Consider the following 44,440-nt stretch of genomic DNA (forward strand, 5'->3'; position numbering starts at 1 on the left):
TTTTGTATATATTTGTCTAAGATAGTCTATGTTTTTGACCTTTAGCAAGCAATAGAGCATTGTACTATGTTAAATACAATAGTAGTATATAACTACACCAGCCCTCATTGCTATATTTATAGCTAATTTCATCTCACTTAGGTATAATGCTAGCGGGCGAGATGCCCGCAATACATAAGTTTGAATCTTAATATTTTCACCTCACATACTTGAAATTTTATGGAACTTCTAACTTCTGAATTCAGCTATATCTCAGCTTTTTTAAGTCAAAGATTCTAAATAATCCCGTACTTGATTACGACGCTTTGGTTGACGCAACTTCTGTAGAGCTTTTGCTTCAATTTGACGGACTCGTTCCCGAGACAGTTTCAAAGCACGACCAATTTCTGACAAGGAGTAGGGATGACCATCTTCTAAACCATAACGCATAGAAATTACAGATCTTTCTCGTTGAGTTAAATCTAATAGTAGTCCTTTTAATGCTTGTACTAGAGACTCCCGCATCAGCATTTGTTCTGGAGAAGCATCTTCAGTTTCCAGAAGTTCACCTAATTCAGTATCTTTATCACTACCTACTTTAGTTTCTAGGGAAACTGAACGTGGAACTTTTACTAACACTTCCCGAACTTGAGCAGGCGTCATATTTAGTTCTTGGGCAATGTCCTCAATTTTTGCTGTACGTCCTTTTTCCTGAGAAATTTTCCGTTGTGCTTTTTTAATTTTGTTCAACTTTTCGGTAATGTGGACAGGTAAGCGAATTGTCCGACTTTGAGTAGCGATCGCTCTTGTAATTCCCTGACGAATCCACCAGTAAGCATAAGTACTGAATCGATAGCCCCGTCGTGGGTCAAATTTTTCAACTGCTCTTTCTAAACCCAAAGTACCTTCTTGGATTAAATCTAAAAGTTCTAGACCACGATTTTGATACTTTTTCGCTACTGAAACGACTAGACGCAAGTTAGCATTAATCATCTGATTCTTGGCTTGAACACCTTCGCTTTGGACTTGCTCAAGTTCTTTTACACTTAAACCTGCTAATTCTGCCCAGCGAAGTTTTCCTGCGGCAATAATCTGTTTAAGTTCTACCACAGATACATTTCCTACCTTTGCCCACCGTTCAAATGATGGTCTATGTCCTAAGTGAGCTGCCAGACGATCGCGAACTTCCATCAACTGAACATAAGACTGAATTCCTCCTTCTTCTTCTTGAGCTGCTGTGTTGCGTAACTCCAATAACTGTATATAGCGTTGGACTTTTTGAGCTTCAGAGACTTCTTGATCTCTTTCTAGCAAATCAACTCGCCCAATTTCTTGGAGGTATAAACGGACTAAATCTGTAGTGCTACGGTTTCGACTTACTTGAGCATTATCTGCTTCTTCATCCTCCGTTGCTAATTCATTGGTGACTTGCTCTAAATCTTCGGGAAACTCAGCCTGCAAGTTATCAGAGTGCAGTTTTTCTTCGGATTGTTCAGTGTAAGGATAAGTTGCTGACATAGTGATCATCTCAGTTGCTCCAGGTGACAAGAGGCTGCACTTAGTGACAGTCTGTGGATAAAATGCCTAATTCCTGAGAAGTTGGCATTTGCTCTAGTTATGTTTCCTGATTAGTTCTAACAACTTAGACTAAATGAACTTATGTGATCGTTGATACTGATTGTGTTAACGATGGACTTTAGGAGTACATTTATCTATTCGTTATTTGCTTCAGTTAACTTCTCTAGACTTAATTTTTAGTATATTGATACTTCTGATACAAAAAAGTGATTTTCGTCAGAAGCTATATTAATGTTCATCACTATTAGTGGTTGTTCCTGATCACTTCGTAAATTTTCTGATTGTGGAGGTTAAATTTTCTCTTATTACTTTTTGTTTTTTTTCTAGTTACACTTTTTTAGTTTTATTCCCTTATAATTAAGGCATTCTTATTTTTTTATATGTAGCAAGTTTAATATATTTACTCATCAATTTTCAGCTATTAAGTGAGCGAAGATACAATAATAAGCGATCTAGGTCACATTTTACTAGCGATCGTTTTTGCAATCGGGGGTGATGGGTGATATACCTAATTGGCCTATTTTCTTTTTCCTAAGTACCTCCAAGGACAAACCCATCAGCAATTTCCTTTTAACTTTCGGCCTTTGGATAATTGACCATCAATTCTTTAACTTGTTCTGCATGATATGAGCTACGAGTCAAGGGGGAAGCAACAATTTGTAAAAATCCCATTGAATCACCTATTTCTTTCCAGTGATCGAATTGTTCGGGTTTGACGAAAGTAGCTACTGGTAAATGTTTCGGACTTGGTTGCAGATATTGTCCAATGGTTAAAATATCGCAGTCAACAGCTCGTAAGTCCTTCATTACTTCTTGGACTTCTGCATCGGTTTCTCCGAGACCTACCATAATTCCAGATTTTGTATAGATTTCTGGAGCTAATTCTCGCGATCGCTTCAAGAGTTCTAATGTACGTTGATAGTCACCTTGGGGTCTAACTCGGCGATATAATCGTGGAATAGTCTCAGTATTATGGTTAATAACTTCTGGTTTAGCATTAAGAATTATTTCTAAGGCTTGCCAATTACCACATAAATCTGGTATTAGGACTTCTATAGTTGTCTGAGGAGAAATTGCCCGGACTTGGGAAATACATTTAGCAAATTGATTAGCACCTCCATCGGCTAAATCATCTCTATTTACGGAAGTAATAACCACATGATTAAGTTTTAAGCGTTTGACTGCTTCTGCTAGTCGGTCTGGTTCGGTAATATCTAAAGGCTGAGGTTTTTTCTCAAAATCAATATCACAGTAGGGACAAGCACGAGTACAAGCAGGCCCCATAATTAAGAAAGTTGCTGTCCCAGCGTTGAAACATTCGCCGATATTTGGACAGGAAGCTTCTTCGCAGACCGTATTGAGATTTAGGTCTCGCAAAATCTCTTTAACAGTACCAACTCTTTGCCATTGGGGGGCTTTTACTCTTAACCAACTTGGCTTGACTACCACCTTTTGCCTCTACTGTAGTTTGATATACAAATTAAGCTTAACAAATTCAGTAGAGCACTAACAAGAGGTTTTCAGTAAATTTATTGATATAGGAAATTTGTAGTATTAGGCTGTTCTTGATAATTGACTAACTTCTGGAAGAGTAATATTATGTCCGGTAGAATCGGTATTGTAAGGAAGAAGGAAGAAGGAAGAAGCTTTAAGAGAAGGAAAAACCTTAAAGATGGTAGATATTTTCCCAGCTTTTACACAAACGATACCAACGGACATGATTTAATATCATAAATACATGGACAGAATTAATTAATGAATTGTGCATTTTTTAGCAAATTGCAAATTTATATATTAAGTAATTTTGTCTACCTACTTAAATACCAATTTTTGTAATATCAATACTATAACTAGATTATACTCCTGACTTATAGCCACTTATCTAATATTTTAGACAAATCCTCTGGTTTGATTGGCTTGGTTATGTAGTCATCCATGCCAGCTTCAATACATTTATCTCGGTCTCCTTTCATTGCATTAGCTGTCACAGCAATGATGGGAACTTTTCGGTAGTTATCGCCTGCCTTACCCTGGCGAATCAAGAGACTGGCTTCGTAACCGTCCATTATTGGCATCTGACAATCCATAAAAATCAAGGTATAGGCTTCATTATCGGTAGCTTCTTTTAATGCAGATAGGGCATCTAACCCACAATTTGCTAATTTAGCTGTTAAACCAAGTTTTCTTAGGTAACCCTTGAACACCAATTGATTGACCTGATTATCCTCTACCAGCAATATTCTTGTCCCATCTGGCCAAGATTTTACAGATGCACAATCATGCTCCACTATTTTTGCAGATTGGCGACTTAAAGATTCCTTGATTGGTTCCACGCCTAGAAACAATTCATTTTCTAGCAATGCCTTGCTACCATCATTCACCACGACTAAAGCATTGAACAGGTCAGTAGGATTCACTGGCTTGTGGATACATAACCGAACCTCCCGATCTATCCAAGCGGGAATTTCATGCTGATTGCTGATCGGGGTCATCATTACTAGCGGTAGTGATGCGAAGCGGGTATCGGCTTTGAGGTGCTGAACCAGTTTTAAACCATCCATCCCAGGTATTTGCAGATCTATAAAAGCAATATCAAATGGAGGTTTATCAAGGTCATTACTTTGTTGAACTCGGTCTTGGCAATATGCAATAGCACTAGGACTGTCTATAGCTGTCACAACTTCAGCACCCCAGGAAGCTAACTGACTCTTCAAAACTTCACGACTGGTAGCATTGTCATCGACGACAAGTATCGCCATATTGTTCAGATGAATTAAGGGAAGTTCTGGTTGTGTTTTCCTACTTGGTTGCAGAATAACTGTGAATTCAAAGTTGCTGCCTTTCCCCAATTCGCTCTCTACCCGAATACTCCCTCCCATTAATTCGCAGAGCTTCTTCACAATGGATAGTCCTAACCCTGTACCGCCATATTTGCGGGTCATACTTTCATCTGCCTGGGTAAAAGGAGCAAACAAACTGAACACATTGCCTGGAGGAATACCAATGCCGGTATCTCTGACTAAACCTGTAAAAACTAAAGTATCATCCTTGTTTTCTAGACTGCCACGAATCACAACTTCGCCCCGCTCAGTAAATTTAATAGCATTGCCTACCAAGTTGGTCAAAATCTGACGTAAACGCCCCGGATCGCCCTTAACATTCGGGCAGGTAATTTCGTGTAAATCCAGTACGAGTTCTAATCCTTTTTGTTCAGCTTTCAGAGCAACAGTTTGGGTAAAGTCCTTGAATAATTGGAACAGGTCAAAATCCACAATCTTCAATTCCAGCTTGCCCGCGTCAACCTTAGAAAAATCTAGAATATCGTCGATTAGCGAGAGAAGAGATTCAGCACTGGACTGGGCAATTTTTGCCTGTGATTGCTGTTCTGCATTTAACTCTGTCTGTTGTAAGAGGTTAAGCATTCCAAGCACTCCATTCATAGGCGTGCGAATTTCATGGCTCATGGTAGCCAAAAAGAGACTTTTGGCCTGAGCTGCCACTTCAGCCTTATCTTTAGCTTTCAACAATTCCTGTTCGTTAGATTTACGTTCGGATATATCTTGAAGCGATCCAAATAATCTGACGCACACCTCATCCTTAAATTCTGCTTGCCCTGTAACTTTTACCCAAGTTTCCTTACCTTTCAATGTTACCAGTATTAGCTCCAAATTCCAAGGATTACCTTGCTCAATTCCTATCTGTATTGCTTTAGAAATTGCCTGGCGACATTCTCCTTCTTGATAGAAATTAATGAATGATTGGAGATTAGGCTTAAAATCTAGTGGTACTTCATGAATTAGCTTGGTCATATTAGACCAATAAAACTTCTGGCCAGTCAAATCTACTTCCCAAGCACCAATTAATCCCTGCTGGCTCATTGCTTCTAACATCGCTTGTTGCCTAGCAAGTTTCAGGGTGACTTTTTGTGCTTCGGCAATTTCTGCTTCAAGATGACGATTTGCTTCGGTTAGTTCAGTAGTTCGTTCTTCTACCTGATGTTCTAAATTAGTAATGTTAAGACTAACCCGGATAAAAAGATAAGCAGCAAGGAGAGTTAAGAAAAAAGTAATAGTAACTAGAAAAATTGTATGACGCTTTGTTTGCTCAATTAAGGCAAAAGCTTCAGATACATCTTGCTGAATCACAAGTGTCCATCCAAGATTAACCGGTTGCTTTATAGCAATTACCTTACGGTCTCGATCCTGGTAAAAATAAACAGTTTGGTCTCTAACTTTGTCTACTTGAAAAGCAGGATGCTCGCTAAAATCTTGTAGAACTTTGCTTAATATTTCCTTATTTTCGCTAGAATCTGGCAGAACTTTGCTTAACATCTCCTCTGACTTACCATGAGCAATCAGCTTTTGATTACTGTCAACCAGAAAGGCAAATCCAGTTTTGCCAATCCTAATTTCATCAATAGAGTTAGAGATATCATTTAGTGAGGAACATCCTACTAATACTCCAACCAACTGTTTCAGGTTTTTGATCGGTACAGAAAGACACAATGCTGGCTGACCTGAAGTTCGACCAAAGAGAACTTGCTGGCCTAACTTTTTTCCCTCTAGAATGTCACGAAAATAACCACGGTCACGATAATTCTTCAGTTTTTTTCCATCGCTCCGAGCAATCACATTGCCCTCTAGATCGATAGTGAAAAAGCGGAATGAGGAGAGCAATAATTCTGGGAGTTGTGCGGAAGCTTCTAGTAAAGGGACTTGAGCTTCTCCATCCATAGAAATGATACTACCTGTTACAGCATTTTGATGAAGAGAAAGAAATGTATTTTCTATCCAACTATTCACTTGTAAAGCAGTTATGCGAGCTTGTTTCTTAAAATCTGCTTCTAAGCTTTCTATTTGAATCTTTTCCTGATAACGAATAGAGAAAAGTAATCCAACTGAGGGTATTAAGGCAACAAGGAAGACTGTCAAAAGAGTCTGGGAGAATATTCCAAACTTTGTTGGTTTCTTGACAGAGTTTTCAGTAGAGTTGTACTTACTGCTCATTAGAGTTGTTGGGTAATTTTATATAGGAAATAGGGAATAAGAGAATATTTGGCAATAGGAAGAGTAGTGATTTATCAATTTTAAGGAGAACGTCTCTGCGGGGTTGCATAGTTGCACTACCTGAAATTGTTGCCCTATTAGTACCCAGAGCTATAGAGGGTCTATATTAAAGTATGACCTTACCCTTGACAACTAATTTATTCCATTATGCATGATGTCTTCTCTACTCTTCCATTTTAGCCAACCCATCTACAGCACTTGGGGCTTTCAACTGAAAATTCCCCATTTGACTAAAAGCTATTAGATATCTCTCTAAAAGAGATAGTAGGTATTAGAGAGGAAATAATTGATAATTTCTGTACGATAATTGATTTTATTTTTGATTTTTGGAGAGGTATATTAAATTTAATTAAGGTGTCTTACTACAAATTTTCTAGTCAGGAATTACGCAGAGGTACTATATATAGAGTTAACAAACTATAACGTTATGGTTTTGAACGTTGGTGGTGGTGCATAGTAATGCTAGAGAGAGTGTGGGAAGTGTGAGAAGTGTGAGAAGTGTGAGAGGTGTGGGAAGAAATTAAAAAAATATATATCTTCAACCATTACTATGCAAGACTACCTGAACGCTATATACATTATCTTTGCGTAAGTCCTGATTATTAAACTTAAGTATCTTTCACTGATAAGACTAGGTTTCGCTACGCGTTTCGACTGTCGCCGACATGAAAGGCGCAGCCTAGCAGCAGCTATATCGCATTCTCCCTAACCAATTCTCTTTTTCATTTTAATAAGCACCTGCGCAGAGCGAGCTACTTACTTCAAAAATACACGAAAATTTCTTTACAAGCAACCACCCTATATCTCTTACATATCAATACTTATAGCAAATAGCCGATGAGAAGGCGATCGCACCTAAATTTCCTCATTTTTTCCCCTAAATAGTTCATTTCAACTTTTTTTGCTAAATTCAGTTTAAATTCCAAATATATTTAGCAAAAAATCATAAGTTTAATTTATTTAATTCATTCTTTAAACCCTAAAAAGCTTACAGGTAAAGACTTTTACTCAAACTAGCAGCGGCAAAAATTAAATATAAACCTTCTTCCTTCTTCCTTCCTACTTCTTCCTTATAAAATAGTGCTATCTAAAATATTTATTCTAAAATCTAAAAAAAATGTCATTTGTTGGCCTACATATTCATAGCGACTATAGCCTATTAGACGGAGCATCCCAATTACCACAATTAATAGATAAAGCGGTAGAACTAGGAATGCCAGCCATTGCTCTGACAGATCATGGAGTAATGTATGGGGCAATTCAATTAATTAAACTGTGTAGAAATAAAGGAATTAAACCCATCATTGGGAATGAAATGTATGTGATACATGGAGATATTGAGAAACAGCAAAGAGGCAAAAAGTTTCACCAAGTCGTATTAGCAAAAAATACTCAAGGCTATAAAAATTTAGTCAAACTAACAACCCTTTCTCACCTGCATGGTTTTCAAGGAAAAGGTATATTTGCTCGACCTTGTATTAATAAAGAATTGTTGGAAAAATATCACGAAGGTCTGATAGTAACTAGCGGGTGTTTGGCAGGAGAAGTACCTCAAAATATTATGCAGGGAAAATACGAGGAAGCCAAGAAAGTAGCTAAGTGGTATAAAGATTTATTTGAGGAAGATTACTATTTAGAAATTCAAGACCACGGCTTCCAAGAAGATAGGGTAGTAAATACTGGAATTGTCAAAATTGCCGAGAAATTAAAGATAAAAATAGTAGCGACAAACGACTCTCATTTTATTTCTTGTCGAGATGTAGAAGCACACGACGCTTTGTTGTGTATTAACACCCAAAAATTAATATCTGAACAAAAGCGGATGCGGTATAGCGGTACCGAATATTTAAAGTCTGCTGAAGAGATGAAGCAACTGTTCAGAGACCACTTGAAAAATGAGGTGATAGAAGAGGCAATTTCCAATACATTAGAAGTAGAAAAGAAAGTTGAAAAATATGAAGGAATTTTAGGAGAGCCAAGAATTCCTGATTATCCTATTCCGCCAGATCATAATGCCGATACTTATCTAGAAAAACTCTCCTGGGATGGATTATTAGAAAGACTAAAACTTAAACAAAGAAGTGAAATTTCCCCAGTTTATAAAGAGCGGATGGAGACTGAATTAAAAGTTCTTCAGGATAAAGGTTTTTCTACATATTTCTTGGTAGTTTGGGATTATATAAAACATGCCAGAGATAATAATATTCCTGTCGGACCTGGTAGGGGAAGTGCTGCTGGTTCATTAGTTGCTTATTCTTTGCGAATTACTAATATAGATCCGGTGCATCATGGCTTGTTATTTGAAAGATTTTTAAATCCAGAACGGAAATCAATGCCAGATATTGATACAGACTTCTGTATTGAAAACCGAGATGTAATGATTGATTATGTGACTGAAAGGTATGGGGAAGAGAGAGTCGCTCAAATTATTACTTTTAACCGGATGACATCTAAGGCAGTATTAAAAGATGTGGGGAGAGTATTGGGTGTTTCGTTTGGGGAAGCGAATAAAATGGCAAAGTTAATTCCTGTTGCCAGGGGTAAACCAGCAAAGTTAAAGGTAATGATTTCTGATGATACTCCTTCCCCAGAATTCAAGGAAGCTTTTGAAAATAAAGATATACAAATAGAAGATAATGAAGGGGGAAAAGTTAGTACAATTTCTGTCCGACAATGGATAGAAATGGCAATTAGAATTGAGGGTACGAATAAAACTTTTGGAGTACACGCGGCAGGAGTGGTAATTTCTAAAGAACCTCTGGATGAAATTGTGCCTTTGCAAAGAAATAATGATGGCTCAGTTATTACTCAGTATCACATGGAAGATATAGAGTCTTTAGGTTTGTTGAAGATGGATTTTTTGGGATTGAAAAATTTAACTATTATCCAGAATACTGCCAATTTAATTAAGAAAAATCATAATATTCCTCTAGTGCCAGACGAGTTACCCGCTAATGAAAGAAAGGCAATGGAAATTTTGGCAAGAGGCAAGATCAAGAAAATACCAGGTGATGTGAAAGAGACATACGACTTGATTAAATCTGGGGATTTGGAAGGAGTATTTCAGTTGGAATCTTCTGGCATGGTAGATGTTGTGAAAAAATTGAAGCCTACTTCTATTGAAGATATTTCTTCTATCTTGGCTTTGTATCGTCCAGGACCTTTGGATGCTGGTTTAATTCCTAAGTTTATTGACAGAAAACATGGGCGGGAGAAAATTGAATATCAAGATCCAAAGTTAGAACCAATTTTGCAAGAAACTTATGGAGTTTTGTGTTTGCCAAAGGGAACTTTAATTGATCAACCAGATGGTTCGAGAAAGGCGATTGAAAATGTTAAAAGTGGAGAGGTAATTTTAACTTCCGATGGTAGGAAAGTTTGGGAGGCAAAAGTTGCTAAACAGTGGCGAAGTGGTGTTAGGGAAATATTGAAGATTACTTTGTCTAGCGGTACAGTAATTTATGCAGGAAAAAATCATCGCTTTTTAACGCCGGAGGGAGATAAGTTTGCCTGGGAGTTAGAACCGGGAGTTAAGAATGGTAATATTTATGGTTCTGCGGTTTATGAAAAATGGCAAGTTTCTAGTAATAAGGAAAAAACGGATAGTTCAAGTCAGAAAAATCAGGAGTCTTTCCTAGAAAAAGCTCCTTTACTTAAACCGATAAATTTCTCAGAGAAAACAAAGAAGGAAAATTGGGAAAAAATCAGAGAAAACCATCTACAGATTTTCCCTTTCACTTTGGCAACTCCTTCAGAAGATTCTATTTCTCAGACAGATACTTCGAGCCGGAAAAATCTAGAGTCTTCCCTGGAAAAAGCCCCTTTATTGAAACCAATAAATTTCTCAGAGAAAACAAAGAAGGAAAATTGGGAAAAAATCAGAGAAAACCATCTACAGATTTTCCCTTTCACTTTGGCAACTCCTTCAGAAGATTCTATTTCTCAGACAGATACTTCGAGCCGGAAAAATCTAGAGTCTTCCCTGGAAAAAGCCCCTTTATTGAAACCAATAAATTTCTCAGAGAAAACAAAGAAGGAAAATTGGGAAAAATTCAGAGAAAAACATCTACAAATTTTCCCTTTGACTAGGACAACTCTTGTAGAAAATTCCATTCCTCAGACAGATACTTCGAGTCGGAAAAATCTGGAGTTTTCCCTAGAAAAAGCTACCTTATCTAGACCGACTAATTTCTCAGCTCAACCTCAGCAGGAAAATTGGGAAAAATTCAGAGAAAACCATCTACAGATTTTCCCTTTGACTAGGACAACTCTTGTAGAAAATTCCATTCCTCAGACAAATACTTCGAGTCGGAAAAATCTGGAGTTTTCCCTAGAAAAAGCTACCTTATCTAGACCAACTAATTTCTTTGATCAACCCCAGCAGGAAAATTGGAAAGAGTCAGAAGAAATCTACGAAAAAAATTATTTACAGGATGTCAGACTTGTTTATGTTATCTCTGTGGAAGAAGCCGGAAAAGCAGAATGTTTCGATTTAGAAATGGAAGACCAAGCTTCGCCTTATTTTCTAGCAGAAGGAGTAGTTGTTCATAATTGTTACCAAGAACAAATTATGAAAATGGCTCAAGATTTAGCAGGATATTCTTTGGGAGAAGCAGATTTATTACGTCGTTGTTTGAGTGGTTCAACAAAAGTAATAGATGCAGCAACAGGCAACTTGGTTAGTCTCAAACAAATAGCTGCCAAACCTGAGTATTGGTTGAGTCGAAAAGTATTTTCTTTAGATATCAAAACTCAACAGATTGTGCAAAAACCAATAACAGAAATTCATCCTAATGGTGTCCGAGATGTTTGGGAAATTACCACTCGTACAAATAGGAAAATTAGAGCTACAAATGACCACCTTTTTTACACAATTTTAGGATGGAAACCTTTAAAAGATTTTGACCTAGGCGATCGCTTAGGTTTACCAAAGAAAATTCCGATTAATCATAGTAGTCAAATATCTGATGCTCAAATTAAACTTACTGCTTATTTAATAGGTGATGGACATCTATCTACTAAGAGTTCTTCTTGTAGTTATTTCTGTAATAGTGATATGGAATTAATTACTGATTTTAATCGCTGTGCAGAAGAATTATTTGGTTCTTCAGCACCTATCGACCAACAACTACATATAGGAAAAAAATCAGTTAGTTATGTTCGTATAGGTTTTCTGTCAGCTTTTAATAATTGGGTAGATAATCATCTCAAACGTGCTCATTCACGGGATAAAGAAATTCCTAATTGGGTATTTTCTTTGTCGAAGAGTCAATTACAACTTTTCTTAGGAATTTTATGGTCAACCGATGGTAGTTTTGACAAAAAAATTGGGCATACAGATTACAACTCTACCTCAGAAGTTTTAGTCAGACAAATCCAACATTTACTTCTACGCTTAGGTATACTTTCTCTATTCAATATTAAGAAGATAAAATATAAAGGTAAACCTTATCTTTCTTATCGAGTTCAAATTACAGGACGCGAGGATATGCTCAAGTTTTGTGAATTAATACAGCCATATTTGAGTAGTTACAAACAAGAGCTTTGTCAAAGTTGTTATTTAGTTATCAAAGATAAGCAAAAGAATCAATCTAAACATTGCCTACCTCCAGAAATTCTTACCCTAATTGCACAAGCTAAAAAAGCTAGTGGCATGACTTGGGCAGAAATAGATAAAGTTGTCGGTGTATGTCGTGGCACAATGTCATCCGGTTTGAATTTTCAAAACACCCCAAGCAGGAGTTTATCTCGTCATAAAGTTAATAATTTTGCCACAGCTTTTGCAGATGAAGAATTAAAAGCAATAGCTAATTCTGAAGTGTTTTGGGATGAAATTACTTCCATAGAATATATTGGCAAAGAAGAAGTTTTTGATTTGACAATTTCTGAAACTCATAACTTCATTGCCAATGATTTTATAGTTCACAACTGCATGGGTAAAAAGAAGGTCTCGGAAATGGAAAAGCACCGAGAAATATTTATTGATGGTGCGACTCAAAGAGGTGTTCATTCTTCAGTGGCACAAGATTTGTTTGAACAGATGATTAAATTCGCTGAATATTGTTTGGCTTATGAGACAGAAATTATGACTGTAGAATATGGTGCTATTCCTATTGGTAAAATTGTAGAAGATAAGATTGAATGTACTGTTTATACGGTCGATAAAAATGGATATATTTATACACAGCCAATTGCTCAATGGCATAATCGGGGTATGCAGAAAGTTTATGAATATAGTCTAGAAGATGGAACAGTTATTCGGGCAACAGCAGAACATAAGTTGATGACTGAAGATGGTCAAATGCTACCTATTGATGAAATTTTTGAGCGTAATTTAGATTTGAAGTGTTTAGGGAATGTAGCAGAATGGGAATTTCCTATCGTCAGTTAACACCTCAATTGAAGCAACAGATTGTTCAAGCATTTGAGGGGGGAATGGAATGCCGAGAAATTCCAGATTTTCTCAATGTAAGTAAACGCTCAGTTCCACGAGTATTGTCAGAAGTAGGAATTAATACTAAACGAAAAAATCGTTATAGTTTTGATGAGGCATACTTCGATACTATTGACTCGCAAAAGAAAGCATATCTACTTGGGTTAATGGCTGCAGATGGCTGTGTAACTTCAACGAATTATGTTGTTTATGAGTCCACCGAACTTTCTCTAGTTAAGTTGTTTAAAGCTGAGTTGAGATACACCGGAGATATCCGTACTATTACCTTTCCACAAGGATATGCTCCTCATTATCGGATTAACTTTTCTTCCAAACAACTAGCAACAGCACTAAAGCAATATGCTGTGGTTGTTGGACGCACTGAGTCAGGTGCTTATTATTTTCCAGAAGCTCAATACTTTAGTAGTTATTTACTAGGATATTTTGATGGTGATGGATGTGCCTATGTTAATCAAGGCAGAAGTGGTGGGTTAGTCTGCATAGTTGGTTCATACCCTTGGGCAGAGGCATTGTCCAATTACCTTGATATGGGCAAGGTTGTTCAGCACCAATCACAATCCGTTTACTATTGGCGAATTTATAGTCAGGAGCATATTCAGCAATTTTACAATTGGGTCTATCAAATACCCGATCTAGGGTTAGATTACAAAAAAGCAAAAATAGAACAGATTTTAAGGAGTTATCGTCGTGGTTAAAATTGTTTCTCGCAAGCTGGCAAAAACAGAAAATGTTTATGATATTGGAGTAGCTAAAGACCATAATTTTGTCTTAGCAAATGGGTTAGTTGCTTCTAACTGTTTCAACAAATCTCATTCCACAGCTTATGCTTATGTAGCTTATCAAACTGCTTATTTAAAAGCTAATTATCCAGTTGAATATATGGCAGCTTTACTAACTGCTAATAGTGGAGACCAAGATAAAGTACAAAAATATATTGCTAATTGTCAAAATCCAAAGTTTCATATTGAAGTCGAACCGCCTAATATTAATAAATCAGAAGTAGATTTTACTCCTTTGCCAAAAGTAGCTACAGGGGAAACAAAAGATAAAATTTTATTTGGATTATCCGCAGTAAAAAATGTAGGTGGAGGAGCAATAGAAGCAATTTTAGAAGCAAGAAAAGAAGGGGGAAATTTTAAGTCTTTAGCCGATCTATGTGACCGAGTTAATCTTAATGCTCTGAATAGTCGTACTTTAGAATCTTTAATTAAATGTGGAGCCTTCGATAAAATTGAACCAAACCGTCACCAATTAATTAAAGATTTAGAAGGTGTAATGAAATGGGCACAAGATAGAAATAAAGACCGGGATATGGGGCAACTAAGTTTATTTGATGTGGCAGAAAAAACAATGCCTGCTTTTGATTCTGCTCCTAAACATTCGCCTGTTTCAGATTTTCCAGCTAAAGAAAAATTGCAGTATGAAAAAGAAATTTTAGGATTTTATGTATCTGACCATCCTCTCAAATATGCACATGAACAAAATCAAATTAAGGATGTTATTACTATCGCTCAAATGTCGGAAAAAAAATCTAAGTCAGTTATAAAATTAGTGGTAATGTTGGCTGGACTTAAAAATCATATTACTAAAAAAGGCGACCCCATGGCATTTCTGCAAGTAGAAGATATGACTGGGCAAGTAGATGCTGTAGTTTTTCCCAAAATATATGAAGAAATTAAAAATTTACTGACAGAAAATGCTCTTTTAGTATTGACTGGGAAAGTTGACAAGAAGGATGATGAAAGTCAGTTATTAGTAGATAGTGCAGAAACAGTAGAAAAGGTAATGGCAGATGGAGTTGAACAAGAAGAAAAACCATTGACAGAATTAGATAATTATCAAAATGAATCAATAAATGAGGAGATAAAAATTCATCAATCTATTGCAGAAGTAGAAAAACCAATAGAGCAATTAGAGAGTCAAAAAAATACTCCGAAAAAAGATGCTGAATTATTCATAACTGAAAATCGTTCTGCTAAACAAAGACAAATAATTATCTTGCAACTGCCAGTACATAAAATTCCTGAAGATAATTCTTTATTTGAACATATTAAAGCTATTTTGAAAGAACAATCTTCTGGGGATGAAGAAAAAGCAAAGGTAGCAATAGGGGCATTAATATCTGATGAGAAACAACAAAAGTTTGTACAATTTGGTCGGCAATTTTGGGTAGAAGATGGGGAGGCAACTATTAATCGTCTTAAAGATGCCAAGTTTGAGGCTAAAATTTTAAATTGCTAAACGATTAATTCTAGGTAATTAATATCATGTGCTCCCTCCGGAGGAGCTACAATTGCAGTTAATTAGTTATAAAAAGCCTTGGTTTGTAGTTACGCCTTAGCGCTCCTAGATATCTAGATATATTTATGGAGTGCTAAAGCTCACAGCAAGTTCAATAATTAATAATTGTTGAACAGCCACCTAATACCAAATTGATAAATCTTCGCTACAAATATTTAGGTTACTGCTTAGGAGTCAGGAGTCAGGAGTCAGAATGAATAAATTTGAGAGTATTTTTTTATGTTGCAATTGTCTTTTTTGTCAAATCAACATTTACCCTAAAACCTTTTAATAGTTGTTATTATTCGTAACATTATTTTTTCAAAATGGTATAACACCTAATTTAATTCTGATGTTGAGTATTAATTTTAAAATTCCCATTACTCGTTTTGGAAACAGGCCCATTAACGTACATAACTTGTTGCGGAACTCCTACCTCAATACCCTGCTCATCAAATGCCTTTTTCAGACGACGGCGAAACTCACGGGCAACCAACCACTGCTGCATAGGCTGAGTCTTAATAATCAATCTAATTTCAATTCCAGTATGAGCAATCTTATCAATACCCAAAACTCTAGGAGCTTCTAAAATCTGCTCTTGCCATTGAGGGTCACAATACAATTGTTTAGCGATCGCCTCCATTACCCCCATGACTCGATCCACATCAGCATCATAAGCTACCTCAATGGCATAATTTACTTGTGACCACTCACTAGATAAATTTCGCACCACCCCAATAGATCCATTAGGAATAGTAATTAACTCCCCATCAAGATTCCGTAATTTAGTAACTCGTAAAGTAATACTCTCAACTAAGCCATCTTTTCCATCTATAACAATCCAATCTCCCACAGCATATTGGTCTTCAGATAAAATCATCAGGCCAGCAATTAAATCTTTCAGTAAGTTTTGAGAAGCTAGGGACAGTGCAAAACTAATAAAACCAACAAAGACTGTGACTACTTGGGTAAAAGTACCTAATTGATGCAAATGATGAAGAAGCGTCACTCCTAATAAAAGATAAACTATAGCTCTCAGCCAAGCTTTGGAAACTCTAGCCAAAGTAGAAACACGCAAAGTTTGACGTTTTTGGATTGATTTTTGTTCGCTCCACCGCCGAGCCAAAAAGTTGGTGAGAACATCCCCACCTTTGATGGTTAAACGAGCCACTAATAAAAGCAGTAATATGAAAAGTGGAGTTCCCAGACTAGCCTCTCGTCCAAAACTTAAAATCCAATCCAATGGAGCCCAACCAACTATTACTTCTTCAGCTCGACTACCCCGAATCGTCACCCCCACCATCCAATTACTCCAGGAGCGGCTCCAGTAAAACAAGCTACTTATATAGCCAATTCCCAGTAACCAAACTAGCCATTGAGTCCAAAATAATGTGGAGTTGTAGAAAGCATGGAGACTGTAGCGTTGTTCTATAGATAGCCTATCAAATTGTGGAGCAATCGCTCGGAATTTTTCAGTAATCTTTGATGAACTGAAAGTCTGATTATCTTCAAGTTGAATAGTCTCTGAGTTTGATAAGCTATCTTTAAGTTTTCTTTGTCTAATAGTAAGTTGTTTTTGTATCCACCCCAGAGTTAGGCTAGTACAAGTCAGGGCAACTAAGAGAAGCATAGCTAGTTGAGCCTGAGCAAGTAGATAAGGAGTCTGACGTTCTTTCCAAGCTTGAATTAGAATATTTTCAGTAATTTCTTTTGCGTGTTTTGCAATTTTTAAAGGTTGGGAGCCACCAAATCTAGGTCTTTCAATGTCTGCTTGAGTAACTGAGTAAATAATTTCTGGCACATCGTTTTTAGGAAATGTGACTGACACAAATGTCGTTCCTTTGCTCTCAGAGGAAGTAGTAACTATCTGTTTTCTCAGTTCTTTTTCTTGAGCTTCTATGGTAGATATTCCCTGCTTAGGTAAAACCTCTTGAGTGTAATTGCTCATATTGTGCAGAATTTTTTGCAACTTGCTGTGAATCAACTGGGAGCGAACAACAGCACTGTAGATACTAGCTTGATTTTTGTTTGTGTTTGAGTCTAACTTGATAAATGAGGCAATAGTTCCAATAATTTTTCCATCTAGAAACACTGGAGCTATTTCCAGGTTTCCCCTATTAAAGACGGGGACATAAGGCTTTACCGAAATCTCTTCATCGGAAGACATACCTAAACCGGGAATAGTTTGGGCAACGGTGGGAAACTCCCAGGTTAGAGCTAGTGTTAAGACTAGCAAAGTAATAGAGAGCAGAAAAGTTAAAATCCGAATAAATTTCCGAACCATAAGAATTATTAAATATACCCATAAATAGGGTGCAGGTGACACACCTTTATAAGGATTTATGTTAATACACAAATTATGGAACTTGGGTAATCATACCTTTTCACGGAAGTCAAAAGTCAAAAGTTCAAAGTAAGATTTTATAGGCTCAAAAATATAAGTATACAGTAATTTCAGGAGATTCTTTCACATTTAAAGTTTGAAACTATTTGTGAGATTTTTAAAGTAAATTGGTATTAAGTAGGTAAATCTAATTAAACGTTAAAAAATTGTAGGGGTAGGTTTAGCCGAAAGCTTTGATATTTCCGATGTAGTCGATTAAAGCCTAAACTTGTTGCGTTTATTTATGCTCACCTATCTTAATCCATTCAAATCAATACTCTGTTAAAAGGAGATATAGCTGCCGTTAGGCTCCGCCAACGCTATTGTTTTCAAGTAAAAACTCGTATATCCACTGATGTAGATCCTATCAAAAAACTCTTATGATTAAATCAAAGCCAATTTTTTTCTTATATAGAATTCTAGATATCGATGAAAAATAACCTACCCGAAAGTTTCTTTTTTATATCCACAGGTGCAGCAACTGGCGCAACTTTCTCTGCTACAGTCGGCAATATGGGATTAATAGGTAGTTTTGGAGGTATCAGTATCGGTGCAACTCCTATTATCGGTGCTGGTGCAGTTGTCGGTGCAGCAACATACGGTGCAGTCGAAGCTATGACAAAATCAGATCCTACTGCTTTTGCTTTTATTGGTATGGGTAGTTATGGAGGAGTCGCCCTTTCTTCTACTCTTAGTGGTATGGGGTTGGGTGTTGGGGGAACTGCTTTTGGTATTGGGATGGGAACAATGGCAGCTTTTGGCGGAGTAGTCGGTCTTGGTATTTATGGATTTTTTCAAGCTATTAACTCATCTCCACAAAACCAAATAGTTGATTCTTTTGCAACTTTTGAGCAGATGGAGAGGAAAATTTCAGATCGAGTTTCTTGGCAAGAAGCTTATAACCAAGCCATCATGGAATTAGACCCGGTCTTTGCTGAAATTGAGACAAAGCAAAAATTTAGCGCTCTGGAAATAGAAGTAGAGTTAGCGCAACTACGGAAAAATATAGGTTGCCAAAATAAATCAAATTATTCTCTCCCACCCACAGAAAATTCTAACTTACAACCACAGGAAAAATTAACTTGGAAATGTACAAAAGTTATCAAAGCACATACCGCCTCAATTAATGCTGTAGCTATTAGTGCGGATGGTCAAACTTTTGCTACAGCAAGTAATGATTATTCTGTTAGTCTCTGGAATATCAAAACTGGTAAACGCCTCTACACTTTTTTCGGATATTCACAGGAAGTACAAACTGTCGCCCTCAACCCTAAGACTTCCATACTTGTTAGTGGAGACTTTGAGGGAAAAATAACCACATATGATATAGATACAAAAAAACATTGTCAGACTTTTTTTAGTTCCAACTCTCCTACCAGTCATGGAGACTCAGTGTTTGCAGTAGCTATCAGTAAAGATGGTAAAAATGTTGTTAGTGGAAGTGCTGACAAAACTATTAGACTGTGGGAACTAGAAACAGGAAAACTTAAGCGTACTTTTGATGGTCATACAGATAAAGTTTGGGCAGTTGCTTGGAGTCACGATGGTAAAACTTTTGCTAGTGGGAGTGCGGACAAAAGTATTCGCTTGTGGAAAATTAACAGTTATCAAGCTCCCCGTATTCTAAAACAACATTCTGGTTGGATAACATCTCTCGCTTTTCACCCCAGTGAAAATATCCTTTTTAGTGGCAGTACAGACTTTACAATCAAAATTTGGAATCTGGAAACAGAGTCGTTAATTTCTACTTTGGTTGGTCATACAGCACCAGTATTTTCTATTGCCACTAATAGTAATGGAAAAATACTTGCTAGTGGTAGTCAAGATGGTACGGTGAAAATTTGGCGTTTGTCTAGTGGGGAACTTTTGCAAACTTTGGCAGGTAGTTATCCAGTAGCTTTTTGTAGTGATGGGTGTTTGGTGACTGGGGGTGATGGGAAAAATATTAAAATTTGGCATCAGGTGATGTGGGATGGTGTGACGTCTTTATCTGGAGAATGGTGGGAAATATTGGATGTGATGCCAAATGCAAATGCGGAAACAGTGAAATTAGCTTATCGTCGTTTAGCTAGACAATATCATCCCGATGTAAATGGGGAAAGAGAGGCTATTTTGAAAATGCAAATTATTAATCAAGCTTATAGTCACTTTCTCCATAAATTAAAGCCATGACTTACCCACGCGAACTTTTAATAATAGACATCTACGAAAAAAAATTTGCTCGTTGTTGCGCTTTAGCGCTCCTAGACATATTTACAGCGGTTTTCATTTGGGTAGATCACAGTAGGGGCAAATGGCCATTTGCCCCTACAAGATTTTTGCTTGTGAAGATGTGGTTCATCAATTTGAAAACCGCTGTATGAAGCGCTGAAGCGCAACTACAAATGATGCTACCGGACATGATATAATTCCTAATTTCCCAATTCAGGATGATTTGCCAAATAATATTTCAACCACTCATAACCACGCGCTAATAATTCATCAAGAGTTTCTATCCGCCACAGTCGCACAACACCAGCATCAGAAGCAGCAGCTAAAAACTTCCCATTTGGACTAAAACTCACACTGGTAATTTTCTCCTGCTTTGCCTCAAATAGCGCTAACAAATTCCCGTTTAAATCCCAAAGTCTTGTCGTACCATCTCCGGCACCCGTAGCAATATACTCATCATTGTTGCTAAAACTCACAGTTAACACCCAACCTTCGTGACCTAAAAATTGAGTGATCGCTTTCCCGGATAAATCCCATAATTTGGCTGTGTAATCTCCAGAGCCTGTAACAATATATTCACCATTGTTGCTAAAACTCACACTTTTCACCTCATTCTGATGCCCCCGAAAATCAGTTATCAATTTTCCAGATAAATCCCACAGTTTGGCAGTATAGTCATCTGAAGCAGTAACTAAATAATTACCGTTAGGACTAAATTTCAGTCCTCTTATCCAACGGTAGTGGGCTAGAAATTCAGCATTTTTTTTACCTGATAAATCCCAAATTCTTACTATTCCATCCGCCGAAGCAGTAGCGATAGAGTTGCCATTAGGGCTAAAACTTATGCTTGCCACCGTGCGTTGATGCTCTGCAAATTCAACAATTAAATTCCCAGATAAATCCCATAATTTCGCAGTCCTATCGTTGGATGAGGTGGCAATATACTCACCATTAGGGCTAAAACAAACACTCCTCACCCATTCTTGATGTGCTTTCAGAATAGATATTTGCTCCCCGGATACATTCCACAAAGCCATATTGCCATCAATTGCACCTGTTGCCAGATACTCCCCACTAGGACTAAAACTAACACAATTAATTCGGCATTCATGCCCCCTCAATTCAATAGTCTGCTGCGGTGATAAATCCCACAACCTCGTAGTTTTGTCGCTCAGAGCTGTAGCCAAATATTTGCCATCAGGGCTAAAACTAATACTATTTACTGGTTTTTGATGCCCCTCAACTTTGTCTATTTGGTTTCCATCTAAATCCCATAATATTGTGATGCCGTCAGCAGAGGCGGTAGCTATGTGTTTGCCATCAGGGCTAAAAATGACACTGTTCACCCGTTTGTAATGCCCTGTTAATTCTGCTAACTGATATCCGAATAAATTCCAAATTTTCGCCGTGCCATCATTGGCAGCAGTGGCGATAATTTCTCCATCAGGGCTAAAACTGATACAGTTAATTCGATCTTGATGTCCTGTCAATTCTCCTAGGGGATAGTTACCAACAAAATCCCAAATTTTGGCAATACCAGTGCTAGAGGCAATTACTAAGTGTTTACCGTCCGGACTAAATTTGAGACAAGTTAATCCTCCAGGCAAACCTTTAAATTCTCTGAGTTGCTTGCCTTGTCTATCCCAAAGTCTGGCTTTGTTATAGGATGAAACTGTGACAATGAATTGCCCACAAGGGCTAAAACAGATATCTGATATACTTTGTTTTTCTGTAAGAGTGAGGATTTTGTTTCCAGATAAATCCCAAATAATAGCATTGCCGTCAGTGGATGCAGTGGCGATGTATTTGCCGTCGGGGCTGAAAGTTACTGAGTTGACTGTTTGTTTATGTCCTCTAAATTTTGTGATTTGTTTGCCAGAAAAATCCCACAAAATAGCACAACAGTCAGTGGAAGCAGTCGCAAGATATTTACCATTGGGGCTGAAAGTAACACTATTAACACTGCGTCGATGCCCTAAAAGTTTATTTCTTTCTCTGATTTTCTGGAGAATTTGTTGTAGGGCAAATATGGGTTTTGTTGCTGGATAATTTTTTAATTGGCGACCGTCCTTTACCCATTTTTTGAGAGTTTTTCCTGCCTTTAATGCTATGAGTAATGCTTCGATTTCTCTCCCACCTGCTGCAAATTTTTTTAAGGCTTCTATGCCAGAATTTTCGATTTGAATTCCTGCTTTAGCTTCTGCCAACATTTGTTCTGCTTTTTGTTGTGCTTCTCTGGCTTGTTGCAGTAATTTTTCTGCTGTTTGTTTGGCTGTTTCTAAAATTTGTTTAGCTTGTCTTTCTGCTGTTAATTCTTTTTGCATTTCTGCTAGGGCTAATTCTTGACTGGCTGCCAAAAAATCATTATCTTCTGCACTGAGGTTTTTACCAATTTTCCACTCTAATGCTTCTTGTAATGCTTGCCCTCGTAAAAGTCTCGATTTATCTTGTCGATTCGATGTTAACCAGGCAGCGATCGCTTGGCTGTATGGTCGTAATTTTGCTAATTCTATTTCTACCCATTCCTGGTTAAATATTGTTTGATAGATTTGATTTTTGACTTTCCATCCACCTTGTTGTTTGACTACTAATCCTGTCAGATTTAGTTCTATTTGTTCCAGACTATCTCCAGAATTAATATTAATCGAAGTCTGGGAATTATTTTGTAAAACTTGTTGGTAAAGTCCTAACAAACGACTAGCTTTCTGTTGATTTTTCAGCAGGCGATCGCGAATAGTTTTTAAATGTTCTGGTTCGTCTTTAGCTTCCCAATTTTCTATTATTTCGACTCGAACTAAATTTGCTACTAATTTTTCTTCTCCACCAGCAGCAATAGGAAAAGGATACATCATTACCAATTGACAGATTTTTTGTGTAAGAAATGGTTGCCCATCTGTCCAAGCTAAAATTGCTTTTAAAACTTCTAATGGGTTGTCAGCTTTTGCTGCTAATCCTGGAGCTAATGTTGTTGTTTCATGGAGTTTAAAACCTGTTAATTGAATTGCTCTACCAATATTAAAAGGTGTACGATTTCTATCACTAATTAAATCTGAAGGTGTAGCTACTCCTAATAATGCAAAAGTCAGTTTTTGATAATTTGGATTATCAGCTCGTTTATTATAACAAGCTCTAATTAAAGCAAAAAAATCATCTATCGAAAAAGGCAAACTCAGAGTGCTATCTATTTCATCTACAAAAATAACTAGACTTTGATTAATTCCTGGCAAAATAACTGTTTCTATAAATTGACTTAATTTTTGAATAGGTGTCAAAAATGATAAATTACTCCACCAATTACTAATATCAAATATATCTAAAATCTCCAAATTACTAGCCAAAGTATAAATAATTCCCGCATACCATTGTTCCACAGAAATATCCTGACTGCCAATAGCTGTTAAATCAATTGCCACACAAGCAATTCCATCAGCTTGTAAACGTTTCATAGTTTGCACTCGCAGACTAGATTTTCCCATTTGTCGCGAGTTCAAAACATAACAAAATTCTCTAGCTTTTAACCCTAGATAAAAATCATCATCTGCCTGTCGTTTAATGTAGGTAGGTGCATCAATTGGGAGACTGCCTCCTACTTGGTATGGGTAATTATTCATGTTTTATTTTATCAGAAGTAAGAAGGAGTTAGGAGTCAAGAGTCAAGATTCTGGGGACAGTTGAAAAAACATTCCCTATTCTAAGATTCATCATCAGTCTATATCCTAAGCAATTCCTTTTTGGCTATATAAAAATTTAATAGCTTTTATTCTGTGAAGAGGTTATTCTGAAACCAGATGCAATTCATTGAGGAAATGAAAATATGCGGAGAAAAAATTACTTATCCCTACCATTTTTCGCTATTTTGACAACTCTGACTTTCTGGGTGCCCAAAGAAGCGCTTGCTATTTCTATAAAAGCTACTGCTACTGGATCTCCTAACCCAACTCCTATTGTTGGGGAGATCTACAAAATGGAGATTTTCTGATTCGACATAATCCAGTTATCCCAAGTTTGCCTACAGGTGATAGACTTGATGAAAGAACAGAGTGGTTATTTGATTTCTCAAGTGACAGTAATCTAGCGCTTTTTCCAACTTATAGCCCTCTAGACTCGGCTATCCTAACTTTGACTCTCTCTCCTGTTAATAGTCTTACAACAGATACTACTGGAGTTCCTGGTCTAAAATCTATTCTTATACGTGACCTTCCTGATATCCCTGCGGTTGGAACCACAGGTAAAGTTTCTATAAATTTGCTAGACTTTGGGTTTACCTCTACAGATATTATCAATTCATTAGATCCTGTTACTAATACAATTTCCTGGTCTTATCAGGATGATGCGGTCATCTCTTTCGCGGAACTAGAGTTGACAGTAGAAGTAGAATCTACTAGTGAACCCACAAGTATCCTTGGTCTCTTGGTTACTGGTACTATTGCTGCTAAAAACGCAAGAAAATTAATAGACTAATAGGAATTAGGTAACGACAATTTTTTCATAATTTTTCAATGGATAATGGCTTTGTTGCATGAAAGTGGCGATTGCGACAACTCCACTCAAGGGAGTGAACTAGATTTCAACTTTGTAGCTCTTGGGCTTACCTGTTTGAATCATACGGTTAAGTATGGCGCATTGTATGAACAACTCCACTGCCTAATTATCAAATTTTCTTCGTCGCAACTTACCTCCAAATATCACTTTGAGTCTAAACATCGTGGCTTCAGATAGGGAGCGTTGATGGTAGCCACTTTCACGCTTCCATTTTTTCCGCCCACAGATGCGAATCCGTCTCAAATTTTCATCTCTAGGATGAGGAGTCCCTTTACAGTTACCATGTTGCCAAATTATATTATGTTCGGTTAAATAGTTATTATAATTACAGTTCGTAGTAGGGCTTCAGCCCTATCTACAGTTCGGGCTGAAGCCCTACTACAAACCATATACTTTATTATAAGTGATTATCCGAACATGATATTACTGCATTTTTTCGAGGTGGAATAGTTGTTTTCGCCCCTAACTGACTTACTTTTTCATAGCACTTGTGCTTATCGTAAGCTCCATCACCTGATACTTGGGTGATTTCACCTTCTACCCCATCTAATAGGTCTGCAAATACTTGGTCGTCACTCACATCATTAGTTGTTACCATCCCTGTGACAATCTCTCCCGTGGCATCATTCACACCTAAATGTAATTTACGCCATGTCCTACGCTTACCTACACCATGAACCCTGGTTTTCCATTCCCCTTCACCATATACTTTGACCCCCGTAGAATCTACTACGCGCGTCAATTCCTTCTACCGTTGGTATCACTGGTATTACAATGGAGTTGTTGGGAAATAAGGTAAAATCAGCCAAGAAGAAATAGGCGCTTAGAAATGCTAAATATTGAACGGGCCTTAAAACAGGATAGGTTACTCAGGGCATTAACAGGATTAAATCGAAAAGCATTTCAATCCTTGCTCTTCGCCTTTACTCAGGTATATGAGCAAACATTAACAGACAAACCTCGTCAACGCTCTGTTGGAGGAGGCCGTAAGGCTCGTTTACGCAATGCTATTGATAATTAGAGATAGTTTTCATTATCCAGTATTCATTAATAGAACCTTCTATTTCCGCTCAACATCAACTTTTTAACAAAATTATCTGACTACAATAGTCAATCAAACTTTATATTATCTGTGCATCCGTGCGCAAATCAGTGTCATGCCTCCCTTCCTTTTTCAAATTACCAATCTTCTCTTTTAACTCTACTTTCTGTTTCCCAATCATCATAATCATATACTTTTTTACTAGGTTGAGGTCGATCATTTATTTTTGCCTCTTCCTCATAATATTCTTCCTCTTTTTCTGATTCTTCCTCAGAGGAATAAATATTAGTTAAAGGTTCAACAATTTTAGTTATAGCGTCTTTCACAAATGACTTAACAAATTCATCTTTTTTGACTAATTGAAATTGTCTTTGTACAACTTCTGTCATCCCACCATCTCCCCAATCTTGATTCTGACGAAAATATTCAATGAAACTCTTACCAGCAATTCTAGTTAAATAAGCTGCACTTACTCCTTGAATAGCTTTACCAATTAAAAAAGTTGCTACAGTTAATTGTAGAGCTGTAGAAATAATTTTTATTACCCCTTCCACAATACCTAAACCAGCAAGAGTTTTTGCCAATGACATTGCTAATTCTTGACCTCTTTCCAAATTCAATTCGCAACCATAAACTTTGCCAATTTCTACTACCATTTGAGCATTAACTGCAGCAGTCGCCAACACATCTACCACTGGCAATGGTGTAACCGCAATCACTCCCGCACCGATCCACTGAAATCTTTCAACAACTTTATCTGCTTGTCGTCGTCTTTGAGTATCAATTAAACGTCTTGCTTCTTCCCCCAAACGTTGAGATTGTAATAGAATATTATCTGCAATCAAATCTTCTCCTTCAGCTCGCAAAACAGCAGCCATGCGTCTAATTAAAGGCATAGTATCAGGTTCTGGCAGATACATTTCTCCACTCTCAAGTCTAACTGATTGGGGATTAGCAGCGATCGCCACAATATCCATTTTACTAACAACTCCTAGTAATCTTTCCCTAAGTCTAACAACAATCGCTTCTTTGTCTTCCTCAGTATAGAGGTCAGTTTTGTTGAAAATCACAAGCGATCGCTTACCAATCTCCGCCAAACTTTTCAGAGCAGTATATTCTGAATTTTGTAAATCGTTATCAACTACAAACAATAATAGATTAGCCTCTGTAGCAAAAACTCGTGCCAGTTGACCCCTTTCTGTACCTGCCACTCCTGCTTCTAAAATCCCTGGAGTATCAGTAATCAAAATTTCTTGTTCTAATCCCTGCATTTTCAGATGATAGGTTTCTCCAGCCTTTGTTGATCCCATAGGTGCTTCTACCCTCCCAACCATTCGACCTATGAGTGCATTTACCACAGAAGTTTTACCTGCCGAACCGGTACCAAAGACTACAACTTTGACATCACCTCGTGCTAAACTGGCCTCTATTTCTTGTGAACGGCTCAATAATGCTTGTCTGGCCACTTCATCTTGTATTTGAATTACTTGTTGCTTGACTGCCTTAAGGGATTCGGACGCAGCCTCAGATTTAACAACTGGAATCTTAATCTTAGCTTTTGATCCTTTTTGCCGTTTACTTTTGGGAGTTGTATATAATATTAGATAATAAACGAAAGCAAAAATAACAATTCCAATTAGAATAACTAAAAGTAGCACTAACAAGTTGGCCAAAACTGGAGGTGCATACCATGAAATTTGACTGTATAGCCATGATAGGGAACTAATCAGCCAAATTATGAGTAATAAAATCAGACAGAGACCTAAAATCAGTGTTAACAGACGGGAAGTAGGCATTTAATCAAATCAACTCAAAAAAATCGTTAGTTTGGAAGCCTTTGAGCTTCAGCTAAGGAGAAATTAATGTTTCATCCAGTCTGCTTGACTATCTCTTCTATTGCAAGGCTTTGTTGCCATAGGTTGTTCTATCTAGAGTACTTCAGATGGTTAGCTTCAGTTTGTGGATGTTCTGCACCTACTGTTTTTGATATTTTTTTTAGGTGTTAGATAAATAGCTCGACTCTCATTTTCCTAGCTGTTTTTACTTTGCTTCCATTACTACAGGGTTTTAGTTTAGGCTTCTCGTTGGTTTGAGAACTTTTCTTTCTAGCTTCGGTATTTCAATCTATATAATTATAGCATCAAGCGGTTAGGGTGAAGGACATTTCTGGTGAACCACAATTTTTAGCAAACTCATTATCAGGAGCTATTTTGATTATTAAAACTAAACTTATTTCCTAACTACTGGGAAAAACTAAGTCCCTGATTACAAAAAAATACCTTTATAAAAGTATAAATATAAACAATTTAATCAACAAAAAAAAAGTTAGCTTGAAAAGTTTCTCTCATTTACAGCAGTTTTGTAATTAATGAGCTACAAAGTTTTAATACCAGGAGTTAGGCAGTGGATGAGTTCTAAACACTACATAAACTAAGACGTTATAGTTTTAATTCACAATATCTACTAGACCTCTCCGAAAAAGAGGGAGTAGGGAGTAGGGGGAAAGAATTAATGATTTTTGCGTATGGAATTGATTTGATTTTTAATCATTGGAGATGTCTACTACATATAGCAATCCTATTTGAGTCATGTCTAAAATTTCGCTGCTTTTAGGGAACAGGGAACAGGTGGGAGTTTCAGGGTTGTTTATTTACTTTTTGATTTTTCACAATCAATGCGCGGATTGCTATATAGTATTTTTGCTTAAGTCCTGAAGACGTTAGGGGAATAGAAGTTAGTATTAAAATATATCTCAGCATCCTCATAATTATAGTCATTACAGGAATCATACCGTTTCACCGAAGTTAAAAGTTAAAAGTAAGATTTGTGATTACTGAAAATTTTGACGTGACAATAATTTCAAGGAATTACTTAACTTGATCAGGAGCGAAACTATTTGTGACATCTTGAAAAATTGCTATTACCCACACTGAAGCTAGAAACCATATTATGTGTGTAGATGTCTATTTTTCAAACTAAGGATTTCTCGTAGCAACCGGTTTTTTTTGCCTCAGTTCTATAATTATTTATTTATATGCTATATTTTTGAACCGGAATACTATATAAAATCTTATATTCAATAGCTGAAACATTAGATAAGGAACAAAAATATACAGAACAGCTATTTGGTTATAAAGTTTTTCCCGTTAATTAAATAAATGAACTACCCTTGTCAAACAGTAAGATTAAGTCAAAAAAAAAAGCCGATAGCTGATAAGCGATGTGCTAATTGCCAGAAATGATAGATGACTTGAATTAGAAGTATAAATACTGCAATTTATTAGATTTATGAAGCTATTTAAACGTGCAAATCTACCAGAAGAAACACAACCAACTCCCAAAATTTCTCCCGAAGGTAGTAGTGATAAAGGTTTAGGAACATTTGGTGGTGTATATACTCCCTCAATTTTGACAATCTTGGGTGTAATTATGTACCTCCGCTTTGGATGGGTAGTTGGTAATGTAGGTTTATTGGGGACTCTACTTATTGTTACTCTGTCCACAAGTATTACCTTTCTCACCTCTTTATCAGTTAGCGCGATCGCCACAGACAGAATAGTTAGAGGTGGAGGTGCCTACTATATGATTAGTCGGTCTCTAGGTCTGGAAACAGGTGGTGCAGTCGGAATACCCCTTTATTTTGCCCAAGCTCTTTCTGTTGCCCTTTATACCATTGGTTTTGCAGAGAGTATTATAGATGCTTTTGGTACCTTTAACCAACTTTATGTAGCTTTGATTACCACAATAGCCGTGGCAGTATTGGCCTTGACTTCCGCAGAAATTGCGATTAAAGCCCAGTATTTGATTATGGGAGCGATCATCTTATCCCTAATTTCATTTGCATTTGGACATCCTCTAGAAGCAACAACTATAGAAATTTGGGCAGATCCAGGCCAATCATCAGAACCTTTTTGGAATGTTTTTGCTGTCTTCTTTCCAGCGGTAACAGGAATAATGGCAGGAGTAAGTATGTCGGGGGACTTGCGAGAACCTAGCCGTTCTATTCCTACAGGTACTCTGGCAGCAGTTGGTACGGGTTATGTGATTTACATGATACTACCAATTGTTATGGCCATGAGGGCAGATGCTAGTACCTTAATAGAAAACCCCTTGATTATGAAAGAAATGTCTTTTTGGGGACCAGCTATTTTGTTTGGAGTTTGGGGGGCAACTCTTTCCAGTGCTATTGGTAGTATTTTGGGTGCTCCCAGGGTCTTACAGGCTTTGGCCAGGGATGGAGTTTTACCGCGTTGTTTATCTTTTCTCGGCAATGGTAGTGGGCCTAATGATGAACCTCGAATTGGTACAGCAGTAACATTAGGAGTTGCTACAGCCACAGTCTGTATTGGGGACTTAAATATTATTGCCCCAGTGTTGACAATGTTCTTTTTGACTACCTATTTGGTTTTGAATGTGTCAGCAGGTATAGAAGGCTTTTTACAAAGCCCCTCTTTTCGTCCGACATTTAAAGTCCATTGGTCATTATCAATGCTAGGTGCCATGGGTTGTTTGGCAGTGATGTTTCTGATTAATGCTGTAGCTACAGTTATTGCTGCTGTGATAGTTCTGGCCATATTTATCTGGCTACAACGACGGGAGTTAGAGACAACTTGGGGAGATGCCAGACGAGGAATATGGATGGCCTTGGTACGGGAAGGGATTTTTCAGATTGGTGAAGAAGATACTAAAAACTGGCGTCCTCATATTTTGGTGCTGTCTGGGATACCTAAAAAACGCTGGCCATTAATTCAGTTTGCAGATGACCTAACTCATAACCGAGGGATGATTACGGTTTGTAGTGTTTTGCCAAGTTCATCTCGGGATGTTTCTCAGCAAAGTGATATGCAGGATACTATTCGTGAGTATTTGGAAAAACGTGGAGTCCAAGTATTGGTGAGAGTTGTAACAGCTACAGACTTTTTTGATGGGGCGAAACTCTTGGTAGAAACTTATGGTATTGGACCTCTGACACCAAATACAGTAGTTCTTGGAGACAGTCAGGAACCTTCTCGGAGCGATCGCTACTGTCAGTTAGTTGCTCATATTCATAAAGCAAAAAAAAATGTAGTAATTTTGCGGGAGAATAGCGAACGTAGCTTTGGTCAATATCGTAGAATTGATGTCTGGTGGGGTGGTTTACAAAATAATGGTGGCTTAATGTTACTTTTGGCCTATTTATTGCGTACAGATATGGATTGGCGAAATGCTGAAGTTCATTTGAAACTGGTAGTTCCTGAAGAAAGTGCAGCTCAAGCAACCCAAGCAAATGTTGATAGTGTGATTCAAAATTTACGCATTGGTGCAAGTTCTCAGGTTTTGGTATCTAAAGGTCGGCCTTTTTATGATATTTTACATGAGTCTTCTCAGGATGCTGATTTGATTTTCCTTGGTATTAGGACTCCAGGAGATAATTTTACCGAGTATTATCAGGATTTACAGTCTAAAACTCTAGGTCTTCCTAGTACAGTTTTTGTTTTGGCAGCTCCAGGTTTTTCTTATGGTGAAGTTCTTAGCGATCGCTAATTTTGATTAGATTTTAGATGTGTGGGAGTATAGCTCCAATACTTGTAGCTTAAATTATTGATCCGCTATGCTCAACCTACCAAAACACAGGTTTGATCTTTGAAGACTGCTTTGTTGATTCATCTGTATGGGTTTGGTTACCAAACCCATACAAATGTAGGGTGCGGATATTGGTAAATCCTGTTTTGCTACGCAACATAAAATGCTCCGCATTTCTGCAGGAAAAACTCAGTTAGAGATTAGTTTTTACTTTTGACTTGCGCGTAGTTCTATATCTTTATCCAAAGGCTTAAAATCTATAGGAACTCCACCTAAATGTTTTAAGAGTAAAATTAATATTGACTATATACCATAATAAATATTGAAGAAAAGTCTACTTAAGTAGATTTAAGTTTCTGCTTTTACAATTCATCTATAACTCCAAATTTTTGAGGCCATTTATCCTGGAATCAATCAATCATCTTGAGGTAGCAATGACTTGATCTGATTGATGAACTCTTGATGATCCACCACTGGTTTAGAAATATAACCGTCAGCACCACTTTCCTTCAAAAAATTTTCTCGATCGCCTGACATAGCATGAGCAGTAACTAATATGATTGGTAGTTTATCTGTTTGAGGGTCAGCTTTAAGAATTTGAGTAATTTTAATTCCATCAACAGATTTACCTTGGTAAACGCTACGAGCTAGAGAAACATCCATCAAAATCAAGTCTGCTTCCTTTGACTTAGCAATTTTCACTACTTCTTCCACATCTTCTGTATGCTTAACAGCTAAACCACCTCTTTTGGTCAAAATTTTGGAAAAAACCCTAGCATTAACTTGATCGTCTTCTACAATTAAAATAGTCTTCATATAATTCTCCTGCTAAAATACCTCTGAGTTTAAGAACTAACACATAGAGTTTAGACTAAATTACTTATGAGAAGCCAGAATGGTTAATTTATTTCAAGTAAGACGAATTAAACACTCAAACAAGGCTTTCTCAAATCATAAACAGCCATTGTCTACGGTTTTGATAATACTTCACTGTCAATTTTTGGACTTTTAACTTCCCATAAAGAAGCCTAATAGTCAGATAAGATTAGGACAAACCAGTTGACGGCATATTTTGTCTGGCTGCTATGATGATTAAACAAGTATGTCGTAAATACTCGCACAATCAACTCTAAAAGATCAACCTCACATCTCAAAACTCATACATAGTTACTGACAATTTTAAAATTAGCAAATATATTTTGTTAAGTGATTAAACTTGCCTTATAGCATCTAGTAATGCTAAAGGTAAGAGTTAAATTCCTCCAGCATAACTGAAATTAATCTACTATACCTTGACATAGTTTCAACTAGATGTGATCTAACATAACAAAGATTTTGATTTGGCTAGTCTTGAAAATACCAGTCGAGTTTTGGAGTGGTGGATAGCATATATTTTGAGTTTTCATCTAAATTTGTGTTGAATTAAACATAAATAAATTTTTCTCTAATCAATTATTGTCTAAGGATTTTAGCTGTATTAGTTACTATCTCCAGTCTTCAAACATTTTTTTGCCCCAAAGTACGAACCTGAGAAAAAAATTATTACTATGGATACATATCTATTAGAAATCTCCATAAAACAGGTAGTAGGGAGTAGGGAGTAGGAAGTAGTGGGAAATAATAGATGATTTCTGTGCGATAATTGATTTGATTTTTTGGTTATCCTGCATTGTAATGATGAGAATATATATTTATTTTCCTACACTTCCCACACCTCCCATACTTCCTATATCATTACTATGAATCACCATCGATTTTTTATTATTGGAGATGTCTATTGAATTACTCATTTACTAACTCTCATAGTTTACTATCAGCACTAAATTAAATATTTGATATTCCTATACTTAATTATAATATTTACTGAGGTTACATAAAATAAATCAGGCCACAAATAGAACCTATCAAAAAATAAAATTAAAGGTTTAAAGTCCTCAACTAATTTTTTTAAAACCTACTCATAGGGATGAAACTTAGTTTTTTATACCCAATAAACTTAGGGTTTAAACCAAAGGACGGATTAATCTACAAATCCTTTATTCGTTATTAATCATTAGTCAACAGTAAATATTTTTAACAGGTTTGTTGGAGAATGGAAATATATTATTATTTGAATAATTTACTGGTGATATTGGTAGCAATCAACCTATTTATCACTCCAATTTCTTAATAACTGATAACTGTTTTAATCACTGGTCTAAGATATGAGAAAATTGGTTCCATTAGCTGGCAAAATTTTGTACTTCTATAATTATATTCCAACTCCTGGTTACTTCAGAATATAACAACTTAGCTTGAGTAAAATAGGATATCAAATTTACTTTTCCTGAATTCCTTAACAATATCCCTAAAATTCTCTAAATTAATTATTTTAATCACATTTACACACTAAGTCTAAAATGTTATTTGTGATTTTTTATACCTCCTAATCCAAACATTAACTCATGGCCAAACAATTAAATTTACTTTCCGGACAAGTTATTAATACAGCACTCCATATCGAAATGCAGCAATCATATCTTGAATATGCCATGAGTGTGATTGTTGGCCGCGCTCTGCCAGATGTTAGAGATGGACAAAAACCAGTTCATCGCCGAATATTATACGCTATGCACGAACTTGGTCTCACTCCAGATAGACAATTTCGGAAATGCGCTAGGGTAGTTGGAGACGTTCTAGGAAAATATCATCCCCACGGCGACCAAGCTGTTTATGATGCCATGGTGCGGATGATTCAAGATTTTTCCACTCGTTATCCATTACTTGATGGCCACGGCAACTTTGGCTCCATTGACAATGACCCCGCTGCTGCCATGCGTTACACAGAAAGTCGCTTGGCATCTATTGGTAATGAAGGTTTACTAACTCAAATTGGCGAAGCTACAGTTGACTTTACCAACAACTTTGATGCATCCCAGCAAGAACCTAAAGTATTACCTGCACAACTACCATTTTTATTACTAAATGGTTCTTCTGGGATTGCTGTAGGGATGGCAACTAATGTTCCACCACATAATTTAGGAGAGGTAGTAGATGGCCTCATTGCTTTAATTGACAATCCGAATGTTTCGGATCAAAAGCTATTTCAATTAATTCCTGGGCCAGACTTTCCCACTGGAGGAGAAATTGTTACCACAGGTGGAATTATTGATGCTTATACTAAGGGTCGAGGTAGCATCCCTATCAGAGGTGTGGCAACTATTGAGCAAGTTCCCACAGGTCGTGGACGACGTACAAAAACAGCTATTGTAGTGACAGAGTTGCCTTTCCAAGTCAACAAAGCAGGTTGGATCGAAAAAACAGCAGACTTAGTTAATGCTGGTAAGATAGAAGGTATTGCTGATTTGCGGGATGAAAGTGATCGCTCTGGTATTAGAGTTGTAATTGAGCTAAAACGTGAAACTGATCCTAGTGTTGTACTGCACCATCTCTACCAACATACTGATTTACTTTCTAAATTTGGTGCCATTATGCTAGCTTTGGTTGATGGACAACCACGGCAATTATCTTTGCGAGAACTTTTACAAGAATTTCTGAATTTTAGGGAACAGACTCTCACCCGTCGGTACACCCATGAGCTAGAAATAGCTCAAGCTAGATGTCACATTGTCGAGGGTTTGCTCACAGCTTTAACAGAATTGGATACAGTAATTGATATTCTCAGAAATGCACCTGATGGCAGCACTGCTAAAGTTAGCTTCCAAGAAAGTTTGGGTTTAAGTGAAAATCAAGCTGATGCTATTTTAGCAATGCCAATGCGGAGACTGACTGGTTTGGAAAAGCAAAAATTAGAAGAAGAATATGAGCAACTAATAGCAAAAATACAAGAGTTAGAAAATTTATTGAGCGATCGCCATCAACTGCTCAAAGCGCTGAAAAAAGAATTACGCACCCTAAAACGGAAATATAACGACCCTAGACGTACTCGAATTATTGACCAAGCAGAATCAAAAAATGCAGATAAGTTTGCATCTATTTCTCAACAGAAAAGTAATCTAGAAACTGGTAAGCAAGAAACAGATAGACAAACTAAAGGTAGAAGTAGAAAATCAAAAAGTACAACAGTTGAATCACAAGTTTTGACTTTAGAAGCTACACCGCCACCTACAGAAAAAGTTGTGATAGAATTTACCAACCGAGGGTATGTCCGACGACTTCCTGCTAAAGGATTTGAGAAACATCAAATAGATAAAAAATCTGATATTAGTATCAATAATAGTGACGATTTTACTACTAATATAATTGAGGCAACTACTGACAAAACTTTAGTATTATTAACTCGTACTGGTAAAGCATATCCTCTAAAAGTAAATGATATTCCTACTGCTTCTAACCGTTCGACAACACGAAATGAAAATAAAGGGGTGCCTTTAGTCACTCTATTACCACCATCAGCAACAAAAGAAATTCAAGATGCTCGTAGAGAAATTATTGTCGCTCAATTTGTTTTAAATGAAGCAGAGGAAAATAAAGACTTAATTATGTTGACCCAAAATGGCAAGATTAAACGTTTATCTTTGTCTGATTTGAGCGATCTGACAAATCGTGGTGTGACAGTAATTAAACTAAAGGAAGATGATGAATTACGTTATGCTAATCTGGGTAAAATAGGAGAACAAGTAGTTTTAGCAACTTCTGGTGGACGATTATTAAGATTAGAAATAGATGACGAACAATTACCATTAATGGGGCGTGCTGCTCAAGGTTCTCAAGCAACTAGATTAAGGAAACAAGAAGAGTTAGTTGGTTGTGTGACTTTGGATGTAGAAAGTAATTTATTATTAATTTCTGAACAGAGTTATGGTAAGCAAATTCCTGTTGCTGGTTTGCGAGTAGCTAATCGTGGTGGTATTGGTCAAAATGCTTTTCAATTTACTAGACAAACTGATATTTTGGCAGGGATAGTTGTTAGTAGTTCAGATGTTCTAGTCCAGATGTTGACAACTAATGGTAAGGTTTTTGGGATGATTGCTGATTCAGTGAAAGTTTATGGACAGGATGATAAGGGCGATCGGTTGCTGAAGTTGGCTGCAAAGGAAAGAATTATTAAGGTGATTGGTTATTAATTAGTTAGCCTCCTACGGAGGAACTTTCCTTTGGAATGCTACGCATTCATGTCGCGTAGTGAAACGCGCCTTGTACGGTAGCAAAATAGTTATCAGTACCTCCGACTGAAGTCAGAGACTTGAAATACTGAAGTTGATTTTTTTCAAACCCTATCTAAAGGAAGACTATTGACCTTATGTTTTTGTCAAAATTGAATACTTTCAATTGAGAGTCTCTCGGCAAAAAGTTAAAAGTTGTAGATTGTTAAGACGACTATACCTATACATTCTGTCCATACTTGTCTTTGAATGTCGAGAAAATTGCCGTCTAATAGCAAGCATGATAAATATTTCGATACTTTCTTGAGTAGGGGAGAAGTAAAAATATGAATAATTGATACACTCCTGGCGTACTATAGCGTTGCTTGCTTAGGTCTTTATAACTTAGCAACTCAAAGTGCAGTCTAGAAAAGGTCTACAAAAAATAATATGTAAATATGCCAGAGCGCACTGCTATAATTATCAAAAATGCCATTCCCCTTGCTTTGCAGCCAAATAATATTCTATCTTCAGTCATTGTCAAAACACAAGAAAAGTAGGGGTTTGGTAACTAAATCCCTACGAGACTTGAATTGTACCGATGTTACTGTATTTGATATAAAACACATAACAGTTAGTTCTGCACAACTAATACTGAACATTTAGCATGGTGAATTACATAACTACTCACACTACCTATAACCAGTTCGCTAAAAACAGAATGTCCTCTACGACCCATAATTATTAATTCAGCACTCCACTCCTCGGCAACTTTACATATTTGCTTGCCTGGTACCCCTTCAGCTTGGATAAATTCTGTACTTACGCCTGCTGTAGTCGCTTCGTTAGTCCGTGACTGCAATATTTCTAGACATTTTTTTTCAAAATCTTCCCATTTTTGTCGATATTGTGCAATCAATTCTTTGTTAAATTCCCTAGAAACTACCCCAAAACTAATTGGGCTGTCTTCTTCTTCTGGTGATAATACATGCAATAATTTTAAGTAAGAATTGTTGAGTTTTGCTAAGTTTAGAGCAGTGGCAAAAACCCGATCTCCTACTGTCGATGTGTCCATTGCTGCTAGAATTTTTTGATACATAATCTAGTAAAAAGTTAATTATTTTGACTGATACTAATTATTGTATCCGAATTATCAAAAAAAAATCTATATTTTAGGACTTATTTAAGTATAAATATTAGTCTTATCTACTCTCAATTAAATTTCCTACAAACAGTTTTATAAGTTGGCTATTTGACTCATTAACAATTAAAAATGCTAAAATTATAGAGTAGATATTACATTAATTATTTTAGTAATGATTGTTAGTAACTTTTGAGATGTCTTATACAACATAATTTTTAACAGCTAATGTTTCTAAAAGTTAGCGATCGTCAGAATTATATTTGAAAAAATGACAAAAAAATAAAGTCAATAGCCTCCCCTTTTAAGGGGATAAAAAAGTGGTCGAGAGATGGCGAGGTCTCCCGCTCTTGCAGAGCCGCTCTGCTAACGCCATATCTAATCGACCAAGAGAAAATCAACTTCAGTATTTCAAACCTCTGGCTTCAGCCGGAGGAACTGGGTTAAAAGTTCCTCTGCAGGAGGCTAACTGATAACTGAAATACTAATCCTGTACAACATGAACAGAACAATGAGCGCGATGGATAACATAATTACTTACACTACCTAATACCAGTTCACTAAAGACTGAATGTCCACGACGTCCCATAACAATTAAATTGGCACTCCATTCTTGGGCTAGTTTACAGATTTCCCGACCAGGATTACCTCTGACTTGAGTAAATTCTGTTTGAAAGCCAACATCTTTTGCTGCACTTGCTTTTGATTGCAACATTTGTAAACATTCTTTCTCAAACTTTTCCCAAAGCTGATGATATTCTTTCATCATCTCTGGATCGTAACCAATATTCATTGGCCAAAAGCTGATAGGACTTTCTTCTGCTTCTTCCGAGAGAATATGAACTAACATAAGATTTGAGTTACCAATTTTTGCTAACTTTAGAGCTGTATCAAAGACGCGATCGCCAATGGTAGACGTATCGATAGCAACTAAAATTTTTTCATACATAAATTTTTACTCCCAAATTTTATTAATATCTACATCTATTTATATTGTATAAAATTACCCAAGTTATCTAACAATTAAGTAAGTCAAAAATTATGAATCTTAATATCTTACCCGGTAAGAGTTTTCCTATTGGTGCCACTGCCTGTCAAGATCCCGAAGGAGTAAATTTCTCTATTTATTCCAAAAATGCTACAGCAATAGAATTACTACTATTCGATGAACCATTAGCCACTAAACCAGAACAAGTAATTTTACTTGACCCAAAACAACACAGAACTCATCATTACTGGCACATCTTTATTTCTGGTATTGGAGCGGGACAAATATATGCTTATCGAGTTTATGGACCTTTTAATCCAGAAAAAGGTCATCGGTTTGATGGTACAAAAGTTTTACTTGACCCTTATGCTAGAGTTGTAGTGGGACAAGAAAAGTATAGTCGTGAAGCTGCTACAGGTAATGGTGATAATTGTCCCTACGCCCTAAAAGGGGTAGTAGCTGACCCAACTACTTATGATTGGGAAGATGACAAACCTCTAGAAACTCCCTATGCCACCACAGTTATCTATGAAATGCACGTTGGTGGATTTACTCGTAATCCTAATTCTGGTGTCCCTCCGGAAAAACGAGGTACTTTTGCTGGGTTAATTGAAAAAATTCCCTACCTCAAGGAATTGGGAATTACTGCGGTGGAATTATTACCGGTACAACAATTTGACGAACAAGATGTGCGCGAACCCCTAATTAATTATTGGGGTTATAGTCCAATCGCTTTTTTTGCTCCTCACCACAATTATAGTTCTCGCCAAGATATTTTCGGACCGATGGATGAGTTTCGGGATATGGTTAAGGCATTGCATAAAGCAGGAATAGAAGTAATTTTGGATGTGGTGTTTAATCACACGGCGGAGGGTAATGAAAACGGACCGACTGTTTCTTTCCGGGGGTTGGAAAATTCGACTTACTACATTCTGGAAGCGGATGATTCTAGTTGCTACACTAATTATAGTGGTTGTGGCAATACTTTCAATACGAATAATCCTTTTGTACATCGCTTAATTGTTGACTGTCTTTGTTATTGGGTTAGAGAAATGCACGTTGATGGCTTCCGGTTTGACTTGGCATCTGTTATGTCACGCAGTGTAACTGGCGATCCATTGGAAGATCCTCCTGTTTTATGGGCAATTGAATCTGACCCTGTTTTGGCAGGAATAAAGATTATTGCTGAAGCTTGGGATGCTGCTGGATTATATCAGGTAGGGTCATTTATTGGCGATCGCTTTGCTGAATGGAACGGACATTATCGTGATGATGTGCGTCAGTTTGTCAAAAGTGACCCCAAGATAGTTGATAAGTTAGCAGCAAGAATTATGGGTAGTCCTGATATTTATCCTCAACCAGATCGGGAACCTAATCATAGTATTAATTTTATTACTTGCCATGATGGTTTTACTATGAACGATTTGGTTTCTTATAATGAGAAACATAATGAAGCAAATTGTGAGGATAACCGCGATGGTGCTAATGATAATTGTAGCTGGAATTGTGGAGTAGAAGGAGTTACGGATAAGCGGGAAATTGAAGTATTAAGACTGCGACAAATTAAGAATTTTTTCACTGTATTGTTTTTTTCCCAGGGTACGCCAATGATATTGATGGGAGATGAAGTCAGGCGAACTCAATTGGGTAATAATAATGGTTATTGTCAAAATAATCAACTTAGTTGGTTTGATTGGAGTCAAATTGAGAAACAAACTGATCTATTACGATTTGTCAGAGGAATTATTAATTTCACTCAAGACTTAGAAATTATGCGGTTAGATAAGGTTTTAGCTACTTTTGGACAGGGTACGCCAGAGTTATATCTGGAAGAGATGAAACCAGAGTTATCTTTAGCAGTAAAAGAAGCAGAAATTGACCCGAATGAAGTACCTAATATTAGTTGGCATGGAGTACATTTTGCTAAACCTGATTGGTGGGAAGGTTCTCGCACTTTAGCTTTTAGTTTAAGGCTTCCAGGGCTACCTTCTGCCATCTCCGATGAGGAGAAAGCAGGTGAATATTTTCATATTATGTTGAATGCTTATTGGAAACCTCTAATGTTTGAGTTACCACTTTTGGCAAGAGGAGAAAGTTGGTATTTAATTGTTAATACTGCTTTTTCTTCTCCTAGAGATTTTAATGATTTAGATACAGCTACAAAAGTTATTGGTGTTAGGTATCGGGTTGAAGCCCGATCTGCTGTTGTTTTAATGGCAAAAAAAGTTGGTTAGTGGTTAGTAAAGTATAGAAACCGGGTTTGTATTGGATGTCCTAGTATACTAACATCTGTCTCCCATAAACTCGGTTTCTGGTTTGGGTGCGTAATATCATGTCCGGTAGCATCGGTATTGTATAGAGAAGTTAAGGAAGAAGGAAGAAGGAAGAAGAAAAGGAAAAGCCTTACATAAGGTAAATATTTCCCCAACTTTTACACAAACGATACCAGCGGACATGATATAAGTCACGATCATATCAAGTCTCATGACTTATATAGAACCCATTTTGTATCTCCAAAAAATAGGTCGGAGGGATAATAAATTGATAATTTATGGGTAATAATTGATTTGATGATTGGATTTTGGGAGATATCTAATACACCCCATCTCCCCATCTCCCCATCTTCCCCTCTACTTTTAAATAGATACCAAATGGTTTCTATAAGAACCCGGTTATATCAAATCCGGTTAATTGCACATAGAATCTGGTCATAGGATATGTCTTGATAATTTTTTCAATTACTTTAATAGATATCTCGCTAAATTCCCCACCGGAGAGTAGTTAGGGGTTGGTCTCCATCTCCCCATCTCCCCATCCCCCCATCCCCCAACCATATAACAAGTATTCAACCTGATTTGATATTATATCATGTCCGGATAATCAGTGATAAAAAAGTTTTTGTTTGTAGTATAGCTCTCAGCCCGATATATACTTAGGGCTGAAGCCCTACTACGAACTTTAATTATAACTATTCAACCGGATTTGATATTATTCCTGTTCCTGTCGATGAACCAACTATTCCCCTACTCTCTAAAGCCATCAATATACCACTACGCAAATAGGGCAGGGACATTAATAAATACTCAAACTCACTCAGGAATTACTTCTAACTTCCGAATTCTGACTTGCGCGTAGCACCCCAACCCCACCAAGGACTAACCTCTAATACTCCTGTTGGGGTCAATATGACTCTAAATAACCCAAATGGTTTTTGGGAAACAGGTTTACGATCGCCGTCATTCACTAACTTAGGTAGAGGAGTTTCCAAAACATAATCTTTCGCAGATTGATTTATCGGTTCATAACTAGCGATCGCCCCATCAATATCTACCCTAACTTGATATTCTAAGTCTTCATACCATGTAGGAGTTTCTCGCCAACTCCGATCAATTTGCTGATACAGCTTTTGATTCAAGTCTTCTAGTTTGGCTATTTCCTGAACCTCTACTGGAATTATTTCAGGGTTTGGCTTTGCCACATTTGACTTAGGAGGTGATTTTTTGAGTGAAACAGGCCATATCTTAATTGTTTCATCAGCACTACCACTAACAAGAGTTTTCCCATCTTGAGTAAAACCAACAGACCAAACAGGTTTAGTGTGACCTTGATATTTCTCCATTGGTTTTTGAGTTTCTACCTCCCACAAAAGAATTTTGCTGTCGTAACTACCACTAGCTAAAGTTTTCCCATCCGGACTAAAAGCAACAGAAAAAACTGCATTTGAATGCCCATTGAAAGTTCCAACTTTTTTACCTGTCTCTGGTTGCCATAGCTTTATAGTTCGATCTTGACTGCCACTAGCAATAGTTTCTCCATTAGGATGATACGCAATTGACCAAATAGGGTGATCGTGAGCAGCTAAAGTATTCTTTTCTTTTCCTGTTTTTACTTCCCACATTTTGAGTTTTCCATCGTTACCACCACTAGCTAAAGTTTGCCCATCGGGACTAAAAGCTAAGGAAATGACTGGACTAGAATGCTGAAAACGTAAAATTTCTGTTTCTGTTTTCAAACTCCATAATTTAATAAAACCTCTATAACTGCCAATTGCTACAGTATTTCCATCAGGGGAGATCGCTACTGCTTTGATGTCATCAGAATTAAGATTAATAGCATGAACCAGATTGCCATTACTAAGATTCCAAAATTTCACACAGTCATCCCAACTACCACTGATCAAAGTTTTCCCGTCAGGACTTATTGCTAGAGATTCCACAACGTCAGTATGAGCATCTATAGTACGAATGAGTTTACCTGTGGGTAAATCCCAAATTTTAATTATACCATCATAACTGCTACTAGCTATAGTTTGTCCATCTGGACTAACAGCAACTGCATAGATCCAAGTTGAATGACCTGATAAAGTTTGCAGTGGTTTCCTGATTTTTTCTACTTTATAGTTTGTTTGTTTGATTCTTTTTGATAGCAAACCTTGGAAATCTATTCCTTTAATGATGAGAGTTGTTGCTATTGCTGTAGTTAATGCTGTTACAGTTATTGTTTTGGTAGGATTCAAGAGAACTTGTTTTGATTCCATAATTTTTTAAATGATGTAGATTTCAATAAATAAGAAGGAGTAAATTTTGCCTTTTTTCAAAATTTACAATTCTATCATTGTGGCTGGAATGAAGTGTTTATAAGTTGTCAGTTATCGCAGTTGTTATTACTATGAAGAAATTATCAAACTCTTATTTGCACCAATAATTCAACTTCTGAATTCATAATTCTAAATTAGTTTCTTTTTTTTCTTATATTCAATCCATTTTCTGATTAAAAATAAAACAGTTATTCCTATACTGCCGATTATTCCTAATGGTGTAAGATAACTCCAATGACCAAACATTTTGTCACTAATATGCCAAGTTAAAAGGAACATTAATGTATAAGTTAAATAATGTAGCTTTCTCCAATCTTTTTTCAATTTTTTGATACTCCAGTCATTAGAAGTAACTGCTAAAAGTGTAAAAATAGCTAGTATAACTATTCCTTGTAAATAAATAACATAAGACTCAATATCAAAGACATCAAAGTTTCTTTTCATAAATAATAAGATGCCATGACCAGCTCCGAAAACAAATGATATTACTCCTATTTGACGGCGATATTTGAGTAACATTTTGGGAATACTGGTATTTTTAGTAGCTGGAAAAACTATTCTCAGAATTGTCGGTAGCAAAGTAATGATGTAGGCAGATAAAGAGAAAAATCCCAGGTAACTAGCAAAGCTTGGTGTGTTGATGATGAAATTTTCCATTTCTCTAATTTTGTAATATTTATAGGACTTACACAATACAAGGTATTTTCGTCATTGCGACGGATAGGGAAGCAATCTCAAACCTTAGTTTTTTGTACCTCATGCGTAAGTCCTGATTTATTGAAACTTTGTTTGATTGAATAGCTTTGAGAATATACAGATATATAGTCATTTCAAATAAGAATGAAACGGCTAAATCCCTGATTTTAAAGGATTATATCAAGCTTCAGTTTCTTAAGTTGATCAACTAAAGGCTTTTTTTACTTTGAGTGAGTCAGTAGCCATAAATTTTCTTTTTTTCATATAAGTGATAATAAATATTTTTTTTGGCCTTTTAACTCTTTAGTTTAGTCTGGAAAACTGTATGTCCATGAGTAACTGGACTTAAAATATCACTTAAGTGATTTACTTGAATAACTTAAGTGTAAGCAATAACGCTCAAAATCTGCAAGGGAAAATTGTAAACTTTTGTAAACTTTTGAATGTATTACAGCAAATTGATAAATCTTTGCTAGATTTTCTTGAGCGGTGGAGATGGGGAGATGGGGAGATTCGTATATTTGCACAATTTTTTGTATTTGATATAAGAATAATTAATACGCTCTTAGCTAATAATTATCAAAAGGGTTATTCAGTCTGTATTAATTACTTACTAATATAAATATCTCGTTTCTATCCGATCTACGGATAGTGCTATCTAATCGAAAGAAAGTATCACTGGTAAATAGTTTTAACTATGCGTATAGAAGCATTAGTCATTGGAATTAATTCCTATCCATTTCTGAAAAAAAAGAAACCTGGAGATTTCAACCTTAAAACACCTTTCATTAATTGATAATTGATAATTACCTCTGGTTAAAACCGAGAGGATTGAAT

The 44,440-nt window shown here is 36.6% G+C and carries 21 protein-coding genes and 1 pseudogene; 9 read left to right on the forward strand and 13 right to left on the reverse strand.

Translation table 11 applies throughout. The features are described from left to right. Positions 1-261 precede the first annotated feature (261 nt). The 3 genes from sigC to ACP6PL_RS02700 form a co-directional block, all read right to left on the reverse strand. Positions 262-1,497, reverse strand: a complete 1,236-nt coding sequence (sigC, locus tag ACP6PL_RS02690) for an RNA polymerase sigma factor SigC (RefSeq protein WP_426542268.1) — start codon at positions 1,495-1,497, stop codon at positions 262-264. Between the two features lie 630 nt (positions 1,498-2,127). Further along, positions 2,128-3,006: a lipoyl synthase gene (gene lipA / locus ACP6PL_RS02695; protein ID WP_426542270.1), complete on the reverse strand. Its 879-nt coding sequence runs from the start codon at positions 3,004-3,006 to the stop codon at positions 2,128-2,130. A 419-nt stretch (positions 3,007-3,425) separates the two neighbouring features. After that, positions 3,426-6,563, reverse strand: coding sequence for a response regulator (locus ACP6PL_RS02700; RefSeq protein ID WP_426542272.1), 3,138 nt, complete (start codon positions 6,561-6,563; stop codon positions 3,426-3,428). A gap of 1,177 nt (positions 6,564-7,740) precedes the next feature. On the opposite strand from ACP6PL_RS02700, the gene dnaE reads away from it, so the two are divergent. The 3 genes from dnaE to ACP6PL_RS02715 are packed head-to-tail and all read left to right on the forward strand — an operon-like array spanning position 7,741 to position 15,318. After that, on the forward strand, positions 7,741-13,014 hold the full coding sequence (gene dnaE / locus ACP6PL_RS02705; RefSeq protein WP_426542274.1) for a DNA polymerase III subunit alpha: 5,274 nt from the start codon (positions 7,741-7,743) through the stop codon (positions 13,012-13,014). Continuing rightward, entirely contained in the window at positions 12,990-13,772 is a 783-nt protein-coding gene (locus ACP6PL_RS02710; protein ID WP_426542276.1) for an LAGLIDADG family homing endonuclease, read from the forward strand. The genes dnaE and ACP6PL_RS02710 overlap by 25 nt, the downstream gene beginning before the upstream one ends. Further along, positions 13,765-15,318, forward strand: a complete 1,554-nt coding sequence (locus tag ACP6PL_RS02715; protein WP_426542278.1) for a helix-hairpin-helix domain-containing protein — start codon at positions 13,765-13,767, stop codon at positions 15,316-15,318. The genes ACP6PL_RS02710 and ACP6PL_RS02715 overlap by 8 nt, the downstream gene beginning before the upstream one ends. A gap of 382 nt (positions 15,319-15,700) precedes the next feature. Here ACP6PL_RS02715 and ACP6PL_RS02720 read toward each other — a convergent pair whose 3' ends face one another. After that, positions 15,701-17,641, reverse strand: a complete 1,941-nt coding sequence (locus ACP6PL_RS02720; RefSeq protein WP_426542280.1) for a mechanosensitive ion channel family protein — start codon at positions 17,639-17,641, stop codon at positions 15,701-15,703. Positions 17,642-18,169: 528 nt separating this feature from the next. Here ACP6PL_RS02720 and ACP6PL_RS02725 point away from each other — a divergent pair. Continuing rightward, the gene (locus ACP6PL_RS02725; RefSeq protein ID WP_426542282.1) at positions 18,170-19,912 is read left to right on the forward strand and encodes a DnaJ domain-containing protein; all 1,743 of its coding nucleotides are present in this window, start codon (positions 18,170-18,172) and stop codon (positions 19,910-19,912) included. Between the two features lie 239 nt (positions 19,913-20,151). Here the strand turns inward: ACP6PL_RS02725 and ACP6PL_RS02730 are convergent, their stop codons facing one another. Next, complete coding sequence (locus tag ACP6PL_RS02730) at positions 20,152-23,562, reverse strand: WD40 domain-containing protein (protein WP_426542284.1); 3,411 nt, start codon at positions 23,560-23,562, stop codon at positions 20,152-20,154. 394 nt (positions 23,563-23,956) lie between these two features. On the opposite strand from ACP6PL_RS02730, the gene ACP6PL_RS02735 reads away from it, so the two are divergent. After that, positions 23,957-24,412 carry a hypothetical protein gene (locus ACP6PL_RS02735; RefSeq protein ID WP_426542286.1) on the forward strand — a complete coding sequence of 152 codons (456 nt, stop codon included), beginning with the start codon at positions 23,957-23,959 and terminating at the stop codon, positions 24,410-24,412. Between the two features lie 99 nt (positions 24,413-24,511). Here the strand turns inward: ACP6PL_RS02735 and ACP6PL_RS02740 are convergent. Then, positions 24,512-25,272 (reverse strand): annotated as a pseudogene (locus ACP6PL_RS02740) (transposase); the annotation flags it as partial. A gap of 50 nt (positions 25,273-25,322) precedes the next feature. On the opposite strand from ACP6PL_RS02740, the gene ACP6PL_RS02745 reads away from it, so the two are divergent. Continuing rightward, a complete protein-coding gene (locus tag ACP6PL_RS02745) occupies positions 25,323-25,514 on the forward strand; it encodes a hypothetical protein (protein ID WP_426542288.1) in 192 nt (63 codons plus the stop codon). Positions 25,515-25,672: 158 nt separating this feature from the next. Here the strand turns inward: ACP6PL_RS02745 and ACP6PL_RS02750 are convergent, their stop codons facing one another. Further along, on the reverse strand, positions 25,673-27,331 hold the full coding sequence (locus tag ACP6PL_RS02750) for a YcjF family protein (protein ID WP_426542290.1): 1,659 nt from the start codon (positions 27,329-27,331) through the stop codon (positions 25,673-25,675). 1,492 nt (positions 27,332-28,823) lie between these two features. Between ACP6PL_RS02750 and ACP6PL_RS02755 the strand changes: the two genes are divergently transcribed. Then, complete coding sequence (locus ACP6PL_RS02755) at positions 28,824-31,058, forward strand: amino acid permease (protein WP_426542292.1); 2,235 nt, start codon at positions 28,824-28,826, stop codon at positions 31,056-31,058. A gap of 76 nt (positions 31,059-31,134) precedes the next feature. Here the strand turns inward: ACP6PL_RS02755 and ACP6PL_RS02760 are convergent, their stop codons facing one another. Then, positions 31,135-31,257, reverse strand: coding sequence for a hypothetical protein (locus ACP6PL_RS02760; protein ID WP_426542294.1), 123 nt, complete (start codon positions 31,255-31,257; stop codon positions 31,135-31,137). A gap of 254 nt (positions 31,258-31,511) precedes the next feature. Then, complete coding sequence (locus ACP6PL_RS02765) at positions 31,512-31,913, reverse strand: response regulator (protein ID WP_426542296.1); 402 nt, start codon at positions 31,911-31,913, stop codon at positions 31,512-31,514. A gap of 1,628 nt (positions 31,914-33,541) precedes the next feature. On the opposite strand from ACP6PL_RS02765, the gene ACP6PL_RS02770 reads away from it, so the two are divergent. After that, entirely contained in the window at positions 33,542-36,163 is a 2,622-nt protein-coding gene (locus ACP6PL_RS02770) for a DNA gyrase/topoisomerase IV subunit A (protein ID WP_426542298.1), read from the forward strand. A 652-nt stretch (positions 36,164-36,815) separates the two neighbouring features. Here the strand turns inward: ACP6PL_RS02770 and ACP6PL_RS02775 are convergent. Next, positions 36,816-37,280, reverse strand: coding sequence for a universal stress protein (locus tag ACP6PL_RS02775; RefSeq protein WP_426542300.1), 465 nt, complete (start codon positions 37,278-37,280; stop codon positions 36,816-36,818). Between the two features lie 526 nt (positions 37,281-37,806). Then, complete coding sequence (locus ACP6PL_RS02780; protein ID WP_426542302.1) at positions 37,807-38,271, reverse strand: universal stress protein; 465 nt, start codon at positions 38,269-38,271, stop codon at positions 37,807-37,809. A 92-nt stretch (positions 38,272-38,363) separates the two neighbouring features. Here ACP6PL_RS02780 and glgX point away from each other — a divergent pair, with 92 nt between their 5' ends. Continuing rightward, positions 38,364-40,544 (forward strand): glycogen debranching protein GlgX, encoded by a 2,181-nt coding sequence (glgX, locus tag ACP6PL_RS02785; RefSeq protein WP_426542304.1) that lies wholly within the window; start codon positions 38,364-38,366, stop codon positions 40,542-40,544. An 872-nt stretch (positions 40,545-41,416) separates the two neighbouring features. On the opposite strand, the gene ACP6PL_RS02790 is transcribed toward glgX, so the two are convergent. Together ACP6PL_RS02790 and ACP6PL_RS02795 are read right to left on the reverse strand one after the other, a co-directional pair. Next, on the reverse strand, positions 41,417-42,847 hold the full coding sequence (locus ACP6PL_RS02790) for a WD40 repeat domain-containing protein (protein WP_426542306.1): 1,431 nt from the start codon (positions 42,845-42,847) through the stop codon (positions 41,417-41,419). Positions 42,848-43,036: 189 nt separating this feature from the next. Then, the gene (locus ACP6PL_RS02795) at positions 43,037-43,564 is read right to left on the reverse strand and encodes a ferric reductase-like transmembrane domain-containing protein (RefSeq protein WP_426542308.1); all 528 of its coding nucleotides are present in this window, start codon (positions 43,562-43,564) and stop codon (positions 43,037-43,039) included. Positions 43,565-44,440: the final 876 nt, after the last annotated feature.

Origin of the sequence: Dapis purpurea BLCC-M126, assembly GCF_050015975.1 — a bacterium.
GTDB lineage: Bacteria > Cyanobacteriota > Cyanobacteriia > Cyanobacteriales > Microcoleaceae > Trichodesmium.

Excerpts from the sequence above, each read along its gene's own strand:
- sigC (WP_426542268.1), bottom strand. The coding sequence starts at position 1,497 with ATGTCAGCAACTTATCCTTACACTGAACAATCCGAAGAAAAACTGCAC.
- ACP6PL_RS02700 (WP_426542272.1), bottom strand. The coding sequence starts at position 6,563 with ATGAGCAGTAAGTACAACTCTACTGAAAACTCTGTCAAGAAACCAACA.
- dnaE (WP_426542274.1), top strand. The coding sequence starts at position 7,741 with ATGTCATTTGTTGGCCTACATATTCATAGCGACTATAGCCTATTAGAC.
- ACP6PL_RS02710 (WP_426542276.1), top strand. The coding sequence starts at position 12,990 with ATGGGAATTTCCTATCGTCAGTTAACACCTCAATTGAAGCAACAGATT.
- ACP6PL_RS02720 (WP_426542280.1), bottom strand. The coding sequence starts at position 17,641 with ATGGTTCGGAAATTTATTCGGATTTTAACTTTTCTGCTCTCTATTACT.
- ACP6PL_RS02725 (WP_426542282.1), top strand. The coding sequence starts at position 18,170 with ATGAAAAATAACCTACCCGAAAGTTTCTTTTTTATATCCACAGGTGCA.
- ACP6PL_RS02730 (WP_426542284.1), bottom strand. The coding sequence starts at position 23,562 with ATGAATAATTACCCATACCAAGTAGGAGGCAGTCTCCCAATTGATGCA.
- ACP6PL_RS02745 (WP_426542288.1), top strand. The coding sequence starts at position 25,323 with ATGCTAAATATTGAACGGGCCTTAAAACAGGATAGGTTACTCAGGGCA.
- ACP6PL_RS02750 (WP_426542290.1), bottom strand. The coding sequence starts at position 27,331 with ATGCCTACTTCCCGTCTGTTAACACTGATTTTAGGTCTCTGTCTGATT.
- ACP6PL_RS02755 (WP_426542292.1), top strand. The coding sequence starts at position 28,824 with ATGAAGCTATTTAAACGTGCAAATCTACCAGAAGAAACACAACCAACT.
- ACP6PL_RS02760 (WP_426542294.1), bottom strand. The coding sequence starts at position 31,257 with ATGTTGCGTAGCAAAACAGGATTTACCAATATCCGCACCCTACATTTG.
- ACP6PL_RS02765 (WP_426542296.1), bottom strand. The coding sequence starts at position 31,913 with ATGAAGACTATTTTAATTGTAGAAGACGATCAAGTTAATGCTAGGGTT.
- ACP6PL_RS02770 (WP_426542298.1), top strand. The coding sequence starts at position 33,542 with ATGGCCAAACAATTAAATTTACTTTCCGGACAAGTTATTAATACAGCA.
- ACP6PL_RS02775 (WP_426542300.1), bottom strand. The coding sequence starts at position 37,280 with ATGTATCAAAAAATTCTAGCAGCAATGGACACATCGACAGTAGGAGAT.
- ACP6PL_RS02780 (WP_426542302.1), bottom strand. The coding sequence starts at position 38,271 with ATGTATGAAAAAATTTTAGTTGCTATCGATACGTCTACCATTGGCGAT.
- glgX (WP_426542304.1), top strand. The coding sequence starts at position 38,364 with ATGAATCTTAATATCTTACCCGGTAAGAGTTTTCCTATTGGTGCCACT.
- ACP6PL_RS02790 (WP_426542306.1), bottom strand. The coding sequence starts at position 42,847 with ATGGAATCAAAACAAGTTCTCTTGAATCCTACCAAAACAATAACTGTA.
- ACP6PL_RS02795 (WP_426542308.1), bottom strand. The coding sequence starts at position 43,564 with ATGGAAAATTTCATCATCAACACACCAAGCTTTGCTAGTTACCTGGGA.